The sequence below is a fragment of the Methanoculleus sp. UBA291 genome (assembly GCF_002499755.1).
In the GTDB taxonomy this organism is placed as follows: Archaea; Halobacteriota; Methanomicrobia; order Methanomicrobiales; family Methanoculleaceae; genus Methanoculleus; species Methanoculleus palmolei.
Map to the genome: position 1 here is coordinate 1 of NZ_DANC01000016.1, position 54,018 is coordinate 54,018.

The 54,018-nt window shown below is 63.2% G+C and carries 57 protein-coding genes and 2 tRNA genes; 33 read left to right on the top strand and 26 right to left on the bottom strand.

Features of this window, described 5'->3' with window-relative positions:
* Window positions 1–193: 193 nt before the first annotated feature.
* The 3 genes from BP737_RS03310 to BP737_RS03320 form a co-directional block, all read right to left on the bottom strand.
* A complete protein-coding gene (locus BP737_RS03310) occupies window positions 194–1,873 on the bottom strand; it encodes a hypothetical protein (RefSeq protein WP_292409269.1) in 1,680 nt (559 codons plus the stop codon).
* The gene (locus BP737_RS03315) at window positions 1,870–2,577 is read right to left on the bottom strand and encodes a hypothetical protein (protein ID WP_292409268.1); all 708 of its coding nucleotides are present in this window, start codon (window positions 2,575–2,577) and stop codon (window positions 1,870–1,872) included. Before BP737_RS03315 ends, BP737_RS03310 begins: the two co-directional genes overlap by 4 nt.
* Before the next feature lie 370 nt (window positions 2,578–2,947).
* Window positions 2,948–3,928 (bottom strand): quinone oxidoreductase family protein, encoded by a 981-nt coding sequence (locus tag BP737_RS03320; RefSeq protein ID WP_292409266.1) that lies wholly within the window; start codon window positions 3,926–3,928, stop codon window positions 2,948–2,950.
* A gap of 110 nt (window positions 3,929–4,038) precedes the next feature.
* On the opposite strand from BP737_RS03320, the gene rsgA reads away from it, so the two are divergent.
* Window positions 4,039–5,133: a ribosome small subunit-dependent GTPase A gene (rsgA, locus tag BP737_RS03325; RefSeq protein WP_292409265.1), complete on the top strand. Its 1,095-nt coding sequence runs from the start codon at window positions 4,039–4,041 to the stop codon at window positions 5,131–5,133.
* Window positions 5,134–5,236: 103 nt separating this feature from the next.
* On the opposite strand, the gene BP737_RS03330 is transcribed toward rsgA, so the two are convergent.
* Window positions 5,237–5,986: a class I SAM-dependent methyltransferase gene (locus tag BP737_RS03330; RefSeq protein WP_292409264.1), complete on the bottom strand. Its 750-nt coding sequence runs from the start codon at window positions 5,984–5,986 to the stop codon at window positions 5,237–5,239.
* 137 nt (window positions 5,987–6,123) lie between these two features.
* Between BP737_RS03330 and BP737_RS03335 the strand changes: the two genes are divergently transcribed.
* On the top strand, window positions 6,124–7,317 hold the full coding sequence (locus tag BP737_RS03335; RefSeq protein WP_292409262.1) for a M24 family metallopeptidase: 1,194 nt from the start codon (window positions 6,124–6,126) through the stop codon (window positions 7,315–7,317).
* Between the two features lie 67 nt (window positions 7,318–7,384).
* On the opposite strand, the gene BP737_RS03340 is transcribed toward BP737_RS03335, so the two are convergent.
* Window positions 7,385–8,257 carry an alpha/beta fold hydrolase gene (locus tag BP737_RS03340; protein ID WP_292409260.1) on the bottom strand — a complete coding sequence of 291 codons (873 nt, stop codon included), beginning with the start codon at window positions 8,255–8,257 and terminating at the stop codon, window positions 7,385–7,387.
* 137 nt (window positions 8,258–8,394) lie between these two features.
* Between BP737_RS03340 and BP737_RS03345 the strand changes: the two genes are divergently transcribed.
* Window positions 8,395–9,240 (top strand): hypothetical protein, encoded by an 846-nt coding sequence (locus BP737_RS03345; RefSeq protein WP_292409258.1) that lies wholly within the window; start codon window positions 8,395–8,397, stop codon window positions 9,238–9,240.
* Between the two features lie 279 nt (window positions 9,241–9,519).
* Window positions 9,520–11,640 (top strand): catalase, encoded by a 2,121-nt coding sequence (locus BP737_RS03350; protein ID WP_292409256.1) that lies wholly within the window; start codon window positions 9,520–9,522, stop codon window positions 11,638–11,640.
* A gap of 89 nt (window positions 11,641–11,729) precedes the next feature.
* Here BP737_RS03350 and BP737_RS03355 read toward each other — a convergent pair whose 3' ends face one another.
* From BP737_RS03355 to BP737_RS03365, 3 genes are all read right to left on the bottom strand, one after another.
* Window positions 11,730–12,179 carry a DUF3887 domain-containing protein gene (locus BP737_RS03355; protein ID WP_292409255.1) on the bottom strand — a complete coding sequence of 150 codons (450 nt, stop codon included), beginning with the start codon at window positions 12,177–12,179 and terminating at the stop codon, window positions 11,730–11,732.
* Window positions 12,180–12,253: 74 nt separating this feature from the next.
* A complete protein-coding gene (locus BP737_RS03360) occupies window positions 12,254–12,637 on the bottom strand; it encodes a hypothetical protein (RefSeq protein ID WP_292409252.1) in 384 nt (127 codons plus the stop codon).
* Between the two features lie 383 nt (window positions 12,638–13,020).
* A complete protein-coding gene (locus tag BP737_RS03365; protein WP_292409250.1) occupies window positions 13,021–13,410 on the bottom strand; it encodes an ArsR/SmtB family transcription factor in 390 nt (129 codons plus the stop codon).
* Window positions 13,411–13,801: 391 nt separating this feature from the next.
* Here BP737_RS03365 and arsB point away from each other — a divergent pair, with 391 nt between their 5' ends.
* From arsB to BP737_RS03385, 4 genes are all read left to right on the top strand, one after another.
* Window positions 13,802–14,914 (top strand): ACR3 family arsenite efflux transporter, encoded by a 1,113-nt coding sequence (gene arsB, locus BP737_RS03370; protein WP_292409249.1) that lies wholly within the window; start codon window positions 13,802–13,804, stop codon window positions 14,912–14,914.
* Window positions 14,915–14,998: 84 nt separating this feature from the next.
* The gene (locus BP737_RS03375; protein ID WP_292409248.1) at window positions 14,999–15,301 is read left to right on the top strand and encodes a DUF2703 domain-containing protein; all 303 of its coding nucleotides are present in this window, start codon (window positions 14,999–15,001) and stop codon (window positions 15,299–15,301) included.
* A 4-nt stretch (window positions 15,302–15,305) separates the two neighbouring features.
* Entirely contained in the window at window positions 15,306–15,713 is a 408-nt protein-coding gene (locus BP737_RS03380) for an arsenate reductase ArsC (protein ID WP_292409246.1), read from the top strand.
* 85 nt (window positions 15,714–15,798) lie between these two features.
* Complete coding sequence (locus BP737_RS03385) at window positions 15,799–16,050, top strand: hypothetical protein (RefSeq protein WP_342685931.1); 252 nt, start codon at window positions 15,799–15,801, stop codon at window positions 16,048–16,050.
* Between the two features lie 306 nt (window positions 16,051–16,356).
* On the opposite strand, the gene BP737_RS03390 is transcribed toward BP737_RS03385, so the two are convergent.
* Window positions 16,357–16,441, bottom strand: a tRNA-Leu gene (locus BP737_RS03390).
* A gap of 180 nt (window positions 16,442–16,621) precedes the next feature.
* On the opposite strand from BP737_RS03390, the gene BP737_RS03395 reads away from it, so the two are divergent.
* Window positions 16,622–16,903: a hypothetical protein gene (locus BP737_RS03395; protein ID WP_292409242.1), complete on the top strand. Its 282-nt coding sequence runs from the start codon at window positions 16,622–16,624 to the stop codon at window positions 16,901–16,903.
* 4 nt (window positions 16,904–16,907) lie between these two features.
* Window positions 16,908–17,564, top strand: coding sequence for a hypothetical protein (locus tag BP737_RS03400; protein ID WP_342685932.1), 657 nt, complete (start codon window positions 16,908–16,910; stop codon window positions 17,562–17,564).
* Window positions 17,565–17,663: 99 nt separating this feature from the next.
* Here BP737_RS03400 and BP737_RS03405 read toward each other — a convergent pair whose 3' ends face one another.
* The 9 genes from BP737_RS03405 to argH all read right to left on the bottom strand — a co-directional run bounded on the left by BP737_RS03405 (window position 17,664) and on the right by argH (window position 26,633).
* The gene (locus BP737_RS03405) at window positions 17,664–19,403 is read right to left on the bottom strand and encodes a DUF2070 family protein (protein ID WP_292409237.1); all 1,740 of its coding nucleotides are present in this window, start codon (window positions 19,401–19,403) and stop codon (window positions 17,664–17,666) included.
* An 83-nt stretch (window positions 19,404–19,486) separates the two neighbouring features.
* Complete coding sequence (locus BP737_RS03410; protein ID WP_292409235.1) at window positions 19,487–20,377, bottom strand: carbohydrate kinase family protein; 891 nt, start codon at window positions 20,375–20,377, stop codon at window positions 19,487–19,489.
* The gene (locus tag BP737_RS03415) at window positions 20,374–20,712 is read right to left on the bottom strand and encodes a DUF555 domain-containing protein (protein ID WP_292409233.1); all 339 of its coding nucleotides are present in this window, start codon (window positions 20,710–20,712) and stop codon (window positions 20,374–20,376) included. The genes BP737_RS03410 and BP737_RS03415 overlap by 4 nt, the downstream gene beginning before the upstream one ends.
* Window positions 20,713–20,733: 21 nt before the next feature.
* Entirely contained in the window at window positions 20,734–21,261 is a 528-nt protein-coding gene (locus BP737_RS03420) for a nitroreductase family protein (RefSeq protein WP_292409231.1), read from the bottom strand.
* A complete protein-coding gene (locus tag BP737_RS03425; protein ID WP_292409229.1) occupies window positions 21,248–21,604 on the bottom strand; it encodes a hypothetical protein in 357 nt (118 codons plus the stop codon). The genes BP737_RS03420 and BP737_RS03425 overlap by 14 nt, the downstream gene beginning before the upstream one ends.
* Before the next feature lie 55 nt (window positions 21,605–21,659).
* Window positions 21,660–21,965, bottom strand: a complete 306-nt coding sequence (locus BP737_RS03430; RefSeq protein ID WP_292409227.1) for a DUF5350 domain-containing protein — start codon at window positions 21,963–21,965, stop codon at window positions 21,660–21,662.
* A 102-nt stretch (window positions 21,966–22,067) separates the two neighbouring features.
* Window positions 22,068–23,927 (bottom strand): Glu-tRNA(Gln) amidotransferase subunit GatE, encoded by a 1,860-nt coding sequence (gatE, locus tag BP737_RS03435; protein WP_292409225.1) that lies wholly within the window; start codon window positions 23,925–23,927, stop codon window positions 22,068–22,070.
* Window positions 23,917–25,158, bottom strand: coding sequence for a Glu-tRNA(Gln) amidotransferase subunit GatD (gene gatD / locus BP737_RS03440; protein WP_292409291.1), 1,242 nt, complete (start codon window positions 25,156–25,158; stop codon window positions 23,917–23,919). Before gatD ends, gatE begins: the two co-directional genes overlap by 11 nt.
* Window positions 25,155–26,633: an argininosuccinate lyase gene (gene argH, locus BP737_RS03445; RefSeq protein WP_292409223.1), complete on the bottom strand. Its 1,479-nt coding sequence runs from the start codon at window positions 26,631–26,633 to the stop codon at window positions 25,155–25,157. Before argH ends, gatD begins: the two co-directional genes overlap by 4 nt.
* 535 nt (window positions 26,634–27,168) lie before the next feature.
* On the opposite strand from argH, the gene BP737_RS03450 reads away from it, so the two are divergent.
* The 17 genes from BP737_RS03450 (at window position 27,169) to hisB (ending at window position 40,828) form a co-directional block, all read left to right on the top strand.
* On the top strand, window positions 27,169–28,161 hold the full coding sequence (locus tag BP737_RS03450) for an ABC transporter substrate-binding protein (protein WP_292409221.1): 993 nt from the start codon (window positions 27,169–27,171) through the stop codon (window positions 28,159–28,161).
* A 134-nt stretch (window positions 28,162–28,295) separates the two neighbouring features.
* Window positions 28,296–29,072, top strand: a complete 777-nt coding sequence (locus BP737_RS03455) for an ABC transporter permease (protein ID WP_292409219.1) — start codon at window positions 28,296–28,298, stop codon at window positions 29,070–29,072.
* A gap of 1 nt (window position 29,073) precedes the next feature.
* Window positions 29,074–29,835 carry an ABC transporter ATP-binding protein gene (locus BP737_RS03460; RefSeq protein ID WP_292409217.1) on the top strand — a complete coding sequence of 254 codons (762 nt, stop codon included), beginning with the start codon at window positions 29,074–29,076 and terminating at the stop codon, window positions 29,833–29,835.
* A gap of 61 nt (window positions 29,836–29,896) precedes the next feature.
* Window positions 29,897–30,409 carry a 50S ribosomal protein L16 gene (locus BP737_RS03465; protein ID WP_292409215.1) on the top strand — a complete coding sequence of 171 codons (513 nt, stop codon included), beginning with the start codon at window positions 29,897–29,899 and terminating at the stop codon, window positions 30,407–30,409.
* 95 nt (window positions 30,410–30,504) lie between these two features.
* Entirely contained in the window at window positions 30,505–31,344 is an 840-nt protein-coding gene (locus BP737_RS03470) for a fumarate hydratase (protein ID WP_292409213.1), read from the top strand.
* Window positions 31,341–31,886: a FumA C-terminus/TtdB family hydratase beta subunit gene (locus tag BP737_RS03475; RefSeq protein ID WP_292409211.1), complete on the top strand. Its 546-nt coding sequence runs from the start codon at window positions 31,341–31,343 to the stop codon at window positions 31,884–31,886. Before BP737_RS03470 ends, BP737_RS03475 begins: the two co-directional genes overlap by 4 nt.
* An 11-nt stretch (window positions 31,887–31,897) precedes the next feature.
* The gene (locus BP737_RS03480) at window positions 31,898–32,170 is read left to right on the top strand and encodes a 4Fe-4S dicluster domain-containing protein (RefSeq protein WP_292409209.1); all 273 of its coding nucleotides are present in this window, start codon (window positions 31,898–31,900) and stop codon (window positions 32,168–32,170) included.
* Window positions 32,167–33,267 carry a 2-oxoacid:acceptor oxidoreductase subunit alpha gene (locus tag BP737_RS03485; protein ID WP_292409207.1) on the top strand — a complete coding sequence of 367 codons (1,101 nt, stop codon included), beginning with the start codon at window positions 32,167–32,169 and terminating at the stop codon, window positions 33,265–33,267. Before BP737_RS03480 ends, BP737_RS03485 begins: the two co-directional genes overlap by 4 nt.
* Window positions 33,264–34,052 carry a thiamine pyrophosphate-dependent enzyme gene (locus BP737_RS03490; RefSeq protein WP_292409205.1) on the top strand — a complete coding sequence of 263 codons (789 nt, stop codon included), beginning with the start codon at window positions 33,264–33,266 and terminating at the stop codon, window positions 34,050–34,052. The genes BP737_RS03485 and BP737_RS03490 overlap by 4 nt, the downstream gene beginning before the upstream one ends.
* Complete coding sequence (locus BP737_RS03495) at window positions 34,049–34,597, top strand: 2-oxoacid:ferredoxin oxidoreductase subunit gamma (protein WP_292409203.1); 549 nt, start codon at window positions 34,049–34,051, stop codon at window positions 34,595–34,597. Before BP737_RS03490 ends, BP737_RS03495 begins: the two co-directional genes overlap by 4 nt.
* Entirely contained in the window at window positions 34,584–35,669 is a 1,086-nt protein-coding gene (locus tag BP737_RS03500; protein WP_292409201.1) for a succinate--CoA ligase subunit beta, read from the top strand. The genes BP737_RS03495 and BP737_RS03500 overlap by 14 nt, the downstream gene beginning before the upstream one ends.
* Entirely contained in the window at window positions 35,666–36,532 is an 867-nt protein-coding gene (gene sucD / locus BP737_RS03505; RefSeq protein ID WP_292409199.1) for a succinate--CoA ligase subunit alpha, read from the top strand. The genes BP737_RS03500 and sucD overlap by 4 nt, the downstream gene beginning before the upstream one ends.
* Window positions 36,529–37,341: a DNA integrity scanning protein DisA nucleotide-binding domain protein gene (locus BP737_RS03510; protein WP_292409197.1), complete on the top strand. Its 813-nt coding sequence runs from the start codon at window positions 36,529–36,531 to the stop codon at window positions 37,339–37,341. The genes sucD and BP737_RS03510 overlap by 4 nt, the downstream gene beginning before the upstream one ends.
* A gap of 60 nt (window positions 37,342–37,401) precedes the next feature.
* Entirely contained in the window at window positions 37,402–38,604 is a 1,203-nt protein-coding gene (locus BP737_RS03515) for a methionine adenosyltransferase (protein WP_292409195.1), read from the top strand.
* A gap of 29 nt (window positions 38,605–38,633) precedes the next feature.
* Window positions 38,634–39,533: an ATP phosphoribosyltransferase gene (gene hisG / locus BP737_RS03520; protein ID WP_292409194.1), complete on the top strand. Its 900-nt coding sequence runs from the start codon at window positions 38,634–38,636 to the stop codon at window positions 39,531–39,533.
* A gap of 4 nt (window positions 39,534–39,537) precedes the next feature.
* The gene (hisA, locus tag BP737_RS03525) at window positions 39,538–40,257 is read left to right on the top strand and encodes a 1-(5-phosphoribosyl)-5-[(5-phosphoribosylamino)methylideneamino]imidazole-4-carboxamide isomerase (protein WP_292409290.1); all 720 of its coding nucleotides are present in this window, start codon (window positions 39,538–39,540) and stop codon (window positions 40,255–40,257) included.
* Window positions 40,244–40,828: an imidazoleglycerol-phosphate dehydratase HisB gene (gene hisB / locus BP737_RS03530; protein ID WP_292409192.1), complete on the top strand. Its 585-nt coding sequence runs from the start codon at window positions 40,244–40,246 to the stop codon at window positions 40,826–40,828. Before hisA ends, hisB begins: the two co-directional genes overlap by 14 nt.
* A gap of 10 nt (window positions 40,829–40,838) precedes the next feature.
* On the opposite strand, the gene nth is transcribed toward hisB, so the two are convergent.
* The 3 genes from nth to pyrH form a co-directional block, all read right to left on the bottom strand.
* Complete coding sequence (nth, locus tag BP737_RS03535) at window positions 40,839–41,507, bottom strand: endonuclease III (protein ID WP_292409190.1); 669 nt, start codon at window positions 41,505–41,507, stop codon at window positions 40,839–40,841.
* A gap of 5 nt (window positions 41,508–41,512) precedes the next feature.
* Window positions 41,513–41,587, bottom strand: a tRNA-Pro gene (locus tag BP737_RS03540).
* A 54-nt stretch (window positions 41,588–41,641) separates the two neighbouring features.
* Window positions 41,642–42,346, bottom strand: coding sequence for a UMP kinase (gene pyrH / locus BP737_RS03545; RefSeq protein ID WP_292409188.1), 705 nt, complete (start codon window positions 42,344–42,346; stop codon window positions 41,642–41,644).
* Window positions 42,347–42,518: 172 nt separating this feature from the next.
* Here pyrH and amrS point away from each other — a divergent pair, with 172 nt between their 5' ends.
* Together amrS and BP737_RS03555 are read left to right on the top strand one after the other, a co-directional pair.
* The gene (gene amrS / locus BP737_RS03550; RefSeq protein WP_292409186.1) at window positions 42,519–43,532 is read left to right on the top strand and encodes an AmmeMemoRadiSam system radical SAM enzyme; all 1,014 of its coding nucleotides are present in this window, start codon (window positions 42,519–42,521) and stop codon (window positions 43,530–43,532) included.
* Window positions 43,513–44,004, top strand: coding sequence for a Mut7-C RNAse domain-containing protein (locus tag BP737_RS03555; protein WP_292409184.1), 492 nt, complete (start codon window positions 43,513–43,515; stop codon window positions 44,002–44,004). The genes amrS and BP737_RS03555 overlap by 20 nt, the downstream gene beginning before the upstream one ends.
* Window positions 44,005–44,079: 75 nt before the next feature.
* Here BP737_RS03555 and BP737_RS03560 read toward each other — a convergent pair whose 3' ends face one another.
* Complete coding sequence (locus BP737_RS03560) at window positions 44,080–45,132, bottom strand: hypothetical protein (protein WP_292409181.1); 1,053 nt, start codon at window positions 45,130–45,132, stop codon at window positions 44,080–44,082.
* Window positions 45,133–45,350: 218 nt separating this feature from the next.
* Here BP737_RS03560 and BP737_RS03565 point away from each other — a divergent pair, with 218 nt between their 5' ends.
* Window positions 45,351–48,746, top strand: coding sequence for a HEAT repeat domain-containing protein (locus tag BP737_RS03565; protein WP_292409179.1), 3,396 nt, complete (start codon window positions 45,351–45,353; stop codon window positions 48,744–48,746).
* Window positions 48,747–48,755: 9 nt separating this feature from the next.
* Here the strand turns inward: BP737_RS03565 and BP737_RS03570 are convergent, their stop codons facing one another.
* On the bottom strand, window positions 48,756–49,424 hold the full coding sequence (locus BP737_RS03570; RefSeq protein WP_292409177.1) for a flavodoxin family protein: 669 nt from the start codon (window positions 49,422–49,424) through the stop codon (window positions 48,756–48,758).
* A gap of 54 nt (window positions 49,425–49,478) precedes the next feature.
* Window positions 49,479–49,946, bottom strand: a complete 468-nt coding sequence (locus tag BP737_RS03575; RefSeq protein WP_292409175.1) for an FxLYD domain-containing protein — start codon at window positions 49,944–49,946, stop codon at window positions 49,479–49,481.
* A 140-nt stretch (window positions 49,947–50,086) separates the two neighbouring features.
* Between BP737_RS03575 and msrB the strand changes: the two genes are divergently transcribed.
* Window positions 50,087–50,572 carry a peptide-methionine (R)-S-oxide reductase MsrB gene (msrB, locus tag BP737_RS03580; protein WP_292409173.1) on the top strand — a complete coding sequence of 162 codons (486 nt, stop codon included), beginning with the start codon at window positions 50,087–50,089 and terminating at the stop codon, window positions 50,570–50,572.
* An 18-nt stretch (window positions 50,573–50,590) separates the two neighbouring features.
* Here msrB and BP737_RS03585 read toward each other — a convergent pair whose 3' ends face one another.
* Window positions 50,591–51,646 carry a hypothetical protein gene (locus tag BP737_RS03585; protein ID WP_292409171.1) on the bottom strand — a complete coding sequence of 352 codons (1,056 nt, stop codon included), beginning with the start codon at window positions 51,644–51,646 and terminating at the stop codon, window positions 50,591–50,593.
* An 89-nt stretch (window positions 51,647–51,735) separates the two neighbouring features.
* Window positions 51,736–52,926: a hypothetical protein gene (locus BP737_RS03590; RefSeq protein WP_292409169.1), complete on the bottom strand. Its 1,191-nt coding sequence runs from the start codon at window positions 52,924–52,926 to the stop codon at window positions 51,736–51,738.
* Between the two features lie 127 nt (window positions 52,927–53,053).
* Here BP737_RS03590 and BP737_RS03595 point away from each other — a divergent pair, with 127 nt between their 5' ends.
* Together BP737_RS03595 and BP737_RS03600 are read left to right on the top strand one after the other, a co-directional pair.
* The gene (locus tag BP737_RS03595) at window positions 53,054–53,677 is read left to right on the top strand and encodes a class I SAM-dependent methyltransferase (protein WP_342685933.1); all 624 of its coding nucleotides are present in this window, start codon (window positions 53,054–53,056) and stop codon (window positions 53,675–53,677) included.
* A 142-nt stretch (window positions 53,678–53,819) separates the two neighbouring features.
* Window positions 53,820–54,018: hypothetical protein (locus BP737_RS03600; protein WP_342685934.1), on the top strand; the 199-nt coding region annotated here is incomplete at its 3' end.

The window sequence follows — 54,018 nt, forward strand, 5'->3', positions numbered from 1 at the left end:
ATGCACCCGCCGTTCCGCCGGGTGCACCTCGAAACCCTTCGGGTTTCTCCCGCTCCGGCTGCTCTACGGCCCGCAAGGATTCGCCGTGCCGATGCCGAGTCCGCTTGCATCACCGGCCTTGGGTGCCGGAGACGTCGATCCTGTTCTTGAGGACCGGAACGGTGCCCGGCTCTTCCGTCTCGGAGACTGTATACTATCGGATCCCGTGCTGTTGCCTGGCCCGAGATCCGTTGAGCTGGCGCAATTTCTCACGGACCTCTTCGATGAGGGGCAGAAGCGCATAGTCGATACAGGAATCCTCAACCCAGAGGGGAGATGCACCGACCAGGGCGATGTAAGTGTCGGCCGTGGCAAACGCTGTTTCAACCCAGTCTTCAGATCGGAGCACGATCTTCCGTGCATCCATACCCGGCTCGTATATGTTGTCGAGCGAGAACAGGACCGTATCTCCGTCACCGGGAGCGAGGATTATGGTCCGCGGGCCCGGGGTAGTCAGGTCGAACACATACGCCTTTCCTTCAAGGTAATTCTTGATGCTGAAGAAGAGCCCCACCACAAACAGGGTCGCGACGAGGGGGCTGTCGCAGTCGATGCCCTCGAACAACACCTGCCCGTCAACCGAGGGAGAGAACCTGAACAAAGGACGTTCCGGCGTTTCACCTTCAAGGAGGGTGACCCCGAACGAGATACGGGACACGCCCCCTTCCGGAGGAGGAGAGAGAAAACGGCGGTATGCACGCCAGGCGCAATCCACCAGAGCATCGTAGTCGAGGAGCTGCCCGTCGCCCGGTCGAACGTCCCGGCGGCGGCAGCACCGCATCAGTTCGTTCCGGCGGTCGGCAAGTATCCGGGGGTATGGGGTCCTGCTCAGATGAGGGTGGACCTCAAGCGCCTGCCGGAGGTACCGGTCTACCGTATCGATTACAGCCTTCATATAATCCTCTGTCCTCACCGCCATCGCCGGTATGACGACGGTATCCGATTCCAGCGCCGAGATCTTCAGTAGGTCGCGGCTGCAGGGCTCAAGAACGAGACGGGGTCCGGAGGAAGAGCAGGGCCGGATGACGACGGTCTCCCCATCGAGCAGTTCAAGGCCCGACTGAGTGAACACTCCTAGAAGAGAGGGAAGGGATGCTTCTCTGAAATGAGGGCCATGGCTGCCGGCCTCTCCCGGGAACGTGTAGTTTTCGCCGATCTTCAGGGAAAATGAACCTCGCTGATTGAGCCAGGCACGCCAAGGGGCGCTCTCAACATCCTGCCATAACTGATTCCACCAGGATCTTTCCCGTGAGGGATCCGCCCGGTACCTCTGCACGGAAATATCCTCGTCGATGAAGAACTCGAGAGTGAACGGTGTTACGGTCTCCTCCCCGGATGCGTCCTTCGTATCGGTATCCGGCAGGGAGGCGTTCGGTCCACGATCCAGCTCATGAATCTCTTTGAGATCCGTGCGAGCCGTCCGGACGTAGACATAGTCTCCTTCACGAAACTCTGCCGGGTCCTTCTTCGAGAGATCGACCTCGATCGTGCCGGTACCGAAGTCCACGAGGCCGTGGCGCCGTTCATAGGTGCCGTGACGCGCGGTCCAGCTCATGACGATGACGCCCCAGACCTCGAGCGAAGAGGAACTGCCGGGCAGAACCCGTTGAACCTGTTCCGGCACCCTCTCGACGACCTTGCTTATACCCCCGGAGATCTCGATCGCCGCTTTTTTCCAGAGCAGCGAGAGCGGACTGTCCCGATAGTCATTAAACAGCTCGAGCCCGGCGCCGTCCTGCATCTCCACCGTAACCCATGCGCCGTAGGGTTTGCCCATATAGAGAGCATCGGGCTCGATCTTCAGAACCCTGCCCCTGAGCGGATTCGGGATCACCGGTCCCGACCCCGCCGAGGAGAAAGAGCGCCCTGCATCCAGAGAACCCCCTGGATGTCGTCGCCCACGCGGGGCACGTAGCCGCCCGTCACGTACTCGGCCGCGTACAGGGCGATATCGATGTCGCGGCGGTATTCGCCGTCTTCGTCCCGCAACCGACAGAGCGGAACGATAAGGCGGTAAAAGGTTTTTCCGCAGAAACGAACCCTCTCCACATCTTTTACGGGAGAATAAAAGGCAAAATCGTCGATATCCCCCTCCGGCAGAGGGACGTAGGCGGCCATGTTCCGGGTAACGACCTCTCTTCCGCCCCGGTCGGCGATTGTACGCGGTTCGGCCCTGTACAGCACGTAAACGAAGGCCGCCAGGGCGAACGGGTAGGTATCGCCCGTCCGATATGCCCCTGCATTCCGGTAGTAGCGCACGTCGAAGAATCTCATGACGGCATCGTCGAGCGAGCCGACTATCTGCCCTTCGATCCCGTTTGCCCATTCTTCGACACCGTGCAGCCTCACCTCGTGGACGACGCCGTCCACGGCCACAGGGTATCCCGTGGAGATCGTTCGATCGACGGTGACGGCGCATGCAGTGAGGCGATCGGATTCCGGGATGTATGCGGAGATCTCGCGTCCGTTCGACTCACGGGTCTCGGGCGTCGCCGCTTCGTTTACCGCCCATGCGAGTATCCGGCGGACCTCTTCCATGGATCGCGTGACGCAACCCCAATGGTTCCCGTGGCCTCCCGGTTTCTTACCGCCACTGTTCGTCAAACCCATCGGATGACCCTCCTTTCAGGAGTTGGTTTAGGTATACACAGAGAGTTACTCCGCGCCGGATAACTCTTTCCTTTCTCTTGTTCGACCGAACGCTCCAGGATATGAAAAACCAACCCCGGTTTTCAGATGTCCCGGTCTCCGCCGCCTTTGACGCCGATCTCGGTGAGGTCATGATCGCGGCGGTCAGGTGTTGTTTTACGCCGATCGGTCCCTCCAGGGCGCCATCGGCGGCAGGTCGCCTGCTGTACGGAAGATCGAGCACATAGCGCGGGCCTGTCGGGTGCTCAAGGATGAGGCATTACTTCGGTCGGATCACCCGGAGCGCGATCTTCCCGGGATGGTGGAGATCAAGATACCGGTGAGCGTCGGCCGCACGATCCAGGGGAAACACCCGGTCGATATGAGGTTTTACGGCACCGGACTCGATAAAAGAGCCAAGTCTCCGTATAATGTCCGGCCCGGGCTCTGCATTATACCCGTTGATCCTGACGTCCGGCCGGGGTTGCGGTTCCGGGTGGATACCGTTGGGGAAGACGACCCTTCCGCCGCTGCGGACGCAGGAAACGACCTCTCCGGCCCCCTCACCGCCCGCGGTGAGCAGGGCGGCGTCGAGCTCTCCAAACCCGAACGAACGTATCGCGGATGAGATCTTGTCCCTTCGTCCGTCTATAACGCAATCGATACCGAGCCTCTTCACCAGAGCGACACCGTCTCTCCCGGATGCGACCGCGAAGACCCGCGCTCCCATCTGCCGTGCAAGTTGTACCGCCACGTGCCCGACGCCCCCGCTTGCTCCGAAGACCGCCACCGACTCGCCCCGCCCGAGGTTCAGCACATCGGCAAGCCCGCGCAGCGCCGTGATACCGGCACCCGATATAACGCTTGCCTGCTCTGCCGTCAGATCTTCCGGGGTGAGCGAGACGTAGCCTGCATCGACTGCAGCGAACTCCGCGTAGAAGCCGCCCTTCGGGTTCAGGAATTCCGGGGCGTAGACATGGTCGTCAGTCTTGAAGCGGGATACCCCCTCGCCGACTGAGGCGATACTGCCAGCGCCTTCCGATCCTAAGACATACGGAAACCGGGTCTCGATCCCGAGCATCCGGGCGTATCCTCCCTCACGCTCAAACGGGTCCCATGCGCCGACACTGGCATACTCCACCCGGATTAAGACCTCTCCGGGGGCGATCTCGGGTATGGGGACCTCCTGCACCACAAGTTCTTCGGGGCCTCCGAACCTGTTGATCACGGCGGCCTGCATTGTTTCTCCGGCCTGTTTCATCGTCGCTCTCCCTGTGAGTTAGGGACAGTCGCCCATAAAGGCGACGGCGGCCGACAACCGCGACCGCAAAGCACTTGTCGCTTCGCATGCCACCCAATTTATGGTTTTTTATGAGCCAATCCACTTCCCGGTGCAAAGAACAGCATCCCTGTACGCTTGAAGACCTCGGCTGGACAAAAGAGCACGATGCGGCGTTCTCGAAGTACGCCGGCCCGTATCTCGCCGGCCGCGTGGCCTGCCGGCAGAAGACCGTATGGGACGTGCTCGTCGACGGCGGGTCCGTCACGGCCGGGGTCTCCGGAGCATTGCGAAAAATCGGCCGCTTTCCCGCAGTGGGGGATTTTGTCGTACTGCTGAACCAGCCGGAGGCCGGAACCTCGATGATCGTCGATATCCTCCCGCAGAAAACCCGGTTTGCACGGGGAACGCCGGGACGCGAAGGCGCCGACCAGGTCATCGCGGCGAATATCGATACGGTCTTCATCGTCACGGCCGCCGGCCGAGACCTTAACGCCCGCCGGATCGAACGTTTTCTCGCGATCACCCACGCATCCGGCGCCTGCCCGGTGGTCGTCATCAACAAATCCGATCTCGCGGACGATCCCGTAGCGCTCGCCGACGAGATCACCTCGATCTCGCCCGGCATACCGGTCATCCCGATCAGCGCTGTGAGTGGGGAAGGCGTCGATCGGCTCGATCCGTACCTGTCGCCACGAACAACGATCGCCCTCATCGGCTCGTCGGGTGTCGGCAAATCCACCCTGATCAACCGGCTCGTGGGCCGGCCGGTGCAGGCGACCTCGCATACCCGCGACTATGACGATAGAGGGCGGCACACCACGACCGTCCGCCAGCTCTTCGTCCTCGCCGGCGGGGCGCTCATGATCGACAACCCCGGTCTGCGGGAGGTCGGTATCGGTACGGCATCCGCCGGTATCGCCGATACGTTCCCCGACATTCTCGAACTCGCGGAGGGCTGCAGGTTCTCGGACTGCCGGCACGAAGAGGAGCCGGGCTGTGCAGTGCAGGCGGCCGTCGCGGACGGAACCCTCTCAGCGTCACGGCTGAATAGTTTCCACCGGCTGATGCGGGAACTCGCATTCGAACGGGACAAAGAGGAGATCGGGCTTGTCCGGCTTGAAAAGAAGCGCTGGAAAGAAATTGGAAAAATTGCAAGGGATTTTGCGAAGACAAAGGGGAGGTAGCGGCCGTCCGGTTCAGCACCGCGGCTGCAAACCGACCCCCGGCATCTCCCGGAGGGGGAAAGGAGGGCCCATCGGATGAAAAACCGCCTCCCGGGCAGCAAGGTCAGCCGTTCTTCCGCAGGATGAAGAACTCGTAGCCGTACTCGTCGGCATGCTCCCGGTAGACGGCGGCCTCCCGTTCGGCGAACTCAATTTGCGCCTTCGCTTCGGGATTGCCGGCGACTTTCGGCCGCAGGTCTTCTATCCGCGTGTGGACCGGCACATAGTAATTCTCCCACCACGCGGACTTCGGGAGCGGGAAGGTCGCGACGACCTCATAGCCGGCATCTTCGGCGATCGCGCAGGTCTCCCGGACCGTTTTTATCGCCGGGTAGCAGTCGTTCCAGAACGCCGCCGCCTCCGGCGAGGGGGTTTCGGTGAACCAAACAGATTCGGTGAGGCAGAGGTAGCCGCCCGGCCGGAGGAGCCGCTTCCACGAGGCGAGCCCCTTCTCGAACCCCACGACAAAGATCGAGCCCTCCGCCCAGAGGACGTCGAACGTTGCATCGGGAAATGGCAGGTCGTCCATCGAGGCCCGGAGGGGGACGATCCGGCCGCCCACCCCGGCCGATGCCGCGCTCCGGGCGAGGTCGTCGAGGAACGGCTGGTGGACGTCGACGGCGGTAATGTGGCAGCCCGGGCAGATCCGGGCCAGCTCGACGGTCTGCATCCCGGCCCCGCACCCGATGTCCAGGATCTCCGGCCGGGCGGGAAGGTCGGCAAGCATCGAGAAGGCCTTCCGGGTGCATGCGTTGCTCCCCGGCCCCTGGCGGGGCAGGTTCTCGTGCAGGGTAAAAACGAAAGGAGTGTCCATGGGAGTAGTGCGCGGTTCGGCTTTATAACCCATGTGGTCGGCATTGCCTCCGGTCGGCGGGAGAGGAACGGGACGGCCCCGACTGCCGGAACCCGCATCCCGCCAGAGCCAAATACCATCGCCGCCCAACCATAGGTATGGACCAGCGAACCCCCGCCTCCGAACTCCGCGACCGCATGGAGCGGTTTCGAGATCGCATGGGCGCGGAGAACCCCACATGGGAACTTGCCGCAATCTTTGGCAGGGTGAACCAGTTCTACCTCACCGGAACTATGCAGGACGGGGTGCTCCTCATCCCCCGCGACGGAGAGGCGGTGCTCCGGGTGCGCCGGAGTTTCGAGCGGGCATTGGACGAGTCCTTCTTCTCCGATATCCGGCCGATGAAGAGTTTTCGCGATGCGGCATGCGGGATGGGCGCCTGCCCGGAAACGGTCCATGTAGATACGGAGGTGGTGCCCCTCGCGCTGCTCGAACGCTTCCGGAAGTATTTCCCCTTCAGGGAGGCGGGATCGCTCGATACGCAGGCAGCGGCAGTCCGGGCAAAGAAGAGCGCCTACGAACTCGCGATCATGGAGCGGGCAGGCAAAATCCACCGGCACGCACTGGAGGACTGCGTCCCCGGAATGCTCTGGGAGGGGATGAGCGAGGCCGAACTCGGGGGCGAAGTCTTCTCTCTCATGGTCCGGGAGGGGCACCATGGCATAGCCCGGTTCGGGCGGTTCGGGACGGAGATGGTGCTCGGACAACTCGGCTTCGGGGAGAACTCTCTCTACCCGACCAGCTTCGACGGACCGGGCGGATGTTACGGAGCGGCTCCCGGTGCACCGGTCCTCGGCAGCATGGGTCGGACGCTTAAATCCGGCGACCTGGTCTTCGTCGACTGCGCATGCGGGGTGCAGGGCTACCACACCGACAAGACGGTGACGTATATGTTCGGGCGATCGCTTCCCGATGAGGCGATAGAGGCCCATCACCGGTGCGTGGAGATCCAGGACGAAGCGGCTTCGATGCTGCGGCCGGGGACCGCACCCTCGGAGATCTACGAAGCGATACTCGACGGTTTAAACCCGAAATTTCTGGAAGACTTCATGGGGTTCGGCGACCGGCAGGCACAGTTCCTGGGCCACGGCGTCGGCCTCTGCGTGGACGAGACACCCGTGATCGCGCGGGGCTTCGACGAACCGCTCGAGGAGGGGCTGGTGTTCGCCCTCGAACCCAAGAAGGGAGTCCGGGGTGTCGGGATGGTCGGGATCGAGAATACCTTCGTGGTCGCCCGCGGGGGCGGCAGGTGCATCACTGGAACGAATGCCGGCCTGATCCCGGTGTACTGAGGCGGGAGAGCGGACCCTTCCGCGGGTCGCGCCCTCCGCCTCCCGGTCCCGGAAGTTCGTTCCTCTCCTACGCGGGAGGTCCGGCAACCGGCTGCAACGGCTGGACCTGCTGCTCAAGGAAGTCCAGCACCTCGCGGTTGACGATCTCCGCGTGGGTCCAGGTGATCCCGTGCGGCCCGCCCTCGATCACCACCAGGCGACTTCCCTCGATCAGTTCATGGGTGCGTCTGCCAGATATGGCGAAGGGCACGATACGATCCGCATCGCCGTGAATCACCAGGACCGGAACGTCGATGCTCGCAAGATCGTTCCGGAAATCGGTCAACCACGCCGAGACACAGTCGAGTGTGCCCCGGGGAGAGGCGGCCGCTGCGACGTTCCAGCTGAGGCGGACGACCTCGTCGCTGACACGGACGCCCCCGAAGGTATCGACGTTATAGAAGTCCGAGAGGAACCCGGAGAGGAAGGCCGGACGGTCGGCGGCGATGCTCTCCATGAACCCGTCGAAGACGCTGCCTTCGATACCTTCGGGGTTGTCGGATGTCTTCAGGAGGAACGGCGGGATCGCGGATATGAAGACGGCCCGTTCCACGCGCTCGCTCCCGTAGGTGCCGAGATAGCGGGCGACCTCTCCGCCGCCCATCGAGAACCCGACGAGCGTGGCGTCGGCGAGGTCGAGTTCCGTCATGAGTTTATGCAGGTCCTCGGCCAGGGTATCGTAGTCGTAGCCATAGGTCGGTTTCGCGGAGTTGCCGAACCCTCTGCGGTCGTAGACGATGACGCGGTAGCCTGAATCAAGCAGCACCGAGACCTGCTTCTCCCAGGATTTGCTGGAGAGCGGCCAGCCGTGGATCAGGACGACCGGCTTACCCGTGCCGTGGTCCTCATAATAGAGGTCGATGGTGCCCGAGTTTTCTTTATCAACGGTGATATAGGACATAATGATACCTCCTCTTCCGCGGGGTCCCGGGACGTATCACTATAAATAGTTGTGGTCCGGTTCCCGGAACAAATCGCAGAAGGGTTCGCTGAGAACAGAAAACCTAATATCTGCAACAGTCTAAGGCCTGATTAGCAATGGGGAATCGATCGGACCTTTTCAGGACGGCACTCATCATAGCAGGTATCCTCGCGGTGATCCTCTTCGTATTCATAGCGCTGACCGCAGTAACTCTAGGCCAATCCTCGGCGGAGAGTTTCAGGTCGACGTATCACTACGGCCTGACGATCTCGACATCCGGCCCTCTCGACGATGTGGTCCTCCTGATCCCCCTTCCTTCCTATTACAACCGAGATACCGGTACAAACGTCACACCCTTCGATCTCTCCCGTGCAAATCTCAGAAACTTCGACAGGAGCAATATATCGGTGAGGATCGAGAACGTCAGCGGGATTCCCATGCTGAACATCTCGGCCGGGCGGCTCGATCCCGTCTATAAAAACCGCGTCCAACCCATCGGGATCATGCCGGGGCAGAACGAATCGGATCTCCCGCGACCGACCCACGTCTACTCCAACAGGTACTCGGAAGAGACGCCAGTGCTCGTCGAGATGGAACTCTCTATGCCTACTACCGAGTCGGGTCACGAGATCGAGACCCGGAGGCCGATAGGAGCCGAGCCCCTCTTCATGCCTTACCGGGTCGTCGGTGCCCTGAATGCCTCCGGCGAACCCATCGATGGTTATTACGTGAGCCCCGGGTCCTCCGGCTACGTCGTCGAGGTCCCGTTCATCCTCTCGTTTGACGCCGGGGATGAGAACGTCCTCACCATCTCGGCGGACTTCCTGGGGACAAACCAGTGGTGGATTCTCGGCTGGCAGTCGAACTCGTACAGCGAGAGGGTGGGCCACGAGTTCAGGGGTCCCTGCAACGGCACCTACCCGGTAAAAGGCATCCTCATCACCGGTAAGGGCGTCTACTGACCCTCTGCAAGAGCCCCGGGCGGTCCGGACCGCGCTGCGAGGAACGTTCAGTACGGCGGCGGCCATGATCGGTAACGTCTGAATAAATTTGCCCTTTTTCTTAATCTACCGCTTTTGCAGAGATATTCATGGAGAAGAGCGGTTCTGGACATCAATCTCTGGCGTGCAGTTACTTTTATGATGACCGACCGGAATGTGGGGATACTCCCAAGCCGGGATCAGCATGGTAGAGCACAATTGCAGGCCCCGGTCGGGGCGACAGAGATGCGGGTGAAGGATATGGATACGAGGCGAAAGATAAATGAGAAGAGCAAGCAGGAGCAGCTCGACAGGGTCCACCCGGACCCGGAACGCGAGTACCTGACGACGAATCAGGGAGTCCGGGTCAGCCATACCGACGATGCGCTGAAGGTGGGGGAGCGGGGGCCGACGCTCCTTGAAGATTTCCACTTCCGCGAAAAGCTGACGCACTTCGACCACGAGCGGATTCCAGAGCGGATCGTCCATGCCCGCGGTTCGGGCGCTCACGGCTACTTCCAGGTCTACGAACCGATGACCGAGTACACGCGGGCGGCGTTCCTCCAGGACCCGAAGAAAAAGACCCCGGTCTTCGTCCGGTTCTCGACCGTCGTCGGGTTCCGGGGGTCTGCCGATACGGTCAGAGATGTCCGGGGGTTTGCAGTGAAGTTTTACACGGAGGAAGGGAACTACGACATCGTCGGCAACAATATGCCGATCTTCTTCATCGTGGACGCCATCAAGTTTCCCGATCTCATTCACGCGATCAAGCCGGAGCAGCACCACCAGATGCCGCAGGCCTCCTCCGCCCACGATACCTTCTGGGATTTTGCGGGGAGTCTCCCGGAGATCACGCACATGCTCATGTGGGTCCTCTCGGACCGTGCGATCCCGCGAAGTTACCGCATGATGCAGGGCTTCGGGGTCAACACTTTCCGGTTCGTCAATGCCGAAGGGAAGGCGCGGTTCGTCAAGTTCCACTGGCGGCCGCTGCTCGGCATCCACTCGCTCGCCTGGGACGAAGCGCAGAAACTGGCCGGAAAGGACCCGGACTTCAACCGCCGCGACCTCTGGGAGGCGATCGAGATGGGAGACTACCCGGAGTACGAGTTCGGGGTGCAGATGATCGAGGAGGAGGACGAGCACAACTTCGACTTCGATATCCTGGATGCGACGAAGATCTGGCCCGAAGAGGAGGTAGCGATCCGGTGGATCGGAAAGATGACCCTGAACCGGAACCCGGACAACTTCTTCGCGGAGACCGAGCAGATCGCTTTCTGCCCGGCGAACGTCGTGCCGGGGATTGACCTCTCGAACGACCCGCTCCTGCAGGGCCGGCTCTTCTCGTACCTCGATACCCAGTTGATCCGCCTCGGAGGCCCGAACTTCCAGGAGATCCCGATCAACCGTCCGCTCTCGCCGGTCGCGAACAACCAGCGGGAGGGCTACCACCGGACGACGATCGACCAGGGCCGGGTCAGTTACTTCCCGAACGCACTCGGGGAAAACAAACCCCGTCCGGCTCCGGCGGAAGAGGGCGGCTACGTCCACTACCAGGAGAAGATAGAGGGAAGGAAGATCCGCGCACGCAGCGAGAAGTTCAACGACCATTTCAGCCAGGCGAAACTCTTCTGGAACAGCATGTCGGAGGTGGAAAAGGAGCATATCGTCAAGGCTTTCCACTTCGAGCTCGGGAAGGTCTCCGATACAGGGGTCCGGTCGCGGGTGGTGGACCTTATCAACAACGTCGACGGCGACCTTGCGATACGGGTTGCGCAGGGGATCGGGGTGCCTCCCCCGGCACGGAAGGGGGCGCCCTCCGGGACGAAGAAGTCCCCGAATCTCAGCCAGGAGACGACCGTCATGGACACCATCAAGAGCAGGAGGGTTGCGATCCTCGCCATGGAGGGGTATAACCGCGACGAGGTGGTGCAGGTGGAGCAGGCGCTGAAGGACGCCGGGGCTCATCCGGAGATCGTCTCAGAGTTCTACGGCAGGGTCAGGTCTGCCGACGGTAAAGAGATGGAGGTGGACAGGAGTTACGCCACCACCGGTTCCATCGTCTACGACGCCGTGTATATCCCGGGCGGGAGACACGCGGAGACCCTGAAAAACCAGAGTTACGCGATCCACTTCGTCAACGAGGCCTTCAAACACGGTAAGCCTATCGGGGCGATTGGTGAGGGCATCGAACTTTTGAAGGCGTCGGCCATCAAGGGAGTGGCCTTTGCCGATACCTCCGGAGGGGAAGCCCTGGCCGAGATGGGGGTTGTGACCTGCGGGAGTCAGGGGAGTGTTAAATCCTTCATCGACCAGTTCAAGACGGCCATTGCCCGGCACCGCCACTGGGACCGGGAGAGGATGGAGCAGGTGCCCGCCTGATGGGGGGTCGCCTGTAACAGAGAGCCGGGGAGAGCCTCCCCGGAGATTCTTTTTAGCTCCGGGCCGACTGATCTGCTCGCATAGGGCTCTCAGCCGCGCAGCATCGGGGAAGTGAACCAGAGCCCGGAGAGCCGGTGCGACTCGTCATCCTTCCGGAAGACGAACCGGAGGTCCACTCCGTCCTCCCTCTCGAACGCCGCCTTGTAGGTCACGGTGATGAGCTCGTCGGTCTCCGTAACGACGGGGTCTCTTCTGGAGTCGTAGAGCCCGATCTTCGATGTGATGAATTCGCGGGTCTTTTCAAACGCGGCTTTGTCCATGGCCCGTTTCATCTCATCGTCGAAATCGCGGGAGTAGATCGTGTAGTTGCCGTCGTTGAGGCCGGAAAGGAGGTTGTCGGCGATCGGGTCCGCGTATGCAAGCACCTGTGCCCTCCTCTCGTCGGAGACGACGGTCTCCTGGCTCATGCAGCCGGATGCAGAGACGGCGAGAAGGAGCACCAGAGCGGCGAGAACCGATACCTGAGGATAATTCATCATAGAGGGTCGAATCGGGAGATGATGAATGTATCCTTCCCATGAAGTCAGTGGAAAAAGTTGTTCTCTGTCTTACCTCACTGCACCGCCCGCTTCTCCTCCACCGGAGGGTTCTTGATCGTAACCGTAAGCGGCTGCGTATTCTTGCCGCGAACCTCCACGGCATACGTACCCGGCGCCGGGAACTTGTGTGCGAAGAACGTATACGTCTGCTGGCCGCCGCCCGCAAGGTCCTGCTTTTTCTCGGCCAGCTTGCCGTTGATCCACAACTCCGCCGTAAAGAACGTATCCCAGTTCGAGGACGGGACGCCTTCGTTGTCGAACCAGTAGCCGATACTCACCGAGACGTTCGGAAAGAAATACGGATTGCCGTTCTCGTCACGACCGCCGCCGGTGCTTCCGCTGACCGTGGGGTATGCTTCTACGGACTTTATTGCTGCAGGTCGATAGGTTGGTGACATACTACCAAAATTATAAAAATAATATAATAAATTTCCCCTCACCCCTATTGACCCCGGCCGATGCAATGTTTACGAGGCGGGGAAGGTCGTCTACCGTTTGTTGGGAACGCAGGCGACTATCCGGGGGTACTACGGTTCGAGAGGGAAAGGAGTGCGATAGTGATCCCTGCTTTTGGAAAGGGTTAACTTTTAGACAGTTTCTTTGCGGCGTATCCTCTCTTCCCACACAGGGGAGAGGTGGAATCGCGAAGCGTTGTAAAGAGCATGGTATCACTCACGGTATCATCCCCGACGGGAGGAGGGGTGGCCATATTGACGTTGCCTCTACACAGGTATGGCTGCAGCGATCCGCCGGCGGTCTCGGTCGTTCCACATTCCTTGTGTCAGCCCTCTTGTCGTGGCCCATTGCCCGGGCGTGCAGCCCACATCGCCCCATCCTCGGTGAGCCGGTAGATGATCCAGTTCCCCTGCTGGTCGCCGGCGATCAGCCCTGCTGTTTTCAGGACTGAGAGATGGTAGGACAACTTTGAATCTGCTATTGCAAGCACCGCCTTGATGACACAGACGCAGAGCGGCTGCACGGAAAGCATCGCGAGGATCTTGAGGCGGAACGGATCGGCAAGTGCGCGGTGGACGGTGCTCTCCCGTGTGAGCGCCGCATCATCCGGCAACTGCTCTACCAGTCCTGCGATGCCGCCGCTCCGGCAGAGCGACTCCTCGACGTCGGGAGGGAGGGGCAGGGATGCATCCCGGTCTTTCCTGTCTTCTGTCATCGGGATATCACATGTCATTTCAAAATAATACGAAATTGAAATGCCTTAACCTTTTGTTGCTACCCTATGAGGTACGAACCGGTCGTTCGACTGCAGAGAATAAAAGCGTGGACAGTGTAAGTGTCGGTTTCACCGGCGGCAGGGGCCGCACGGATCATTCCGATCCAGGCACTACCGCAAGCTCGTGAATGATCCTCCGCTTCAACTCTTTTTGAAATCAAAATATTTATCGGGTGGTGATGCCCACTGTATTTCAAATAATGTTGAAACACCATAGAGAAGTATCACCATGACGGACGTCGCCAGCAAAAACCAGAAGAAAAGCATCGCCGGAAGGTTCAGAAGACTCCCTGCACCGGAGAGCAGTTGCAGGTGCGGCGGTGAGTGACCGATGGGTACCGTCGACCAGGTACATCCTCCTGCAGCGGGCCCGCGTCTCTCGGTGATCGACCGCTATCTGACGCTCTGGATCGTGATTGCCATGATCGCCGGTGTCGCCGTAGGCTACTTTCTCCCCGGCGTGCCGGAGGTGATCACCGGCTTTTCGATCGGCACCACCTCCATCCCGATCGCGCTCGGGCTGATCCTGATGATGTACCCGCCGCTCGCAAAGGTCCGCTATGAGGAACTCGGCCGGGTCTTCCGCGACACCCGGGTACTCGCCCTCTCCCTCGTCCAGAACTGGATCGTCGGCCCGGTGCTGATGTTCCTCCTCGCGGCGGCGTTCCTCGCAGGGCGGCCCGAGTTCATGTACGGTCTTATCCTGGTGGGCCTCGCCCGGTGCATCGCCATGGTGATCGTCTGGAACGATCTCGCGAGAGGCGACTGCGAGTACTGCGCCGCCATCGTCGGCGTCAACTCGATCTTCCAGGTGCTCTTCTACGCCGTCTACGCCTACGTCTTCATCACCGTCCTCCCGCCGCTCCTTGGTATCGGCGCCGGGACGGAGGTGCCGATCACCATCACGGGCGTCGCCGTCACGGTCTTTATCTACCTGGGCATCCCGTTCATCGCCGGATTCCTGACCCGATTCGCGCTCCTCCGGGTGAAGTCGAAGGAGTGGTACCACAAGCGGTTCATCCCGAAGATCTCGCCGATCACCCTGATCGCCCTGCTCCTCACCATCGTGGTGATGTTCTCGACGCAGGGCGGCAACATCGTGGCGCTGCCGTTTGACGTCGTCCGGATTGCCATCCCGCTCACGCTTTACTTCCTGATCATGTTCTCCACGAGTTTCTGGATGAGCTGGAAGATCGGAGTCGACTACGGGAAGTCAACGTCACTTGCGTTCACCGCCGCGAGCAACAACTTCGAGCTCGCCATCGCCGTCGCCATCGGGGTCTTCGGGATCGGCTCCGGCGTGGCGTTTGCCACCGTCATCGGGCCGCTCATCGAGGTGCCGGTGTTGCTCGCGCTCGTCAACGTCGCCCTCCGGCTCCGCGACCGCTGGTACGGAGGAACGGCCGAAGCATATTGTCCCGCGCCACATGAGGGATTATCATGAAGAACGAACTTATCGTCGAATGGCAATGTCGGAAAAGACATCGAGAACACCTGCGAGCGTTGCGGCGAGACCGGGCGGGCGGTGATGGACATCGTCGAGCGGATACGCCCGGTGATCGAGGAAGAGGGCATCATGGTTCAGGTTGTCGAGACCGTCCTCGAAGACGATGCGATCGCAGACTCAAACAGCATCCTCTTCAACGGCAGACCATTTGAGGACCTCATCGAAGGCATGAAGGTTACCAGCACTCCCTGCGCCTCCTGCGCCTGCATCACCGGGCAGGACGACGTCGAGTGCCGTGCGGTCGAGTACGGCGGCGAGCGTTATGAGTCGATCCCGCCGGAACTGATCGCCCGGGCGGTATTGAAGGCGCTCGGGCTGGAGTGAGACCATGAAGAAGAAAGTGCTCTTCGTCTGCACCCACAACGCCGCCCGTTCGCAGATGGCGGAGGGCTACCTGAACGCCCGTTACGGCGACCGTTATGAGGTCTTTTCCGCCGGCACCAGGCCCGGAACTCTGAACCCTTATGCGGTCGGGGCGATGGCCGAGATCGGGATCGATATCTCCGGGCACCGCGTCAAAGACATCGCCGAGTTCGATGAGCACGAGATGGATTATCTGGTTGCGGTCTGCGAGGGAGGGGTCTGTCCGCTCTTCCCCCGGGCAAAGGAGGAGATACGCCGGGAGTTCCCGGACCCGTCGAAGCTCACCGGCACCGACGAGGAGATCGTGGCCGGCGTCCGGCGCATCCGGGACGAAATCGCCGCCTGGATCGACGCGGCGTTCGGGGCGATGTGATGGTGTTCACCATCGTTGCCTACTCCGGGTCTCGGACGCCGGGAAGCGGCCGCTCAGGCAGGGACAGCGGTCATGTGCCGGTGGCATGGTCGAGATCTGCTCGCGGCCACCCGGCCGACGGCGTCGCTGGGGGCTGTGGTCCGGCACGCAGATCGCGTTCTCGTGCTGGACGGGTGCGGTGACTGCTACGGGAAGAAGGGGGCGCGGGACCGGTGTCGAGCTGCACCTGAACATCATCGCAGCATCCTGCGACAGCGAGAAGAACGGAACGGCCGAGCCCCGGTTCGATGAGATCGAACGTCTGGTCTCCGCTGTGCTTGAGGCGTTCCGGCGATGAACTGCGGTGATGACTGAATCCCGGTTTACCAGTTCGATGATAGTGTTTTCTATTGTGATCCGCGCTTTTTCCTTATGCATCAACTCTATCTCATACGCACAAAGACCTTCTTGACTGGTAGCACCGGGAACCTGTCTCCCCTTGATTCATACTAGATATACGGTGTTTTTTCTGTGCGGTCCTTTCCGATGTGCCCGATAAAGTCAGGCTCTAGTACTCTCTTCAAGAGGGCGCACCCCCACGCATGATCGTACCTCAGGTGGTGAACGTCAAATTTTTTCACTTATCTATAACCCGGGCTTGGAGTGCGAGGGGTGGGATTCGAACCCACGGACCCCTGCGGGAGTGGATCTTAAGTCCACCGCCTTTGGCCGGGCTTGGCTACCCTCGCTCGAAAAATATCCTGTACCTATTATCTATCGCAGGTATTAAGCTCAGCGTCCGGTGAAGACGACCCGGCCGGCCGTTCATTGCACCGAACCCCGGTCAGTGCAGGAGCCAGAAGGTATTTGGGGTATCGTTACGATTTTGCAGGAGAGCATGGGGAGAACCCGGGACAACGGAGGCAACCATGGAGGCGGATCGTAACCCGTACGATAGCAAGCCGGAAATGCCCTGCCGGCACGCCCGGACCGATAAAGACGGCGTGAACTGCCAGGACCGCTGCCGGCTCGTCAATTTCGCGTTCGGGAGCATATCGAAGGGTGCGGTGCTGCTGCTCGTCCAAGCGAAGCAGGCCCCGGTCCAGGGCAGGCTCTGCCAGCCCGAGCAGGGGGCGGCGGACGGCCTTCACCGGACACGAGCCCGAAGAACGCCCGAACACGGCAGCGGCGGACACAAACACGGAGGATAAACCGATGACGGACACCCGGACGCTTCTCTCGGCGCTCTCGTTCGGGCTCGCAGGCGCCTGTTTCTTCGCGTACCCTGCAATCCGGCCCTACACCGACGAAGCGTCCCTCGCCGGCGCCGAAGCATTCGCTTCACCCGCCTGGCTTCTTTCGCATACGCTCGCCATAGTCGGGTTCATCCTGCTCACGCTGGGGCTGCTCGGCCTGTATGGCCGTCTCCGCGGAACGAAGGCCGAAACCTGGGGCATCACGGCGCTTGTCCTGACCTGGATCGGCACCGGACTGATCCTGCCCTACTACGGGGTCGAGACCTTTGCGCTGCACGCCGTGGGCAGGGAAGCGCTCCGGGAGAACAGCGTCGGCCTGTTTGTAACGCTCACGGACTCGATCCGGTTTGGGGAGTGGGTCTGGCTCTTCACGTTCGGTCTCCTCGCTCTTGCAGCCGGCGCCATCCTGTTTGGGATCGCGATCTGGCGGTCGGGTCGCCTCCCCCGGTGGAGCGGTATTCCCCTGGCGCTCGGCTTCGCGCTCTTTCTCCCGCAGTTCTTCACGCCCCCGCCGGTCCGGGTCGCCCACGGGCTGCTCGTCCTCGCCGGGTGCTGGCTCGTGGCGTGGAGCATGGTGAACCACCGGACGGGCGAAGGGGACGCACGCTCCCGGTAACCATCTCCCGTGCGGAGTCAACCTTCCTGGCCTATGAACCGGTAGTTCGTGATGAGCATTGAAGCGCACCGAAAGAAAAATGCCGGGTATCCCGCCGCCCTACTGCAGCACGATGTAGGCAAGGATCGAGAGCAGGAACGCAAGCGCAAGGATCATAAAACTGATCGGGGCGATGAACGCGAGCATCGCGTTGACGGTGCTTGCAAGTTGCGAGACCCGCTGCGACCCGAAGACGACGACCCCCTCGCACGAAGCCGTTGCCGCCCCCACCCGGGCTGGGGCAAGGTCGGCGACCGCCTCCCGGACCGCCTGCTCCACATACGGGACGATCTCCTCCACCGGCACCCGATACCCGACCGGGTTCTTGCCGCTGATGGTATTTACCGTGTGGGTATCGGTGGTCATGACCTCGGCCTCGTCAACGTGGCCGAGCACCACGGAGCGAAGTCTCTCCCGGACGCCCGGGACCATGTTGTTCCCGTCGATCAGGACGTAGGCCGCCCGCTCTCCGCCGACCTCCGTCGCCAGCACCTGCACCCCGAGCGACCCGAACCCCTGCTCGCGGGTGAACGGGACCCGGACATGCGAGACACCGATCGCGAGCGTTTCCATGGGAAGATCCCGGGCAACCCTGAACCCCTCGCGTGCGGCGGCGATGTACTCCGTCGCGATCCGGGTTGCCGGGAGGACCGGAGAACCCACACTGGCCATGCAGTTGTGGGCGTCCACGAAGGCGACCGCCGAGAAGGCGCATCTTCCTTCGGCCATGATCACCGTCCCGATCGAGTAGTCGAGGTCCTCCGTCCGTTCCGGAGAGCGGGTGCTCACCATCAGGAGGGCGTCTCCGAACCGCTGGCAGAGGATTGAGACCGATCCCGACGCGACCCGGACCGGGCGGCTCGCGGAGCCGGAGAAGGTGAGCCTTTCCCGGGACGCCTCAACGGCGCGGGCGATCTTATCGATCTCGCTCTCCGAGACCAGGTTGAAGTCGTGGGTGGCGCAGCCGTGAGCGACCAGCGTCTCCTCGGGAAACGTGTCGTGGAGGATCCGCGGAAGGTTGCCGCCGCCGACGTCGCCCATCGGCCCGGGATGGACGTTCGGGACCGTGAAGAGAGCGTCCTCCCCGGAGTCGCGGGAGAAGAAGAGCGAGACCTGCGGGACGTAGACCTCCTCGCCGATCTCGCGGAAGAAGTCCTCCATCTTCTTTGAGTCGTCGGTCAGGTGGGCGATGAAGGTGTTGAGGAAGTTAAGCCCGCTGATCTGGAACGCCCGCTTCAGCGGCCGCTCGATCAGCCAGATCAGGAAGACAAAGACCAGCCCGAAGACTCCCTGGAGGAGGAGAGCGTAGGGCACGAACCCTGGAGTAAAATACCAGGCCCCGACCGTTATCCCGGCTGCGCTCTGGAGGAACGCGGGAAGGACCATCCGGATGATCCGGTAGTCGGCCACGGCAACGAGGACCAGCAGCCGGAGGCCGAAGACCAGGCCGAGAGCGACCGCATAAAGTGCGGGAAAGACCTCCCTCCCGAAGACCAGGACCGGCGAGAGGCTCAGGATCACGGAGAGAACCGTGCAGGCCAGGGCGAGGAGGGCCGACCGGTTCCAGGTGAGTTGCCCGCCGGAATATCCCACCAGAGGCACGGTCAGCAGGAAGGCGACCAGTGCCGGGACGGAGAACCCGAGGGTCCCGACCAGGAAAAATTCTTGTCCGGCCCGGTAGGTGGCGGCGTCGATGATGAGCCCGAGCACGACGATGAGCGCAAGGGACCTCGGCCAGGACGGGGCGGAGAAGATGTACCGCGTGAGCCGCTCGACACGCACATCGGGACCGGATTCCATCAGGCGCCCCCGGATGCCACTCCCGGACCGGGGGCAGGAGCCGGTGTCATCCCGCCGGCACATTGCACGTTATTCCCCATAATTTAGGTCAGTATTTCTCCGGGCTCGCCAAAGACCTTCCGGTACCGTGCAAGCATCCGGTCCCAGTCCGGAAGGTTCGTCTGGGTGCCCGTCCGCTCGACGACATAGGACGAGACCACCGCCCCTGCACGACAGCAATCGAGCGGGGTGTAGCCCTTCCGGAACGCCGTGAGGAAACCGGCCCGGTAACCGTCGCCGGCGCCCGTGGGGTCGACGGCATCCACCCTGACGGCCGGGACATGGTGCTCCTCGCCGTCCATGCAGAGGACGCTCCCCTCCGCCCCCCGGGTCGTGACCGTCATGGGGACCGACGCAACGAGCGCATCCTGCTCCACCCCGAGCATATCGCACATCCGGTCCATCTCGTGGTTGTTCGAGAAGAGGATGTCGACGTTTGCAAGGATAACCTCGAGTTGCTCGGGGGTGTAGCGAAGGAGGTCCTGGCCCGGGTCGAAGGAGGCGAATTTGCTCTTCCGGGCCACCCGGACGTTGAAGTCGGGGTCGGCCGTCGCCATGTGGACGAAGTCGAGGGCGGGGGCCTCCGCACGGGAGAACGCGGCCGACGCACCCCATTCAAAGAAGGTCTCCTGGTCGCCGGCGTCGTCCGTAAAGACGTATGCGGTTGCGGTGCGGGCATCCCCGACCACGGAGAAGTCCTGCACGATCTCGAGGTCGTGCATCCAATGGTCGTAGTCGCTGCCCGGAAAATCGCCGCCGACCGATGAGATCAGGCGGCACCGCTCCCCGAGCATCGCGATCCCGACCGCGATATTCGCCGCTCCGCCGCCGAAGTAGACGGAATGGGCGGTGATATAGGTCGAGTTGTGCCTTCCGGGGAGTTTCGGCACCCGGAAGAGATGGTCGACGGCGGTATGCCCGACGACGGAGATCATAGTTCCTCCACTTCCTGCACCTTCAGCGGAACGTCGCGCAAAGCCTTGCCGACAACCGACTTTGCTATCCGCGATGCGTGTTCGCCGGATTCCGCACGGAAGACCTTCATCTGAAGGACGAGGCCGACGAGGGCGGTGTTCGCCACCACAAGAGCGGTGTCGAGATCCCCCTCGCAGAGGGGGCAGGCGCTCACCCCGGCCTCGATCTCCACGAACTTTGCCGAAGGATTGAGCCGTTTCCCCGCCTCGCTGATCGCGATGCTCACGGCATCGTCCATCGACCTGACATCTTTAATTATCCACGCTGATTCAAGCGTAACCAAATAATCCGGCATAATCTCTCCGAAATAGGCGTCCTACCAGGTCTCACGGTGCGTGTGCTCGTCCACCGGCATACGCTCCATAGGTTCGAGCGGCGGCGTTCCCCTGCCGACCGCGAGAAGCGCGACGGGACGGACATGCTGGGGGAGGCCCAGGGTCTCGCGAACAGAGTCTTCGTTGAACGCCCCGGTCCAGCACGAGTGCAGGCCCCGGGCATGTGCGGCGAGCATCATATACGTGCAGGCGATGGTGGCGTCCTGCACCGCGTAGAGGATCCCCCGCTCCCCGTAGTGCGACATGGACCGTACGTAGTTCGCACAGACCGCAAAGACCGCAGGGGCCTCCCGGATGTGCACCTGCTCGAAGGCCGCGAGCGCAAGCTCCTCCCTCGCGTCTTCGTAGGTTACGATGACGACGTCCCATGCCTCACGGTTTCCGGCGCTCGGCGCCGTTCTCGCAGCGGCGAGGATGTAGTCGATATCCTCCGGGTCAAGCGGTTCCCCGGAGTATTCCCGAACCGACGACCGCGTTTTTAAGAATCGAAGAAAATCAGATGAGTTCATGCTCTTTGAGCGTATCCCACGCAGCCTGTGCGGCGGTCGTAACGGCGCTGACGCCTCTGCTCAGCCGTTCCGACGCGGCGCCCAGTTCCATGCTCTCGGTGAGAGCGATCGCTTCGTTGAGGTGATCGATGGCCTTCTTAAATTCACCAAGTTCCGTGCCCCCATACGCAAACTCGAGCTCCGAACGGATTGACTCGAGCACCATCACGAGCATCCGTTTTCCGCCGGGTTTCTCCTGGAGCGGAAACTGGATCAGGGCTGTCGTCAGGTGCGACCCGACAATCAGTTCGGATTTCGCCCGTTCGGCAAACTGGTAGACCCTGACGGCGGTTTTGAGATCCATACTCATACTGGAACTCGCTAGTATAAAAAGTATCGAAAGAGAAGAGCGGGACGGCTTATCTTGATTTCTGCTTGGTCCCGAGAGCCGACACCTTGGCGCGCCGTATACACCGGCGTACCCGTGCGTCCATGGTGGGGGCGCCTCCACCTCGGCCTCGGCCGCCGCGTCCACCCCGTCCGCCGCGTCCGCCGCGCCGGGAGTCCTGTCCTTCCCTGTTTGCTCGTTTGAGGATAGCCGCCGCAGGCTTGAACCGCTGGTTCGGGCCGGGTCTCTTCACTTCGCCTTCACTTGCAGGGACGAGTCGTATCTGCCCCTTTACGCCCTTAACCTGGGCCCACTGAACACTTCCTGTCTTTCCCATGATAGAACTCCTTTATGATTATGAACTGACCCTCTGATAAAAGTAACCCGGAGCCCGGCCGGGACAGACCGGGTCCGGGGCGGGAGGCAATCGTTCCGGAGATCAGGCAAGTAATTCTTTTAGTTCGCGCCTGAGGACCTCGCTGACGACCTTGCCGTCCACGCTCCCCCTGAGTTCCTGCATGACGACCCCCATCAGGGGACCAAGTGCGCCCATGCCCTTCTCGCGGGCGAATGCCTCCCGCTCGGCCACGATGCGGTGCACGATCGCTTCCACATCGGCCCGCGACACGGCGGGGGCCATCCTGGCAATGGCTGCATCCACCCGCTCCCGGGGCGTTCCGCCGCCACCGCCCGCCGTCCGGGCGAGTTCGGTGATCAGGTCGGGGATCGCCTCCTTTGCAGCCCGGCCGGCTTCCACGGCGGAGAGGAGGGTAAGGATCTCCTCTTTACTCACCCGGTCGACGGCCACGCCGTCGCGGGCAAGTTCCCGGCAGGTGGCAAGCAGTGTCCGTGCCGCGGTGGTGGGGCGGACACCGGCGGCGACGGCCGCTTCAAACGTCGGCAGCCGCTCGGAGAACGCCATCTGGTGCGCCAGCGCCTCGTCAAGCCCGAACGCCCTGACAAACCGCTCCGCCCGGTCGGTCAGAAGTTCGGGCACCGCGATGCTCTCCCAGCGGTCCTTATCGATCTCAACCGGAAATACGTCGGTCTCGGGGTACATCCGTGCAGCTCCGGGAAGCGGGCGCATGTAGGCCGTGCTCCCTTCTTCCAGCATCTTCCGGGTCTCCTCGGGCACGCCGGAGAGGGCCATCTCCGCGCGGATCATCACCTGCTCGATCGCGCAGCCGGCCCGCTCTCTTCCCGCCGCCACGATGACGACGCAGTCCTCTTCCGCGGCGCCGACAAACGCCCGCAGACGGGCGACCTCCTCTGCGGTGACGCCGTAGGCGGGGAGTTCGTCGGTGTGGAAGATCCCGCCGACGCCGCACTTCTTCGCGTAGTCCGACATCTCGCTCCCGAGGCGGCGGCCGGGCTGGATCTCCCGCCCGACGAGACCTGCAAACCCGCAGAGCCGGACGGCGAGGATGGACTTCGCCTTCTTCAGGATGGAGGATGCCGTCCCGGCAAAGAGTTCGGCGACGTCGACGACGGTGTGGTCGACCCGTGCGCCGCGCTCCCGTAAAGCGTCGCGAACGGCAAGGAGGTTCGTCTGCCGTTCGACCTCGCGGCGGACCACCTCGGCGATGAGGTTGAGTTCCTGAACGCCCTTGATCTCAACCCGTGCGCCGCCGGCGATGGAGACGTTGATGTCCTGCCGGATCGTCCCGAGGCCCCGTTTCACCCGGCCGGTGGAGCGGAGCACCATACCGATATACTCGGCGACCCGCTGGACGGCCTCCGGGGTGTGCATGCAGGGAGCGGTGGTGATCTCGACGAGCGGGATACCCAGGCGGTCGAGGGAGAAGGTCTCGCCCTCGACCCGTTGCGCCGCCTCCTCTTCAAGGCATATCGTCTCGATCCGGCAGCCGTCCGGGAGGGCGCCGGAGAGCGCAACGAGCGCCGTCCGCTGGAACCCGCTGGTGTTCGAACCGTCGATGACGAGTTTTCGCATCGTCTGCACCTGCTCGACGGGGGTCATGCCGAGCATCTTCGCTATCGTGAGGCAGACCTCGAGCGCCTCGGGGTTCATCGGGGCAGGAGGCTCCTCGTCGTGCTCCACCAGGCAGACCGTATCGTAGGTGTAGTAGCAGAACTTCCGGACGAGTTTCATCTCTTCCCGTGCCGCCCGGTCGATCTCACCGAGTTCGCTCTCCGTCGCCCGAAGGTAACGGTAAAACTCCCCCGTCCGCTCGCTGGTGTCCCGGAGAAGGGTGGGGCACCGGCAGAAAAGTTTCTCGGCGGTGTCGAGTTGCTGGTGGATCTCGATCCCGGCTTTGAGGCCAAGTTCCTTATAGTTCATTAGTCGACCTCCGCCGGATCTCTCCCGCAAGGTCGGTCTGCATCAACTCGCCCGCCCGTTCAGGGTCTTTTTCATGCCCGAGTACCCACATCAGTTTGACGAGCGCCGCCTCGGGGAGCATGTCCTCGCCCTCGATGACGCCGGCGGCAAGAAGGTCTCTTCCGGTGTTGTAGACCCGGTCGCAGACCCGGCCGTGCAGGCACTGGGACGTCATGACGACGGTCGTCCCGTCCTCGATCATATCCCGGAGCCGTGGTATCCATTCCGTCGCCACGTGCCCGAGCCCCGTCCCCGATATCACCAGGCCCGCGTAGCCCTCAAAGGCGTCGAGGACCGCGGTGGGCATACCGGGGTAGAAGTTGAGGAGGGCGCAGCGCTCTTCGAGCGTATCGTGGAGTTCCGGCTCCCCGGTCCCCCGTCGGACCGCAACGTCCGAGAGGGTGACGGAGAGGGAGGGATAGTCGACGTAGCCGAGCGGCGCCATCCCCATGCTCCGGAAGGCGTCGCGCCGGGAGGTGTGCATCTTCCGAACCCTCGTCGCCCGGTGGATGGCGCACCGGTCGTCGTTCGTCGTCGCGTGCATCACCACCGCCACCTCGCCGAGGTCGCCGGCAGCGACGGCGGCGCTGCAGAGGGCGTTCATGGCGTTGTCGGAACTCGGGCGGTCGGCGGACCGCTGCGACCCGACAAAGACCACCGGCACCGGCGTCTTCAGCATGAACCTGACGGCCGCCGCCGAGTAGGCCATCGTGTCGGTGCCGTGGGTGACGATCACCCCGGAGACCCCGTGCCGGATCTCGTCGTAGACCGCCCGGGCAAGTTCCTGCCAGAGCGCCGGGCGCATGTTCTCCGAGAGGATGCTTGCGACCTGGCGGTCGCGGTAGCGGGCGATATCCCCGAGTTCCGGGATCGCCCGCAGGATGTCGCTCGCCGAGAACTGGCTCGTCACGGCCCCTGTCCGGTAGTCCACCCTGCTTGCGATCGTCCCGCCGGTGGAGATGATGGCGAGTTCCGGGAGGTCGGGGTTCTGGACGACGACCCCGGCGCCTGCCGGCGGCTGCGGAGCCGCGCGCTCAATCAGTTCAATCTTCTCGGGGGATGTCCCGATGTTGTAGCCGTTGTCCAGTTTGACGACGGCCATCCCGTCACGCTCGGTGATGTAGGTCCCGGTGAGGGCGGTCCCGCCGCTCGCGTACCGCACCAGGTCGCCGGTTTGCAGAGTCTCCGTTATGCTACCAGCCTCCGTGATTCAAGGATAAGGTGTTCAAGCGCTTGATTGAGCGCCGCGTCGGTCTCTTCCGCCCATGTCGCATCGCGGCGGAGGAGTTCTTTTTGTTCGGAAAGTTGCACCGCGACCGCCGCGGGCGCCGGGCCGCCGACGATGCTCCGCACCGCGACGGCGTGACGTGGATCGAGGGCCGCATCGATCCGCTCCTGGGTGACACCCAGGTCCACGACCGAGAGGCCGGCCGCTTCCCGGGCGGCGCCTTCGAGCGTGGCGAGGTCGAGCGAGCCGTGTCTGACCGCCCGCCCGACGATCCGGTGGGCGGTGCGGAAGGGAAGCCCGTAGTCCCGGACGAGGACGTCGGCAAGTTCCGTCGCGGTGGAGAAACCCCGGCCCGCCTCGGCGGCCATCCGCCCGGTGTTGAAGGCCGCAGAACCGATCATGCCGGAGAGAAGCGGGATGCTCTGCCGGACCGCCTCCACTCCCCGCCAGAGGTGCGGAGTCGCCTCCTGAAGGTCGCGGTTGTAACTCATGGGGAGCCCCTTCACGATGGTGACGGCCGCGGCAAGCTCCCCGGCGACCGATCCGGCCTTCGCCCGCATGATCTCGGCAACGTCCGGGTTCTTCTTCTGGGGCATGATCGAGGAGGACGAGCAGTAGGCGTCGTCCAGCTGGACGAACCCGACGAACGCGGTGCTCCAGAGGACGAGTTCCTCACAGAGCCTGCTTACCGTCGTCATGCAGGCGGCGGCGGCGGCGAGCACCTCGATGACGAAGTCCCGGGCGGCGACCGCGTCCATGCTGTTTTGCGCCGGGCGGGAAAAGCCAAGGAGGGCGGCGGTGTAGTTACGGTCGAGCGGAAAGCCGGTCGAGGCAAATGCCGCCGAGCCGAGCGGCGATACGTCCACACGGGCGTACGCCTCCCGGAGCCGGGCCGTATCGCGGGAGAAGGCCTGCTCGTAGGCAAGAAGGTAATGAGCCAGCGTCGTGGGCTGGGCGTGCTGGAGGTGGGTGAAGCCCGGCATCACCGTCTTCGTATGGGCGGCGGCAACGCTGAGCAGGGTCTGCCGCAGGTCGACAAGCGACCGCACGAGGGCGATGATCTCCTCTTTGAGCCGCATCCTCACGCAGGTGGCGACCTCGTCGTTCCGGGACCGCCCCATGTGGAGGCGGCCGCCGACGTCCTCCCCGACCCGGTCGATGAGGTAAGCCTCCTTTCCGGCGTGGATGTCCTCGAACCGTTCGTCGAACGCCTCTTTCGGGAGGCCGTGGTCGTGGAGGTCAAGGAGCGCCGCCATCAGCGCCCGTGCCGGTGCTTCTTCGATGATCCCCTGCCGGGAGAGGCCGAGGAGGTGTGCCATGTCCACGAGAAGGTCCACCTCCGCGATCCAGCGGTCGGCGTCCATCGAGGCAAGAAAGTGCTCGAGATCGCCCGAACGTTCGCCGGAGAGACGGCCCTGCCGAATCTGATCCGTTCGCATCCTATCAACAGTCCTGCCTGTACCGTTTGGCTCTATAGAGATTAAAACCACACCCGCGGCGGCGGGGAGGATACCGGAGGGGGTGCGATGCCCTGGGCGTGACTGCGGACGGTGCAGCGGACTTGAGTGCCCGAAAAATTCGAGATGAGTCTTGTTTTGATCTCGACTGCCGGATCGGTGGATGAAAAGGGCTCCGTATGCCGGACCCGGGGTATATCGCCGCAAGAGGGGGGGCAACGGGGAATGCGGGCCTGAGAAACTCGGAGAGTTTCGAAGGGAGTGCCTCTTTCTCTCGGGCGCGATAACCGCTGGAAAGCCGGTGAACGGGCAAAGCCCCAAACGTGCCCTCCTCATCCCCGGCATCCTCTCTCCGGGAAGGAGGCCGCCCCGTACGCATGGATTACCCCATAAGGAAAACAATTGGTCAAAAATTTCTACTATAGTATAACAAAAACCCTCATTTTCGATAAAACTATATACTGACAATATGAAGACTACTCACTATACTTGCAACTATTACCTATGGAAGATGCTTATGAGACCAATTATTGCAGTTGTTCTGGCCGTGGCCCTGGTTGCAGCGTTTGCATTTGTCTCCGGGTGCACGGGAACGGATACCGGCGACGTGACGCACCTACGGATCGGCTACCAGCCGAGCACTCACCAGACCGCACACATGACCGCGATGGAGAAGGGATGGTGGCAGACCGACCTTGCGCCCCTGGGCGTCACTCAGGTGACCGACTATAACTTCCCCACCGGGGCGCCTGAGATGCAGTCGATGCTTGCCGGGGACCTTGATGTCGCCTACGTAGGCTCCGCCCCGGTCATCGCGGCCGTGAGCAGCGGACTTGACGCCAAGATCGTTGCAGCGGTGCAGACGCAGGGGTCCGACCTGGTGCTCAGGAACGAGATCCCCTACTCGACCCCCGCAGACCTCGTGGGTAAGAAGATCGCAACCTTCCCGCCGGGGACGATCCAGGACACCGTTCTCAGGACCTGGCTTGAGGAGAACGGTGTCGACCCCGCAAAAGACGTCACCATCGTCGCCATGGACCCCGGCGCCGCCACCACCGCCATCTCCGCAGGCCAGGTCGACGGCGTCTTCCTGCCCCACCCGTCCCCGGCCGTCATCGAGGCGGAGGGCACGGGAAGAACCGTGGTGCAGTCGGGCGAGATGATCAAGGACCACTCATGCTGTGTCCTCGTTGCGAGCGGCTCCTTAATCCGCGAGCACCCGGAGATCGTCGAACAGATCGTTAAGACGCATATCAATGCGACGGAGTACAACCGCGAACACCTGGACGAGGCCGCATCCATCTACTCAAGGAAGACCGGACAGGACGTCGAGACCGTGAAGGCGTCCTTCAGGGACTGGGACGGCACCTGGACCACCGACCCGCGGGTCATCGCGCCGTCGGTAGTCGAGTACACGAACCTTCAGTACGACCTCGGCTACATCGACAGGCCTCTCACCGAGGACGATCTCTTCGACTTCTCGTTCTACGAGAAAGCCCGGGAATCATAACCCGGGACCTCCCCGCTTTTCCCTCCAAAAGTATCTTTTAGAGACATGCCGATGAAATAAGGGAAGAACCTTCCGGAGTGAGCCCGTCTTCACCCCGCCTTCCGGCAGGTAACCCACGCAGCGGAACTGAAGCCATGAACAAAAAGACACAGAAACGATTACTCGGCATCGCATCGATCATCGTCGTGGCGGTGATCTGGCAGATCGTCGCGGAATACGTGGTGGGGCAGTCCTTCATCCTTCCGAGCGTCAGCGACGTCCTCGGCGCGTTCGTCGAGCTTTTAGAGTCCGGCACCTTCCTCACCGACACCATGGTCAGTCTTGAACACTTCGGGATCGGACTCATCGTGGCGCTCCTCCTCGGCATTCCCATCGGGGTTTTGATGGGATGGTTCCGGGTGGCGGACTTCCTGCTCGACCCGATCATCGAGATCCTCCGCCCCATCCCGCCGCTCGCCTGGATTCCATTCGCCATCATCTGGTTCGGGCTCACCAGCCAGGCGGCGGGGTTCGTCATCTTTGCCGGAGCGTTCTTCCCGATCCTGACCGCGACCTATTCTGCATTTCGGGGCATTCCGAAGGTCTATGTCGAGGCGGGCAAGGTGCTCGGGTGCGACACCTCCTTTGAGGTGATCCGCTACGTCGCCCTTCCCGCAGCCGTCCCGTCGATCGTCTCCGGCATCAGAACGGCCATGGGCGTAGGGTGGATGTGCCTTGTGGCCGCCGAGATGTTCGGCGTCTCCACGTACGGCCTCGGCTACCAACTCTGGCACAACTACTACCTCCACCAGATGCCCGAAGTCGTCGCTTACATGTTGATCCTCGGGTTCCTGGGCCTCTTTATCGACCGGATCTTCCGAAACTACGTGGACCAGCGTCTCCTGCGGTGGCATGCAGGGGAGGTGGCTTAGCATGAGCGGGGTTAAGATACAGGGGATCAACAAGGCTTTCCCGAAGGAGGACGGCACCGTAACGCAGGCGCTTGCCGGCGTTACCCTGGATATCCGGGACAAGGAGTTCGTCTGCCTGGTCGGGCCGTCGGGGTGCGGGAAGACGACGCTTCTCCGGATCATCGCCGGGCTTGAGACCGCAACCGCCGGGAGCGTGACCGTCGACGGCCAGCGGGTCACCGGCCCGGCCCCGACGCGGGGGATGGTCTTTCAGGAGTACTCCCTCTTTCCCTGGCGGCGGGTGATCGACAACGTCGCGTTCGGCCTGGAGATGAAGGGCGTCGCAAAGGAGGAGCGCCGGAAGACGGCGGAGCGGTACCTCGAGATGGTCGGCCTCTCTCAATTCCGGGACGCCTACCCCTACGAACTCTCCGGCGGGATGCGGCAGCGCGTGGCGATAGCCCGGGCGCTTGCAAACGATCCCGAAGTCCTCCTCATGGACGAGCCGTTCGGCGCCCTGGACGCCCAGACCCGGAACAAGATGCAGAAGGAACTCCTCGCTCTCTGGGGCCAGACGAAGAAGACGATCGTCTTCGTCACCCACAGCGTCGACGAGGCGGTTTACCTCTCCGACCGGATCGTCGTCCTCTCCCCGCGGCCGGGGACGGTCCGGGAGGTTATCCCCATCCCCTGGCCGCAGCCGCGCGACCGGACCAGCGCCGAGTTCGCGGAAGTCCGCCGGAGGGTGCTCCGGATGATCGACGAGAGTGAAGACTTCTCGTAAGGTTTATTAGAGGAGATCTCAATTTTATAAAGGACTCATAGATCGGCAGGAGTTTTTAAAGATGGTACGAAAACCAGCGAAGATGTACAGGAATCTCGCAAAGAAAGCATATACACGCAGAGAATACATGGGCGGCGTTCCGGGCAGCAAGATTGTGCAGTTCGATATGGGCAACCTCAGCCAGGATTTCCCGGTTGAGTTCTCAATCGTCGCCGAGGAGACCTGCCAGATCCGCCACACGGCCCTTGAAGCCGCTCGTATCAGCATCAACCGGCAACTCCTCAAGGAAGTAGGGAGGGTAAACTACCATTTAAAGATCCGGACCTTCCCGCACCACGTTCTCCGTGAGAACAAGCAGGCGACCGGCGCAGGAGCGGACCGTGTCTCGGAAGGAATGCGCCTCGCCTTCGGGAAAGCCGTCGGCACCGCGGCACGGGTTGAACGGGGTCAGAAAGTCTTCACCGTCTGGACAAGCCCGCAGTATGCCGAGAAGGCAAAGATCTCTCTCCAGCGCGGCATCTACAAGATCCCGACTCCCGCAAGGATTGTCGAAGAGCGGGCACCGGAAGCATAAATCCGCACCCAGTCCCACCCTTTTTCCGGGGAGCAACCCGTAGATCCGGTACCCGTGGGAATGTGGATTATTATAAACCCTTCCCGCCAGTATACATGATGATAAATTCGGCAGATTCGACACTTTCGGGCGCACTGGCAGAGGCTACAGAGAGAGCCCTCGTAGAGGCCGAGCTCCGGCTTCCTCCCGACGTACTTGCAGTGCTCCGGCGGGCGGCGGCGACCGAGAGGAACGAGATCGCACGCCAGGAGTTCACGAACATCCTGGAGAACGTCGAACTCGCCCGGGAACGGCGGGTGCCGATCTGTCAGGATACTGGGGTGCCGGTCGTCTATATCACCCTGCCTCCCGACGTTCCGTTCTCCGCTTCCCTCTTTACGGGGGTGCGGGAGGGGGTGCGCCGGGCGACGGCCGCGATCCCTCTCCGCCCGAACGTCGTCGACCCGCTCACCCGGGAAAACACCGGGGATAACACCGGTGTCGGGGTGCCGGTCGTCCACGTGGCGCCCGGGGACCGGTTCACGGTGACGGTGCTCCCGAAAGGTGCAGGCTCCGAGAACGTCTCAAGGATAGGGATGCTTCTCCCCTCGCAGGCGGCGGAGGTCCCGAAGTTCGTCGTCGAGACGGTGCTCCTCGCGGGAGGCAGGCCCTGCCCGCCCGTCATTCTCGGCGTCGGGATCGGCGGGACGTTTGACGCGGCGGCGGCACTTGCAAAAGAAGCCCTGCTCCTCCCGGTCGATACCATGGACCGTGACGAGCAGGAGATCTGCGATGCGGTCAACGCCCTCGGTATCGGGCCGATGGGTCTCGGCGGCGATACGACGGCGCTTGCGGTGAAGGTGAAGCGGGCGGACTGCCACACCGCGTCCCTCCCGGTGGCGGTGAACGTGCAGTGCTGGGCCTGCCGCCGGGCGACCGTGGAGGTGCGGTGGTGACGGACCTCGTAACGCCGCTCGGCGACGAGGTCCTCTCGCTCCGGGCCGGCGACCGGGTCACCCTCTCCGGGACGATCTACACCGCCCGGGACGAGGCCCATCTCCGCATGATGAAAGAAGGCATACCCTTCGATCCGAAAGGCGCCGCGGTCTATCACTGCGGCCCGGTGGTGAAGGGCGATCGCCTCGTCGTTGCCGGGCCCACCACGTCGGCCCGGATGAACGCCCTCACGGGTTTCCTCATCGACGCGGGCGTCCGGGTCTTCATCGGCAAGGGCGGGATGGGGCCCGAAGTGGTCGAGCAACTCCGGGGGCGCGCCGTCTACCTCGCGCTCACGGGGGGGTGCGCCGCGCTCGCCGCCTCCCGCCTGCTTCTATCCGGCGTCTACTTCGAAGACCTCGGCATGGCTGAAGCCGTCTGGGTCATCAGGGCCGATCACCTGCCGCTGACGGTCGGAATCGACGCCCACGGCGGCGATCTCTTCCGCGCCGTACGCGAGAAAGCGAAAACACAATTTCACCAGCGATTCAATACCATGTAGGATGCCGTCTCATGAAACTTGTCATCGATGAAAGCCGCTGCAAAGGCTGCAACCTCTGCGTGCTGGTCTGCCCCTATGGGATCTTTCAGGAAGGGACGGAACTCAATCGCCGGGGGATCGTCTCCCCGGTCCTCGACCGCCCGGAACGGTGCACGAACTGCCGGCTGCAGGCCCTCTACGGGCGGACGCTCTGCGGGGTCTGCCAGATGATCTGCCCCGACCAGGCCATCTCCTGGGTTGACGAGAAACCGTTCGAACCGCACCGGGTGGAGGTGGAGTTTTGAGCCGGGTTGAGTTCATGCAGGGAAATGCCGCCTGTGCCGAGGGTGCGCTTGCCGCGGGGTGCCGGTTCTTCGGCGGCTATCCGATCACGCCGTCGACCGAGATCGCCGAGACCATGGCCCGAAGACTCCCGAAAATCGGCGGGGTCTTCATCTCCATGGAGGACGAACTTGCAAGCATCGCCTCGGTGATCGGGGCCGCCTGGACGGGAACAAGGGCGATGACCGCGACAAGCGGCCCCGGGTTCTCGCTGATGATGGAGAACATCGGCTATGCGGCCATGACCGAGACGCCGTGCGTCATCGTCAACGTCCAGCGGGGCGGCCCGAGCACCGGCCAGCCGACGCGGGCGGCGCAGGGGGACATGCTCCAGTGCCGGTTCGGGTCGCACGGCGACTACAGCACCATCGCGCTCACCCCGAACTCCGTTCAGGAGATGTTCGACCTGACGGTGAAGGCGTTCGCCCTCGCGGACCGGTTCAGAGTCCCCACATTCCTGATGGCCGACGAGATCGTCGGCCATATGCGGGAGCGGGTGACCATCCCCGACGCCGTCGATATCGCCCCCCCGCGACCGCTTGCGGAAGGTTCTCTTCCGTTCGAGGCCGGTGCCGACGGCGTTCCCGGGTTCGCGCCCTTCGGCTCGGGGAGGTCCGTCCACGTGACGGGCCTCACCCACGACGAGCGGGGTTACCCGGACACGACCGACCCCGAAGCGCACGCGAAGCTCGTGCGCAGGCTGGTCGCGAAGGTCGAGTTGGCCCGCCACGATATCGCCGACTACGAGGTCACGAACCCCGATGCCGGGACGGTCTTCATCTCCTACGGTGCGCCGTCACGGGCGGTGGAGCAGGTGATCCACGACCATCCGGACGACACGGTCGGCCACCTGCGCCTTCGCGTCGTCTGGCCGTTCCCGGAGCGTGCCCTGCAGGAGTTCCCGAACGCCGACGTCTTCCTGATGCCGGAACTGAACATGGGCCAGATGGTGCGGGAGGTCCAGCGCCATGTAGACCGGCCGGTCGTCTCCCTGCCGAAGATCGGGGGAGAACTCCACACCCCCGCCGAACTTGCGCGGGCCCTGGAGGCGCACCGATGACCGCGCCCGACTGGCTCCGGAAAGACCGCCTGCCCCACATCTACTGCACCGGGTGCGGCAACGGGACGGTCATCAACTGCACCCTTGCGGCGGTGGAGGAGATGGGCTGGAAGCGGAACGAGACGGTCTTTATATCCGGGATCGGGTGCTCTTCCCGCGCTCCCGGGTACATCCTTACCGACTCGCTCCATACCACGCACGGGCGGGCGCTCGCCTTCGCCACCGGGGTGAAACTGGCACGCCCGGACTTCAACATCGTCGTCTTCACGGGAGACGGCGACCTTGCCGCCATCGGCGGGAACCACTTCATTCACGCCTGCCGCCGGAACGTGGACATGACGGTGGTCTGCATGAATAACCTGATCTACGGCATGACCGGCGGGCAGGGGAGCCCGACGACCCCGCCGGGAGCGTTCTCGACGACGACGCCCTACGGGTCGAGCGAACCGGCCTTCGACCTCGCGGAACTTGCCGTGGCGGCGGGCGCAAACTACGTCGCCCGCTGGACTTCCTACCACGTCAAGGAACTCACGAAGGCCATAACCGCCGGAATGCAGACGCCGGGACTCGCGTTCGTCGAGGTGAGGACCCAGTGCCCGACGAATTACGGCCGCCACAATAAACTCCGGCGCGTCTCGGACATGATCGAGTATCTCCGGAGCCATGCGATGCTCGTCGAGAAGTACAACCGGACGGTCGCGGAGGGGAGACCGATCCCGGACGGGACCTTCACCGTCGGGGAACTGGTCCGAAGGAGCCGGCCGGCGATGGGGGCGCGCCGATGAGACACGAGATCCGGTTCTCGGGATACGGCGGGCAGGGGATCATCCTCTCCGCGGTCATCCTCGGCCGGGCGGCGGCGCTCTACGACAGCAAATACGCCGTACAGACGCAGGTCTACGGCCCTGAAGCCCGGGGCGGGGCCTCGATGGGGCAGGTGGTGATCGATGATGCGCCCATCCTCTACCCCGAAGTGGCCGACCCCGACATCTACGTCATCATGTCCCAGCAGGGGTTTGAGAAGTACGGAGTTCGGGCGCGGGAGGACGCGGTCATGCTCCTTGACGCCGACCTGGTCCGGTCGCGTCCGATCTCGCGTTACTGCGAGATCCCGGCAACGGCGGAGGCTAAGGGGACCCTCGGCCGGGAGATCGTGGCAAATATCGTGATGATCGGCGCTCTCGTGGCCGCAACCGGGGTTGTGAGCAGGGAGGCGATCGAACGCGCGGTGCTCGACAGCGTGCCGAAAGGCACCGAAGATCTGAATCTCAGGGCACTGAAGCGGGGATTTGAACTCGGTGAAAGGGGTCGTAAAGATGAAGCTGCTTGAATTTGAGGCAAAAGAACTCTTCAGGGAGGAAGGCATCCGGGTGCCGAGGGGCCTCCTGGTCAGCGAGCACGAGGAGATCCTCCTCCACATGAACGAACTCGGGAAAAAAGTCGTCGTCAAGGCGCAGGTGGACGTCGGCGGCCGGGGCAAGGCCGGCGGCGTCCTCATGGCCGACGCCTCCAATGTCGTCGAGACGGCGCGGCACCTTTTCCACACCCCGATCAAGGGCGTACCCGTCCCCCGGGTTCTCATCGAGGAGCGCCTCGCGATCGAGCACGAGTACTACGTCTCCATCGCCATCGACCGCTCGGCGAAGCAGCCGGTGATCCTCTTTGCCGACGTCGGCGGCGTCGAGATCGAGGGGACGGCAAAGAAGAACCCCGATGCGATCAGAAAGATCACGTTCTCACCCCTGCTCTCCGATGTCCCGAACTTCCTTCTCCGTGAACTCACCGGGAACGTCCCGGACAGCGTTCGGGAGATGATCAATAAACTCTATCATGTCTTCTGCAAGAAGGACGCTCTTCTCGCCGAGATCAACCCGCTCGTGACGACGCCGGAAGGAGTCTACGCGGCCGACGCGAAACTCATCATCGACGACAACGCCCTCGCCCGCCAGGGGATAGCGGTCAATCGCGACCTCTCGGAGCGCGAGCGTGAGGCGGAGAAGCACGGGTTCTCCTATGTGGAGCTCGGGGGGACCATCGGCGTCATCGGCAACGGCGCCGGGCTCACGATGTCGACGCTCGACCTTATCGAGTATTATCACGGACGGGCGGCGAACTTCCTCGACGTGGGAGGCGGCGCCGACCAGGAACGGGTGATGCACGCCGTCCGGCTTGTCGCGAGCATGCCCGGGGTCACGGTGATCGTGGTCAACCTCCTTGGGGGCATCACCCGGTGCGACGAGGTGGCGAAGGGCATCATCGCCGCCGACGTCACACCGACGGTCATCGTCCGGATGGCCGGGACAAACGAGGAGGAAGGGCGGCGGCTGCTTGCCGAGCACGGCTACCGGATGCTTGAGAGCATGGATGCGGCCGTGAAGACGGCGCTGGAGGTCGCAGCATGATCTACGGAGAGAGATCCCTTGGCGTGATCGTGCAGAACATCACCGGCAGGCAGGGTCGGTTCCACACGGAACTGATGAACGACTACGCGCGCAAGGTCGGCGGCCGCGGCGTCGTCGCCGGGGTCGCGCCCGGCAAGGGAGGGCAGGAGGTTCACGGCGTGCCGGTCTACGATACGGTAGCGGAGGCGCTCCGGGAGCACGACGCGACCGCAAGCGTCATCTTCGTCCCGGCGAGCGGCGCGGCCGACTCGGTCATGGAGGCGGCGCACGCGGGGATCGATCTAGCCGTCGTCATCACCGAGCATATCCCGGTTCACGACGCCATGAAGGCGATCTCCTACGCAAAACTCCACGACTGCACGGTCATCGGCCCGAACTGTCCGGGTTTCCTCTCGCCGGGAGAGTGCAAACTCGGGATTATGCCGGCCCATCTCGCCACCCGGGGTGAGGTCGGCGTCGTCTCCCGGAGCGGCACCCTCACCTACGAGGTGGTTGACGAACTCACCCGTGCCGGTATCGGCCAGAGCACGGTGGTCGGGATCGGCGGCGACCCGGTGATCGGCCAGACGTTCGTGGACGTGCTCGCACGGTTCGAAGAGGACCCGCAGACGCGGGCAGTCGTCGTCATCGGCGAGGTGGGAGGCAACCTCGAAGAGGAGGGCGTCCGGTCGACGGACCTCCCCGTCGTCGCCTACATCGCCGGCGTGAGCGCCCCGCCGGAGAAAAGGATGGGCCACGCGGGGGCGATCATCGAGGGCGGTGAAGGCGACGCACGCTCCAAGGTGCGGCGCATCGCCGCCCTCAACGTCCCGGTCGCGTCCCGGCCGTCGGAGATACCGGGGTTGGTTCGGGGGGTGCTATGAACGGCGACCTGATGCTTGCCACCGCCTGTGAGGTGGCGGCGAAGATCGGTGCACGGGCGGTCGTCTCGTTCGTCGAGCCGGCCTCGGTCCCCCCGGGCGCGCCCGATATTCAGATCATCCGGGTGCAGGAACTGCAACTGGATGTCTTAAAGGACCTCACCATGCACGATATCCTTGAGGTGAGCGAGCGGCATATGCTTGACGCCGCCGTCCACCTCTACCTCCGGCGAAACCTGGAGAGCGGTCTCGTTGTCGGAGTCTTTCCCTACGCCGTCATCATCTACGACATCGAGGAGGGGAAGAACTTCATCAATCTCAAGGATTTTTCCGATATCGTCCCCCGCGAGGTGCTCCACGCGGCCCTGACGCTCGCCCTCGAGATCGCGCTCGAAGGCAGGGAAGGAAGGGCCATCGGCACCGCGTTTATCATCGGAGACCCGGAGGAGATCTTCAAGCATTCCCACCAGGCGATCCTCAACCCCTACCAGGGCCAGCCGGCCGCTCTTCGAGACATCAAGAACAAGGATAACTGGGAGAGCGTCAAGGAATTCGCCCAGCTGGACGGCGTCTTCGTCATCGATAAGAACGGCGAGGTGCGGGCGGCGGGGCGCTACCTGGACGTCACCGGGCGGGGCATCTCTCTTCCCGGGGGCCTTGGAGGGAGGCACCGCGCAACTGCGTCCATCACGCACGAGGTCCCGGTCGTCGGGATCACGGTATCCGAGAGCGGGGGCATGGTGCGTGTCTTCAGGGACGGCAATTGCAAAATAGGAATCCGCTCCGACATTCATCTCAGGAGTAATGGTTAGAAATGGTTATATGAGTTGCAATCATTTCTCTTATATTACTTTAGAACTACGGTGGATTTGATGACCAGGAACATCAGCGTTGAAGGGCTTGACCAGATCCCGATCGAGAAGCAGCGGATTGAACTCGTAGAACGGAAATGCCTCGGGCACCCTGACAGCCTTGCGGATGGTGTCGCGGAATCGATCAGCCGGGCGCTCAGCAGGTCATACCTGGAGGAGTGCGGCAGCGTCCTGCACCACAACACCGACCAGGGCGAGGTCGTGGCGGGGGAGTCGATCCCGCAGTTCGGCGGCGGCCGGATAACGAAACCGATCTACTTCCTCATCTCGGGCCGGGCGACCAGGACCTTCAACGGCGTGAACATCCCCGCAGACGCGATTGCCGTCGAAGCGGCACGAAGTTACATCAAAAAGATCCTCCCTATCATCAACATGGACCGCGACGTCATCGTCGACTGCCGGATGGGGAACGGGTCGACCGATCTCCGGGACGTCTTCCGGTCCTGCGAGGGCAAGGTCCCCCGGGCGAACGATACCTCGTTCGGTGTCGGGCACGCACCGTTCAGCGAGGCGGAGAGCATCGTCAAGGGTGTTGCTGCGTTCATCGACGACGAACTCCGCCTGAAGTATCCCGTCATCGGTCAGGACTGCAAGATCATGTGCCTGCGTGACGGCGACGTCATCACTCTCACGATCGCCATGGCGTTTGTAGACCGCTACTGCTCGAGTCTCGCCGAGTACGTCGAACAAAAGAATGTTCTGACGGAGCAGATCGCTCTCGTTGCAAAACGGTTTACACAAAGGAAGGTCAACGTCGCTATCAACACCGCCGACGACCTTGAGGGCGGCAGCGTCTTCCTGACGGTCTCGGGCACTTCGGCCGAGATGGGCGACGACGGGTCCGTCGGCCGGGGCAACCGTTCGAACGGGCTGATCACCCCGAACCGCCCCATGAGCATGGAAGCGACGAGCGGTAAAAACCCGATCAACCACATCGGAAAGATCTACAACCTCCTTTCGACGCAGATAGCGCAGGACTGTGTCAGGGAGATCGACGGCATCGAGGAGATGTACGTCCGTCTCCTCTCCCAGATCGGCTATCCGATCGACCAGCCGCATGTGGCAAGCGCCCAGGTCCTTACGAAACCTGGCGTAACCATCGGGTCCGTCAGGTCCGATATCGAGGGGATCATCGACGGGTGGCTGGAGAAGACCACCACCATCACCGAGAAGGTCATCCGGGGAGAACTCTCCACCTTCTAATCTTTTCCGGTCCGGAGTTGTCGTTATCCATGAATAAACCAGCATCCCGAAAGCCGGGGCTCGAGCCCGGGCTTGTCCGTCTTGCCATCCCGAACAAAGGGAGGATCGCCGCGCCCGTCAACGACCTGATCGAGAAGAGCGGTCTCCATCTGGTCGATGCGGGGGAGCGGAGGCTCATCACCCGGACCCGCGACCCGCACGTGGAGATCCTCTTCGCCCGGCCCATCGACATCCCGGAGTACGTGGCGAGCGGCGTCGCCGACCTCGGCATCACCGGGAGGGATATGGTCATGGAGCGGGGCTCAACGGTCGAGCAGGTGCTCGACCTGCAGACCGGAAGGGCAACGCTCGTCGTTGCCGTGCCGGAGGAGTCCGATATCGAGGCTGTTGCCGATCTTTCCGGGGCAACGGTGGCGACCGAGTTCCCGGGAATCACCCGCTCGTTCTTTGCCGGGCGCGGGATCACCGTGACGGTGGTGACCGTCGGCGGGGCCTGCGAGGCGACGCCGCACCTCGGGATCGCCGACGCCATCGTCGATCTCACCTCTTCGGGGACGACCCTCCGGACGAACCACCTCCGCGTCATCGAAGAGGTCCTTGACTCCACAACGATCCTGGTTGCAAATCCCGCCTCTCTCACGGCTAAACGCGAGAAGATCGACGAGATCGTCCTTGCCCTCGAGAGCGTCATCCGGGCGGAGGGGCAGTGCTACCTGATGATGAACGTGCACCGGAGCGCTCTTGCAGATGTGAGACAGGTGCTGCCCGGCCTCTCCGGCCCGACGGTGATGGACGTGGCGTCCGACGAGAACCTGGTCGCCGTTCATGCCGTCGTGAAAGAAGAACGAGTTTATCAGTTGATCAATCAGTTAAAACGGGCCGGCGCAAAAGACATATTAGTCATGCCCATTGAACGGATCATACGTTGAGAAGATGGAGATCTATCCTGCAGTCGATATCCTGGACGGGCGGTGCGTGCAACTCGTACAGGGGCGGCCTGAGGCGGCGACGGTCTATGGGGACCCGGCCGCCTGGGCGCATCGGTGGCTCGATGAGGGGGCGGACGGCCTCCACATCGTCAACCTTGACGGGGCGTTCGGCCGGGCGCAGAAGAACGCCGACCTGATCCGGGCTTTCATCGGGGAGACCAGCGCTTTCGTCGAACTCGGCGGCGGGGTCCGGAACGTGGAGGACGCCGCCGGGTGGCTCGATACCGGCGTCGACCGGGTGATCCTCTCGACCCTTGCCGTCCGGTCGCCGGAGACGATCCGGACGCTTGCCGATGAGTTCGGCAGCGCCCGGGTCATGGCGGGGATCGACGCCCGGGGAGGCGAGGTGATGATCGAGGGGTGGAAGCAACCGGCGGGGAGTTACCTCTCCTGGGCGGAGCGGTTCGAGGACCTCGGCGCGGGAGCGCTCCTCTACACGAACGTGGAGCGAGAAGGGCTCCAGCAGGGGATCGCACTCGGTCCGGTGACGGACCTCCTCCGCCGGACGGGTATTCCGGTCGTCGTCTCGGGCGGGATATCGAGTCCGGGGGACGTTGCAGCGCTTCGCGGCGCCGGAGCTGCGGGAGCGGTGATCGGGTCGGCCCTCTATGCCGGGAAGGTGCGTCTTTCGGATCTTCTGGGGGCGGCTCATGCGGAAGAGTGAGGTCCACCGCACCACGAGGGAGACCGATATCGATCTCTCCCTCACTCTCGACGGTACCGGGACCGGGACCGTCGAGACCGGAATACCGTTCTTCGACCATATGCTCACGTCGTTTGCCCGGCACGGCCGGATGGACCTCACCGTTCGGGCGGCCGGCGACCTTGCGGTGGACCCCCACCACACCATCGAGGACCTCGGGATCGTCCTCGGCACGGCCCTTGCCGAAGCGGTCGGGGACGGACGGGGGATCACCCGGTTCGCCGACGCCGCCGTCCCGATGGACGAGGCGCTCGCCCGGGCGGCGCTCGATGTGGGCGGGCGGGGATACCTCGTCTTCAATGCCGCCTTCTCGCCGGCGGGCCCGGGCGGCATCCCCGGCGACCTCATCGAACATTTCTTCTACAGTTTCTGCACCAATGCCGGGATCACCGCCCACATCACCGTCACGGGGAGGAACGACCACCATATGTGTGAGGCGGCGTTCAAGGCGGTTGCACGGGCGCTCCGGGCGGCCGTGGCGGTCGACCCCTCCATGATGGGCGACGTACCGAGCACGAAAGGCACGTTGTGATCCGGGGCCCTTATTCTTCGTCCGGGGGTTTCCCGGCACGCAACTCCCGGCAGTACCGGCAGAGGTCGGCGACGACGCACCGGTCGTGTTTCGGGTTCTGCGCCGTGCAGACAGCGCGCCCGTGGCGGATCAGGAGGTAGTTGATGTCCCGCCAGACCTCATGCGGGAAGAGCGCCATGAGGTCGCGCTCGATGACGGCAGGGTTCGTGCTGTCGGTAAACCCTATCCTCTTTGAGACCCGGCGGACATGGGTATCGACGGCGATGCCGACGTTGATCCCGAACGCCTGAGAAAGGACGATGTTTGCTGTCTTTCTCCCGACGCCGGGAAGCGTCTGCAGTTCCTCCATCGTCTGCGGAACTTCGCCGCCGAAGTCGGAGACGAGTTTCCTTGCGGTTTCGACGATGTGGCGGGCCTTTGTACGGTGGAACCCGATGCTCTTGATGATCGGCTCCACCTCCCCGGGTTCCGCGCGGGCGAGTTCCTCCGGCGTCGGGTAGCGGGAGAAGAGCGTATCGCGGACGGCGTTGACGGCGCGGTCCGTTGTCTGCGCGGAGAGGATGGTGAGGATCAGCGTTTCAAACGGGTTATGAAAGTTGAGAAAGTGGCGCCTGTCGTCGACGATGGGGTACTGCACAAGAAGACGACGGTATGCCTCACAGGCGGTTTCGCGGTTCATGCTGATGGGGCAGGGCAGATTTGAACTGCCGTCAAAGCGTCCCAAACGCTCTAGGATGGACCAGGCTACCCTACTGCCCCGGTGCCACCATACATTGGAAAAGCAGACAAAAATAGTTACCGATTGGGGACCGTTCAGGCCGGCAGGGGGTTTGAGTCTTCTTCGCACACGATGGTGCCGAGGGCGGTGCCTTCTACGATCACCCGGTAAAGGTTCTCCGGGTCGCGGCCGTCAAGGACCAGGAGCGGGATCCCGGACCGTTCGATGACCTTACCGGCCACGATGTCGAGCACCGTATTGGCACCCGCATTCATTCTGCACCCGGTTATGATATCGAGGAGTTCATGCGGCGTGAGGCGCTCATACCTCACCGCACCGGAGTTCGTCTTCGGGTCGGCGCTGTAGATCCCGTTGACCGACGTGGCGTTGATGAGGAGGTCGGCGCCGACGCTCTCGGCGAGGACCGCGGATACGGCGTCCGTTGTCTGTGCGGGGGTGATGCCGCCCATGACGACGATCTTTCCGGTCTCTGCAAACTCACGTGCTTCCGTGTAACTCTCCGCAACGCGCGGGTAGGCCGCATCTCCGAGTCCGGCCACGAGAAGGCGCGCGTTCAGCCGGGTCACCAGGATGCCGAACTCGTCCGCCGTCGCCTCATCGACACCGAGGTCACGGGCGACCTGGATGTACCGGCGTGCCTCCCCGCCGCCGCCGACAACGATAAAAAGCCGACATTTTCCAGCAATCCTTCTGAGAACAGAGGCGTATTGGCTGATATTGTTCGATTCGAGCGAAGGAACCAGAACCGAGCCACCCAGAGATACCACGATCTTCTTCATTCCACCCTATTATTATCCCCGATATCACTCATATATCTGTTGTGAAGATGCTGTACTCTTCTCCACGCGATTTCCACGGGGGCTCCGGGCTTTGCGGGTGGGGCGAAGCGCCGGCAGCGGCCCGCCCGCACCCCCGCAAGATAGATATCATGGTTCCTCTCACGCGGTGATCATGCACGAGGCGCGACTCTACCGGAAACTGGAGGATAACGCCGTCCGCTGTTCGCTCTGTGCTCACCGGTGCACCATACGGGACGGCAACGCGGGGGTCTGCGGCGTACGCATCAACCGCGGCGGCACGCTCTACGCCGCCACCTTCGGTAAGATTGTTGCCGAAGCGGTCGACCCTATCGAAAAGAAGCCGCTTTTCCACTTCCTGCCGGGGACCCTCTCCTACTCGCTCGGAACGGTCGGATGCAATTTCCGCTGCGAACATTGCCAGAACTGGACCATCTCCCAGGAGACGCTGGAAGCGCAGTCGCTCCGGGACCTCGACCCGGAGCAGGGCGTGGAGCGGGCGCTTGCATCCGGTTCCGCGAGCATCTCCTGGACGTATAACGAGCCCGCCATCTGGCACGAGTACCCGCTTGCGATGGGGACGAGCGCGCGCAAGCGCGGGCTCGGGACCGTCTACGTCACGAACGGCTATATCACCGAGGAAGGGCTCCGCGAGATCTCTTCGATGCTTTCGGCTTTTCGCGTCGATATCAAGTCGTTCTCCGACGCCTTTTACCGGAAGGTCTGCGGAGGGCGGCTGCAGCCGGTCCTCGACGCGACGGCTCTTGCAAAGGAACTCGGACTGCATGTCGAGACGGTCACGCTGGTCATCCCCGGGCAGAACGATTCGATGGAGGAGATGGAGGCGCTCATCCGCTGGGTGCTCGAGAACCTCGGGCCCGATACCCCGATGCACTTCACCCGGTTCCACCCCGACTACAGGATGACGGGCGTGAGGCCGACCGAGATCCGGGCCCTCGAGAAGATTTACGAGCGTGCGAAAGAACTCGGGCTCCACTACCCGTATCTGGGAAACGTCGGAAGCCATCCCTACGAGAACACCTACTGCCCGACCTGCGGCAGCCTCGTCATCGAGCGGTCGGGGTATGCGGTCAGGATGCGGGGGCTCAAAGATCATACCTGCACGACGTGCGGCGGGCGCATCGAGTATGTCTCGGAGATCCGGTGAAGCCCGGTTCCTGACCGACAGGATGCTCGGGACGCTCACCCGCTACCTGCGGTTCATGGGCTACGACACGATGAGCGCGAACAGCCTTGCCCCGGGCAGCAACCGGGAGGACACGCTCCTCCTCGAGATCGCCGCCCGGGACGACCGGCTTCTCCTGACCCGGGACCGCGAACTCGCCCGGCGGGGCGGGGCGCAGGCGGTCTACATCGAATCTGAAGCGCTCATGGATCAGGTCCGGCAGGTGGCCGACCGCGGGCTCATCGAGCCCGAGATCCGGATGTGCCGCTGTTCGCTCTGCAACACGTCCCTCCGGCCGGCCACCGCGCGGGAGATCCGGGAGGCACGCTACGCCCCACGGTCGGCCCGGGGGAAGGGGTTCTCGTGGTGCCCGATCTGCCGGAAACTCTACTGGATGGGTTCGCACGGCGACCGCCTTGAGCAGCGTCTGAAGAAGATGCGCCCCCCCTCCTGACCCCCGGCGTATGCAGAAGGTGCCGGTGGGTTTTTCCACAAATTTGATACCGGCCCCGGGAGCGGGAAGTTGTCCTCACGGCAGCATGACGGCTGCAAGGTGCTCCATCAGGCGGAACGGGTCCGACGCAACGACGGGTGTCCCCGCGTAAAGTTCCATCCCCCCGATATCCGAGGTCCGGGAATACAGGTCTCCCCGGTCCACCACCCATGCGACATAGTGACCCTTCCCTCCGAGCGGCGGCATATACACCGCCGCATTGTAACTCTGCACCCCTATGTTGTGGTAACACTCAAGTACTTTTGCGAGCGCAGGGGCGAGATCGCGCGGCGACTCCGCGAGGATCACAACTTCGTGCTCTTTTCTCGGGGTGAGGTGCGCCATGACCCGGGCGGCCCCGTAGACAAGCCCGAGACCGACGGCAGTGTGAACCGTAAAGAGGTCGTCGTAGTATTCGCTCCCGTATCGGCACCGGTACTCCTCCCTGATCCTCTCGATCCGTTCCAGAGCGGCATACGGACGGTGGGTGAGCAGGACCTGGGCATGGTTGTGCACGACGCTCGCCCCTGCACGCCATAGGAGGTTCCAGATGAGAAGGGGGTAGACCGCACGGGGGTCTATCCTGTGCGCGTCCTGGCACCACCGGATGGCCACGCTGATCATATCGGCTATCTGCGGTTCTGCCGTGATGTAGGGATTGTTCTCTTTCGCGATGATGACGGCATGGAGGTAATCGTACTTGGCGATGTTGCTTGCTGTGATCCAGTGGTCGCCGTCGATCCTCCCGAACGTATCGGCGGGCGTCTCTTCGAGGGGGTTTGCGAACGGCCCCTCCCCGGCAAGCACCTGCAGGTCCCGTGTCTCTTCGGTGCGTGGCGTCAGGACCGGACGGCGTGCCCGGACCGAATTGAAGAGCGTGCTCTCGCCGGTCTGGTCGTTGGTCACCCTGACGATCTGCTGGGTCTCGATATCGCCGTACTTCTCCTGCACCCATGTTTTCATTGCGTCGGGGAAGACCAGGTGTCCCGGTTCGACGTACCAGGAGTAGATCCGGGAGACAAGCACTTCCATATCCGGCGCGAGTTCCTGTATGATGCCCGGTAATCTGGTAATATCAAGTTGAGCCATAGAAATCCGGTATGCCGATCCTGTACCGATAAATATTCGCATCGGCCGGAGCAGGCTGGAAAAGAACCGGGAGCAGGCCGGGTGGGTGTCAGGCGCAGCCATGGGGTATCTCGGGGACGGAATGGAAGGTTTATTGGCCGCAAATAGAAAATATATTTGAATTTGCCGCGTTGTGGCTGAACAGAGGGCTACGGTACGCAGGCTATGGGTAATGGGACATGGCTTTATTTGATAAATTTCTGACGCATATCGAGCGGTTACGGTCGGAGAAGGATTGTCCCGACCTGATCGGGGCACTGGATAGCGAAGATCCCGATTACCGTGCCGCTGCGGCGCAGGCTCTCTGTAAGTCCGGCGCCTCCGCCGTCCCCGATCTCCTTGACGCGCTGGAGAATGCCGGTCCTGCATCACGGGCGCGGATGGCAGAGGCCCTCGCATCGACCGGCGCTTCTTCCGCCCCGCTGCTCCTCGCCCTGATTACCCGGGCAAGCCCCGCCCTGCGGGTATCCATCGGCCGTGCAATCGCAGGAACGCCGTGCGACTCAATGTTTGAGGTCCTCCTGCCCGCACTGCACCATGAGCAGCCGGCCATGCGGTGCGCCGCGGTGTTCGTCCTTCGCGGGATGGGCAGGAAGGCAATCCCGCACCTCGCGGCGGCGCTCCGTGACAAAGACCGTTCGGTCCGGAAGGAGGCGGCAGGTGCGCTCGCCGCACTGCGGTGGACGCCCGACAATCCACTTGAAAAGGTGCAGTTCTACTTCCTCCTGGAAGATTGGGCGGAGCTTGCAAAACTTCAGGGAGCGGCCGTCCCGACCCTCCTCAAGGCCCTCGGCAGCAAGGAGACCCGAATACGGTGCGAGTCCGCACGGACGCTCGGGAAGATCCGTGATCCCCGGGCTATTCCGGGACTGATTGCGGCGGTGGAGGACCCGGAGATGGACGTCCGCATACGCGCCGTTGAGGCGCTCGGGGAGATAGGCGACGACCGGGCGAAACCCCCGCTGGTTGAAGCCCTCCACGATCCCCATCATCAGGTGAGGATGGAGGCGGCCTGGGCGCTCGACCGGCTGGACTGGATTCCGCAAAGCGACATCGAGAGGGCGGATTACCTGATTGCAAGAGAGCAATGGAACGAACTTGTCCGGATGGGGAGACCGGCTATCCCGCCGCTCATCCAGGCTCTGGAGGTCGAGTATTCGGGTGTCCGCACCGGTGCGAGCGAAGCGTTGCGACACCTGGGACAGCCGGCATTCGACGCCCTGAACGCGGCAATGCGGGCGAAAAGCCCTCGACTTCGTGAAGAAGCCCGGAGTGCGCTGGAGTACATCCGGTTGCGCCAGGAGGAAAATTCCCGGATGCGGCCGATCCCGGAAGACCTGTCTGAATACGACAGGGAACTGGAAGAGGCGCTTGCCGCCCGGAAACGGATTGAGGAGCAGTTGGGTCCGATGGCCCGGGCGCACAACCGGCCGCCCCGCAATAGACCCAGACCGCCGGTACAGGAAGAAGCGGTGCAACCCGTTGCCGATGAGAAGGCCGCCGGACCGGAACCCGCCGCCCGGCAGCCCGTCGATGCCGTCGACCTTGATACACTCCTGGAGGAGAGCCGAAGGGCCGAGGAGACGTGGACCGGAGTGAAGGCCAGGATTCGCCAGCGAAAACGGGTTTCTCTCGATGAGATCGTTCCGGCCGGCGATGAGGAGCAGGCGGCCGAAGAAGAGGAGGATGCCGGGAATGATGCTCCTGCCCCCGAAGCATCGGACGCGGCGGTTATGCCCGACCCGGTTCTTCCCGCCGCACCATCGAAGGACGCCCTCGACCCGGTTCCGGAGAGAGCGGCGCTCGAGCGGTACCTCAACGCCCTACAGAGCGATGATGAGGAGATCCGGGCGACGGCTGTTGCGGCGTTGCGCAGTTTCGGGAAGCCGGCGGTTGCGTTTCTGATCCTGGCACTCGCCGACCCGCATCCCGGCGTTCGGATCGCCGCCGCGGAAGGGCTTGGCGAGCTCGGCGATGAAGACGGCGTCGATCCGCTGGTCCGACTCACCGGTGACCCCGAGCGGGACGTCCGCATTGCCGCTGCCGGCGCACTCGGAGGGATCGGGGATTTACGTGCAGTCGGCCCGCTGATTCGTCTGTTTAGCGACGGATACCCCCTGGTCCGGGCCGCTGCTGCTGCAGCTGTTGCGGCGTTCGGCCGGGATGCACTTGAGCCGCTCGCGGCGGCTCTCTCCGACCCGTTGCCGACGGTCCGGCTGACGGCGGCGAGAGCCCTCGGGACCGTCGGAGACCCCCGGGCGATACCGCTCCTTATCGGACACCTGGATGATCCTGCCCGTGAGGTCGGCGTGGTTGCGGCCCGGACCCTCGGGGGGTTCGGGCGCCCTGCCGTCGAACCGCTCTCACTGGTGTTGAGGGAGGGAGGACGGGAGAGACGCCTTGCGGCGGTCGATGCGCTGGCAGGGATCGACTCCGTTCAGGCAAAAGAGGCGTTACAGTACGCCCTGGGCGATGAGGATAATGAGGTCCGGAGTAAAGCCGCCGCTGTGCTTCTGAGGCGGCGGCGCGCGGCGGACGTCCGGCCGGACATCCCCGGCGACCCGTCCCGGCAGGAGGTTAAACCGCTCATTATTGCGCTCAAGAGCAAGTCTCAGGAAGTGCAGGTCTCTGCCGCCACCCGGCTTATCGGGATGGGGCGCCCTGCCGCCGAGGGGCTCATCCTGGCGCTCAAGGACGAGGACCCGGAGTTACGGGCCGCAGCCGCCGGGGTCCTCGGCGAGATGCGGGAGGCGGCGGGCGAGCCGCTCATGAATGCCTTAAACGACACGGACCGGTTCGTCAGGCTCGTTGCTGCCCAGAATCTCGGTAATATCGGAGATAAACAGGCCACCGAAGTCCTGATCGCCTCCCTGCAACGGGAACCCGACCCTGCCGTCCGGGCGGCCGTGGCGGAGGCGCTGGGCTATCTGGGAAGCAGGCAGGCGATAGAGCCGCTGGCCCTGGCACTGCGGGACAGGGACGAGTTTGTCAAGGTTGCCGCTGCCCGGTCGCTCGGTTACATCGGGGACAACCATGCCATTGAGCCGCTTGTCCAGGCGCTCAGCGACGTGGACGACCGGGTCCGGTATGCCGCTCTCGAGGCCCTGAAGGACCCCGGCGGTGGGGTGCAGGGCCGCCTGGTCAGGGCGCTCCGGTCCGGGGACGGAAAGTTTCGTGCCGGGGTTGCCGAAGCACTGGACGCAGGCGGCTGGAAGCCGGAGACCGGCGAAGAAAAGGCGCTTTACCTCATGGCCCTGGACCGGTGGGCCGAGGTGGAACGGGTCGGCCCCGATGCGCTGCCGGTACTTGCCGGGGCGCTCTCCGACCCGTCGATAGAGGTGCGGGCAGGCGCCGTCAGGGTTATTGCCCGGATCGGGGGGGAAGGCGCCGTCGCCCCCCTCATTCTGGCGCTCCGGGACGATACCCCCGTGGTCAGGATGTGGGCAGAACGGGGCCTGATTGATATCGGCGATGCAGCGGCCCCCGCACTCCTCCTCGCGGTCCGCGAGGCGCAGCCGGAGGCGCGCGCGGGGTTGCAGCGGGTCCTCGATGCAATTCGCGCGAAAGGACCGTAAGAAGAGTCCCTAGGACATCCGCCCGGCTGCCTTCCAGTAGTCGTACTCATGGTGCCAGCGATCCTTGTTCGCCGTGATCAGGGCTCGCATACGCTCGAGCATCATGGCGTGGAGTCTCTCCTGCTCCGGGTAGGTCTCCTTATTCGCAATGGCTTCGGCAAGTCTCCTGCCGAGTTCGTAGGCCCTCCCTTCCGCAGGCACGATCGTCTCCGGGTCTCCCCCGAGGACCACACCGACACCTCCCACAGTGTTCGCGCCCAGGGTCTGGAGAACGCCGTTGAGGTACGACACGACCTCATCCGCTCCGGACCCGCCTGCCGTGGCGACGGAGCACCCGTACTTCCCGATGAACATCTGGCAGTGGATGGCATCGGCCATCCGGTCGAAGAGGGTCTTTGTCTGGGCGGTGACGGAGTTGATGTAGTTGGGCGAGCCGAGAACGATGCCGTCGCTTTCGAGCATCGTCTGGTAGAGCCCGGAAAAATCGTCGTCCTTGATACATTCCCCTCGTTCGCAGCAGACCAGGCACCCGTTGCAGTACTCGATCTGGAGTTTGCAGACATCAACGATCTCAACATCGGCTCCGGCGCTCGCGGCTCCGTCGGCGACCGCCCGGACCAGCCGGAGCGTCTGGCTCCGCAAGCCGCGGGGACTTCCGTTGATAGCAACTATTTTCATCTTTTCTCCTCATTCCGAATGTTTGATGGGGTTGTTTCGATCCTATCATGTGTATTACGGGATGTCGTGTGCGACAGTGATCTCGGCGTGGTACTGCCGGTCGCAGTCGCCGGGGAGCGGCTCAACGGTGAAGATCTTCTTCTCGCCCGCCTGGAACCGGGGGGCGAAGCGGGTCTCCGTCGACCGGATCATGCCGTTTTCGTCGTCAATGAGCATGAACCGGATGACGACGTTTCTTCCGGGAGCATCGCCGGTGTTGGTCACCGTTCCCGTCGCAACCCAGTAACAGGACGTGTCGGTACGGAAATGCTTCTCCAGCGCGGTGATGGCGGCTGAGAACGACGGCTCTGGCCCGGCAGGCGAGTAGGTGGCATGAGCGGTCTGTGTTCCCTCCGGCGTCGGGGTGGGCGCTTCGGGTCCCGGGGGTGCCTCCGTACAACCTGCCACGGCAGCAGTGCCGGCAAGAGAGGCGAAGAGCAGAAGGCTCACGAGGATCTTTTTCGCAACGGACGTATCCTGCATGCTGATTCATCGTCCCGGAGGCTATATAACGGATATGGAAATGTATCCGGGACCCCCGACCCGCCCACCCGGACAGGGACTGGGGAAACGATTTATAGGCATTAAGAATAAGTGGCCGGCTGGAACCTGGAGGAGTGCTGATGAGCGAGAACGCCGCAAAAACCCTCGGGACGGTGAAGGTCTGCAACGCCGTGACCGGCAAGGTGGAAGAGGTCGAGAGAGTCGTCAAATCGGACGAGGAGTGGCGGCGCCAGCTGACGCCGGAGCAGTTCTCTGTCGCCCGGAAGGAGGGCACGGAGCCGGCGTTCACCGGGGAGTACTGGAACTCTACAGAGGACGGGCTGTACGTCTGCGTCTGCTGCGGCAACCACCTCTTCTCCTCAACGACAAAGTTCGAATCGGGCACAGGCTGGCCGAGTTTCTGGAAACCAGTATCGGACCTGAACATAAAGACAGAGCCCGACACCCGGTTCTCCATGGTCCGGACCGGGGTGCTCTGCAGCCGATGCGACGCCCACCTCGGGCATGTCTTTGACGACGGGCCGCCCCCGACCTCTATGCGCTACTGCATGAATTCGGCATCGCTCCGGTTCGTGCGGCGGGAGGCCCTCTCACGGCAGGGGTGAGAAGCCTGCCGTGAGGGGTCATGGCGTCCCGCCGAGGCGCCAGACCGGGCTGTCTTTACCGATCTTCGCCTGGAGGTAGGCGCGGGCCGGGTCCAGGTCCTCCGGGACCTCGAAGAAGAGGTATCCCGTCACGGTCTCGCCCCGATCGAGAGCGACCCTGGAGTATGACCCCCCCTGGTTGGTCGGGCCGGGCGATGCAAGCGGACGATAGGTCTCGGCGGCGTAGTGAAGGGTAAAAGCGCTCTCCGGCGGCGTCTGGAAGCGGGTGTTGGTGCCGTCTCCCCGATGACCGAGGTGCGTCGCCTTGACAGCGACCATGAGGTAGACCTTTCCCGGCTCCGCAGCGTACTGCACCGGTTTCGTACCGGAGGTCTGGAACGCGTGCGACCAGGTTATCGGGCCGGCGATCAACGAGGCGGAGTTCTCCCGGCGGGCATCGTCGTAGCAGAACCGTTCACCGGGCTGGAGAGCGTCGGGAAACGCGGGAACGGGCTCCTCATCGAGGCTCATCGGGCCAGCGGCCGGGTTGTCTTCAGGGGAACGGCTGCAGTCCTGCAGGGCGTCGGAGAGGCGTTCGGTCCCGATAGCCAGGCGGTTCAGCGCATCGCCAGTCACGCTCCGGTTCACGGGGATGCCCCCGCAAAGCAGGGTGCCTGCTGCGGCGAACTCGTCGAGCGCAGCGATAAATTGTGAGCGCACAGGCTCGTTTTCGGGGGAGATCTCGAGATCGGCGGCCGCGGTGGAGAGGTTCTCCACGAGAGAAGAGAGTTCGCCCGCCCGGTCCCGGAGCGCCGCGTCGTCTCGTACATGTATGGCATGTATCTGCTCCACCGAGAGTCCCAGGAGCGGGATACCGGCCCTGGCTATAAGCGACTCCAGCCTCTCGTCGTCGCTCACCGGTTCGGCGAGGAGGTCCGCAACGTTCTCCGACCCCGCTTCGAAACCGGAGCCGTTCTCGGGAGCGCCGCTTTCCTCCGTCGATGAAGAAGGAGGGACCGCCGCGCATACCGCCGGGAAGAGAATCAGGGCGGCCATCATCGTCCCGATACAGCCGGCTATGATCAGTGCCGTCATACGGGGGTATCTCAGCGTCACAAGGAGGATATCGTGCCCGGAAAAGATATGGATTGCGATTACGGCGCCTCCGCGTCGGGGGAGCCGGTTCAGGGAGCCGATCCCAGCGTCCTTCCAAGCGCCCAGACGGGCGACGCGTCGCCGCCGAGGTCCACGCGGACAGAGCATTCGTCGAGCGGGAGCGCCGCCGGCACGTCGAAGACGATATATCCTGCCTTTTTCTCGTACCGGTTCAGCGTTGCCGCGGCGTAGGGTTCACCGAGAGACGTCCTGTCTGAGAGTTTTACCGGGGCGTAGGTCGTGTTGCGGTAATGGAGGGTGAAAGCCTGGAGGTCCGGCGTCCGCACGGTGTATACCCTGTTCTCTCCTCTATGGCCCAGGTTCGTGGCTTTCACCTCGACGAGCAGGAACATCCTTCCGGGCTCCGCCACGACCGCTTCTCCGCTCCCGTCGAGAAGGTGGTACATACCGGTGCCCACCGTCGATTCCAGCATCAGGGAGATGTCGTTTGCGCGAGACCGGTCTTCGTAGATATACCGTTGCAGGAGCGCCAGTTCTTTGCCGGGAGCGGCCGGCCGGGGCAGGGAGAGGTTGACCGCCGCAATCTCCCCCGGCGCCTCCAGCACGGGGTACTGCAGGCATCCGAATGCCTCCCGGAGACGGTTCGACCCCTGCCGGTTTGCTTCGAGGGCGGTATCCACCATTGTCCTGTTGAGGGGAGCATCTCCCTGCAGAGCCTCTCCGGCCGCTACGTACGAGCCGAGGGCAAGGGCGAACGAGTCGTTCAGGCCGCTCCGGTCGTCGGAAATACGAAGCGCCGAAGACTCCTTGAGAAGGTCCGCCGCGAACGTCCGGAGCGCCGCGGCACTCTCCTTTGCCGGTTTCTCATCCCAGGCCTGGAGGGCGTAGACGTTCTGCACCGAGAGGAGCATGAGCGATATGCTGTTCTCTTCCACCAGTCGGGCGAGTTCGTCGTCGTCGTACTCAGGGACAGGTGCCGGGGTGTTTTCGGTCTCGTTTTCGGTCTTGTTCTCGTCCGGGACCGCCGGTTCATCCGCTGTCCCCGGCACGGACCCGGGAGTGAGGTTCAGGGGGTGGCTGCTGGAAACCCGCTCCTCAATCCCGGCGAGGACGGCGGAGAGGTCCCGGACATCGGATGGCTGCCCGGAACCGGCCGAGACCGGGTCGGCGGCGTCGGGAGGCACCGGGGAGGGGGCAAAGAGGACGCCCGTAAAGACCACGAGGGCCAGTATCATTGCAACGGCATCTGAGGAGTCCACGAGGGTATAATCTTCTTTTCGTAACGCAAAAACCTTCCCTGAAGCCTGGTGCACCGAACGGGTCCCGGATGGACGCCGCGCGAGCGGCACGAAAGATTATCTTTCGACGGCACCGACCTCTGGACCTGTGACCGTTCAATCGTCTCCCTGGGACGAAGACTACCGGAGGCGGGGAAACCTCTGGGGAGGAGCGCCGGCGCCGCTCCCGGACCTTCCGGCCGGTGCCGCCGTCCTTGAGGTCGGCTGCGGAAACGGCAAGACTCTCGGGGCGCTTATCCGAAGATCCGCGCGCGTGGCCGCGATCGATCTTTCTCCCCGTGCCGTCGCCCTCGCCCGGCGGCACCCTGATGCGGCATCGGCCTCTTTCGCCGTCGCCGATGCCCGGTGCCTGCCGTTTTGCGCAGAAACGTTTGATGCGGTCTTCCTGGTCCACATCGCCGGTCACCTGCCCGGGCCGGGCCGTCGAGCCGTAGCAGCCGAGGTCTGCCGGGTGCTCGGGACCGGTGGGACGGCTTTCTTCCGGGGCTTTTCCGTTGAGGATATGCGCGCCGGGAAGGGAACGGAGACGGAGCCGCAGACGTTCCGGAGGGGCGATGGCATCCTCACCCACTACTTCACCGAGGATGAGGTGCGGGAACTCTTTGCACCGCTCGTCCCGGTCTCGATCCGGACGCACCGCTGGCGGATGCGGGTCAGGGGCCGGGACCTCCCCCGGGCCGAGATCGAGGGGTTCTTCCGGAAGGCGGAGTAGGTGGACCGGGAGGTTTTCATGCAGCGGGACGATCCTCGGTGGGTGTGGTTTGTGCCTGACGGGGCTGGAATCTGGAAGTTTCTCTCAACTGCAACTTTCAGGTTTGGATCTCAAATAGGGTGCAGATTCACACACATGCTGCTTGAACTTCAGCAGGAGCGGTCTTTACTACGGCATCGTTTCCTCGTTTGTACAAACCATACACGGATTTCTATCGAATATCGCCATGGGGGTGGGGATGGGGGAGGGGGTCTCCCCCTCCCCTGCAACCAAATCCTCCTGCTCGCATAACATGGGGTACACAGTGGGGATGGGGGGCGGAGAGCAGTTCAGCGACTGCG

Coding starts and splice junctions, on each gene's coding strand:
- BP737_RS03330 (WP_292409264.1), bottom strand. CDS start 5,986: ATGGACACTCCTTTCGTTTTTACCCTGCACGAGAACCTGCCCCGCCAG.
- BP737_RS03575 (WP_292409175.1), bottom strand. CDS start 49,946: ATGCAGGATACGTCCGTTGCGAAAAAGATCCTCGTGAGCCTTCTGCTC.
- BP737_RS03430 (WP_292409227.1), bottom strand. CDS start 21,965: ATGGGAAAGACAGGAAGTGTTCAGTGGGCCCAGGTTAAGGGCGTAAAG.
- msrB (WP_292409173.1), top strand. CDS start 50,087: ATGAGCGAGAACGCCGCAAAAACCCTCGGGACGGTGAAGGTCTGCAAC.
- BP737_RS03585 (WP_292409171.1), bottom strand. CDS start 51,646: ATGACGGCACTGATCATAGCCGGCTGTATCGGGACGATGATGGCCGCC.
- BP737_RS03385 (WP_342685931.1), top strand. CDS start 15,799: ATGGTCGAGATCTGCTCGCGGCCACCCGGCCGACGGCGTCGCTGGGGG.
- BP737_RS03425 (WP_292409229.1), bottom strand. CDS start 21,604: ATGGATCTCAAAACCGCCGTCAGGGTCTACCAGTTTGCCGAACGGGCG.
- pyrH (WP_292409188.1), bottom strand. CDS start 42,346: ATGAAGAAGATCGTGGTATCTCTGGGTGGCTCGGTTCTGGTTCCTTCG.
- BP737_RS03395 (WP_292409242.1), top strand. CDS start 16,622: ATGGAGGCGGATCGTAACCCGTACGATAGCAAGCCGGAAATGCCCTGC.
- BP737_RS03355 (WP_292409255.1), bottom strand. CDS start 12,179: ATGATGAATTATCCTCAGGTATCGGTTCTCGCCGCTCTGGTGCTCCTT.
- BP737_RS03465 (WP_292409215.1), top strand. CDS start 29,897: ATGGTACGAAAACCAGCGAAGATGTACAGGAATCTCGCAAAGAAAGCA.
- gatE (WP_292409225.1), bottom strand. CDS start 23,927: ATGAACTATAAGGAACTTGGCCTCAAAGCCGGGATCGAGATCCACCAG.
- BP737_RS03345 (WP_292409258.1), top strand. CDS start 8,395: ATGGGGAATCGATCGGACCTTTTCAGGACGGCACTCATCATAGCAGGT.
- BP737_RS03350 (WP_292409256.1), top strand. CDS start 9,520: ATGGATACGAGGCGAAAGATAAATGAGAAGAGCAAGCAGGAGCAGCTC.
- sucD (WP_292409199.1), top strand. CDS start 35,666: ATGATCTACGGAGAGAGATCCCTTGGCGTGATCGTGCAGAACATCACC.
- hisG (WP_292409194.1), top strand. CDS start 38,634: ATGAATAAACCAGCATCCCGAAAGCCGGGGCTCGAGCCCGGGCTTGTC.
- BP737_RS03410 (WP_292409235.1), bottom strand. CDS start 20,377: ATGATCTCCGTCGTCGGGCATACCGCCGTCGACCATCTCTTCCGGGTG.
- BP737_RS03320 (WP_292409266.1), bottom strand. CDS start 3,928: ATGAAACAGGCCGGAGAAACAATGCAGGCCGCCGTGATCAACAGGTTC.
- BP737_RS03400 (WP_342685932.1), top strand. CDS start 16,908: ATGACGGACACCCGGACGCTTCTCTCGGCGCTCTCGTTCGGGCTCGCA.
- BP737_RS03365 (WP_292409250.1), bottom strand. CDS start 13,410: ATGACAGAAGACAGGAAAGACCGGGATGCATCCCTGCCCCTCCCTCCC.
- BP737_RS03380 (WP_292409246.1), top strand. CDS start 15,306: ATGAAGAAGAAAGTGCTCTTCGTCTGCACCCACAACGCCGCCCGTTCG.
- BP737_RS03490 (WP_292409205.1), top strand. CDS start 33,264: ATGACCGCGCCCGACTGGCTCCGGAAAGACCGCCTGCCCCACATCTAC.
- rsgA (WP_292409265.1), top strand. CDS start 4,039: ATGAGCCAATCCACTTCCCGGTGCAAAGAACAGCATCCCTGTACGCTT.
- argH (WP_292409223.1), bottom strand. CDS start 26,633: ATGCGAACGGATCAGATTCGGCAGGGCCGTCTCTCCGGCGAACGTTCG.
- amrS (WP_292409186.1), top strand. CDS start 42,519: ATGCACGAGGCGCGACTCTACCGGAAACTGGAGGATAACGCCGTCCGC.
- BP737_RS03450 (WP_292409221.1), top strand. CDS start 27,169: ATGAGACCAATTATTGCAGTTGTTCTGGCCGTGGCCCTGGTTGCAGCG.
- BP737_RS03460 (WP_292409217.1), top strand. CDS start 29,074: ATGAGCGGGGTTAAGATACAGGGGATCAACAAGGCTTTCCCGAAGGAG.
- BP737_RS03515 (WP_292409195.1), top strand. CDS start 37,402: ATGACCAGGAACATCAGCGTTGAAGGGCTTGACCAGATCCCGATCGAG.
- BP737_RS03470 (WP_292409213.1), top strand. CDS start 30,505: ATGATGATAAATTCGGCAGATTCGACACTTTCGGGCGCACTGGCAGAG.
- BP737_RS03415 (WP_292409233.1), bottom strand. CDS start 20,712: ATGCCGGATTATTTGGTTACGCTTGAATCAGCGTGGATAATTAAAGAT.
- BP737_RS03555 (WP_292409184.1), top strand. CDS start 43,513: ATGTCTCGGAGATCCGGTGAAGCCCGGTTCCTGACCGACAGGATGCTC.
- BP737_RS03315 (WP_292409268.1), bottom strand. CDS start 2,577: ATGGAAGAGGTCCGCCGGATACTCGCATGGGCGGTAAACGAAGCGGCG.
- BP737_RS03405 (WP_292409237.1), bottom strand. CDS start 19,403: ATGGAATCCGGTCCCGATGTGCGTGTCGAGCGGCTCACGCGGTACATC.
- BP737_RS03455 (WP_292409219.1), top strand. CDS start 28,296: ATGAACAAAAAGACACAGAAACGATTACTCGGCATCGCATCGATCATC.
- BP737_RS03360 (WP_292409252.1), bottom strand. CDS start 12,637: ATGTCACCAACCTATCGACCTGCAGCAATAAAGTCCGTAGAAGCATAC.
- BP737_RS03340 (WP_292409260.1), bottom strand. CDS start 8,257: ATGTCCTATATCACCGTTGATAAAGAAAACTCGGGCACCATCGACCTC.
- nth (WP_292409190.1), bottom strand. CDS start 41,507: ATGAACCGCGAAACCGCCTGTGAGGCATACCGTCGTCTTCTTGTGCAG.
- BP737_RS03500 (WP_292409201.1), top strand. CDS start 34,584: ATGAAGCTGCTTGAATTTGAGGCAAAAGAACTCTTCAGGGAGGAAGGC.
- BP737_RS03375 (WP_292409248.1), top strand. CDS start 14,999: ATGGACATCGTCGAGCGGATACGCCCGGTGATCGAGGAAGAGGGCATC.
- BP737_RS03495 (WP_292409203.1), top strand. CDS start 34,049: ATGAGACACGAGATCCGGTTCTCGGGATACGGCGGGCAGGGGATCATC.
- hisB (WP_292409192.1), top strand. CDS start 40,244: ATGCGGAAGAGTGAGGTCCACCGCACCACGAGGGAGACCGATATCGAT.
- BP737_RS03560 (WP_292409181.1), bottom strand. CDS start 45,132: ATGGCTCAACTTGATATTACCAGATTACCGGGCATCATACAGGAACTC.
- BP737_RS03335 (WP_292409262.1), top strand. CDS start 6,124: ATGGACCAGCGAACCCCCGCCTCCGAACTCCGCGACCGCATGGAGCGG.
- BP737_RS03570 (WP_292409177.1), bottom strand. CDS start 49,424: ATGAAAATAGTTGCTATCAACGGAAGTCCCCGCGGCTTGCGGAGCCAG.
- arsB (WP_292409249.1), top strand. CDS start 13,802: ATGGGTACCGTCGACCAGGTACATCCTCCTGCAGCGGGCCCGCGTCTC.
- hisA (WP_292409290.1), top strand. CDS start 39,538: ATGGAGATCTATCCTGCAGTCGATATCCTGGACGGGCGGTGCGTGCAA.
- BP737_RS03420 (WP_292409231.1), bottom strand. CDS start 21,261: ATGAACTCATCTGATTTTCTTCGATTCTTAAAAACGCGGTCGTCGGTT.
- BP737_RS03565 (WP_292409179.1), top strand. CDS start 45,351: ATGGCTTTATTTGATAAATTTCTGACGCATATCGAGCGGTTACGGTCG.
- BP737_RS03480 (WP_292409209.1), top strand. CDS start 31,898: ATGAAACTTGTCATCGATGAAAGCCGCTGCAAAGGCTGCAACCTCTGC.
- BP737_RS03510 (WP_292409197.1), top strand. CDS start 36,529: ATGAACGGCGACCTGATGCTTGCCACCGCCTGTGAGGTGGCGGCGAAG.